Origin of the sequence: Methylobacterium sp. V23 (assembly GCF_002917135.1) — a bacterium.
Lineage (GTDB): Bacteria > Pseudomonadota > Alphaproteobacteria > Rhizobiales > Beijerinckiaceae > Methylobacterium.
This window is the reverse complement of record NZ_PDHT01000002.1, coordinates 172438-229613: the sequence shown is the minus strand read 5'-3', so window position 1 is coordinate 229613 and position 57176 is coordinate 172438. Positions and strand designations below refer to the sequence as shown.

Below are 57176 nucleotides of genomic sequence, written 5' to 3'. Positions count from 1 at the left end.
GCACCGGGCGATCATGCAGATCTTCGTCCTGCCCGGGGGCTTCCGGCTGCTCGTCGGCCGCGATGTCGCCGAGCGCGACCGGCTGCGGGCGGTGATCGGACGGACCTTCGGCTCGTCCGTGGGGCTGGTGATGGTGCTGGGCGTGATCGGCACCTGGTTCATCGCCAGCCGGGTCCTGAAGCGCGTCGACGCCATGACGGAGACCACCCGCCGCATCATGGCCGGCGACCTCGACGGGCGCCTCGCGGTGGCGGGGACCGGCGACGAGCTCGACCGGCTGGCCCACAACCTCAACGCCATGCTGGAGCGGATCGGCGAGCTGATGCGCGGCCTGCGCGACGTCTCCGACAACATCGCCCACGACCTCAAGACGCCCCTGACCCGCCTGCGCAACCGGGCCGAGGAGGCCCTGCGCACGGCCGAGACGCCGGACGCCCTGCGGGCGGCGATGGAGGGGGTGATCGAGGAGAGCGACGGCCTGATCCGGATCTTCAACGCGCTCCTGATGATCGCCCGCCTGGAGGGCGTGAACGCCCGCGAGGATTTCCAGACCTTCGACGTCGCCGCCGTGGTCCAGGCCGTGGCCGAGCTCTACGAGCCCCTGGCCTCGGAGCAGGGCCTGGCGCTGCAGGTTGAGACCGAGGGCGCCCCCCTGATCCTGCGCGGCAGCCGGGAACTGATCGGACAGGCGCTCGCCAACCTGATCGACAACGCGGTGAAGTATGGCGGGCCCAGCGGCGAGATCCGGCTCAGCGCCGCGCGGGTCGGCGACACCGTGCGCCTCGGCGTGGCCGATTCCGGCCCGGGCATCCCCAGCGAGGCCCGCGGCCGGGTGCTCGACCGCTTCGTCCGGCTGGAGGAGGCGCGCTCGCGGCCGGGCTTCGGCCTCGGCCTCAGCCTCGTCAACGCGGTGGTGCGCCTGCACCAGGGCACGCTGGCGCTGGAAGACCATGCCCCCGGGCTCTCCGTCGTGATAACCCTGCCGGCCGGAGATCCGACGGGAGGGTAGGGCATGAACCAGGCCGCCGACGCGCAACGCCGCAGCCTCCGGGCGCGCCTGGCCGCCGCCCCGGTCCTGTCCGATCCCGACGCGGCCGCCGCGCTCCTCGCCGAGGTCGCGCCCGCGTGGCCGGCGGGCTTCCTCGACGCCCCCCTGCGCGCCCTGCTCCTCGGCCTCGCCGACCATTCCGCCTTTCTCTGGCAGCTGGTCGCCCGGGCCCCCGACCGCCTCGCGGCCCTCGTGGAGGCCGAGCCGGAGGCCGCCCTGGCGGCCGTCATCGCCCGCCAGCGGGCGGCCGGGCAGGCGCCGGACCTCGACGCCGTCGCGCGCGCGCTGCGGCAGAACCGGGCGGAGCACGCGCTCCTGGTGGCCTTGGCCGATATCGGCGGGCTCTGGCCCCTGGCCACGGTGACCCAGGCCCTGTCGGACTTCGCCGACGCCTCGGTGCGGGCGGCCGCCGACGCCATGCTGCTCCAGGCTTCGGCCGCCGGGCGCTTCCTGCCCCGCGACGCGGCCGAGCCGCAGGCCGGCTCCGGGCTCATCGTCCTGGCCCTCGGCAAGCACGGGGCGGGCGAGCTCAACTACTCGAGCGACATCGACCTCGTGGTCTTCTTCGACCCCGAGACCGCGCCCCTGAAGGCCGACCTGCCGCCGACGCCGTTCTTCAGCAAGCTGGCGCAGCGGATGGCCAAGCTGCTGCAGGAGCGCACCGCCGACGGCTACGTCCACCGGGTCGATTACCGCCTGCGTCCGGACCCGGGCTCGACCCCGGCGGCGCTCTCCCTGAATGCCGCGTACGTCTATTACGAGAACCTCGGCCAGAACTGGGAGCGGGCGGCCTACATCAAGGCGCGGGCGATCGCCGGCGACATCCCGGCCGGGGAGGCGTTCCTGGCGAACCTGCGCCCCTTCGTCTGGCGGAAATACTTCGACTTCGCCTCCATCGCCGACGTGCACGCGATGAAGCGCCAGATCCACGCGGTGCGCGGCCACGACACGATCGCGGTGGCGGGCCACGACATCAAGCTGGGACGCGGCGGCATCCGCGAGATCGAGTTCTTCGTCCAGACCCAGCAACTCGTGTTCGGCGGGCGTCGGCCGGAGCTGCGCGGACGCAGCACCGTCGCCATGCTCGACGGCCTGACCCGCGACGGCTGGATCGACGCCACCGCCCGCGACGACCTCACGGCGGCCTACGGCTTCCTGCGCACCATCGAGCACCGCCTGCAGATGCTGCGGGACGAGCAGACCCAGCGCCTGCCGAGCGAGGCCGACGAGCTCGCGCGCTTCGCCCGCTTCGCGGGCTTCGACACGCGGGACGCCTTCGAGGCGGCCCTGTTCCACCACGCCCGCCGGGTGCAGGGCCACTACGCCCTGCTGTTCGAGGCCGAGCCCGACCTGTCCTCGGAGGTCGGCGACCTCGTGTTCAGCGGCACCGGCGACGACCCCGCGACCCTGGCGACCCTGACCAAGCTCGGCTTCCGCGAGCCCGAGCGGGCGGTGGAGACCGTGCGCGGCTGGCATTTCGGCCGGCGCCCGGCCGTGCGGACGCCCCGCGCCCGCGAGGTGCTGACCGAGCTGGTGCCGGTGCTGATGCAGGCGCTGGGCGGCACCGCCCACCCGGACGCCGCCCTCGACACCCTCGATCGGGCCTTCGCCCGGATGCCGGCGGCCCTCGAACTCCTCACCATCCTGCGCTCGAACGAGCGCCTGCGCCTGCTCTTCGCCGACCTCCTCGGTACGGCGCCGCGGCTCGCCGAGACCGTCGCCTTCAGCCCGCACGTCCTCGACGCGGTGATCGACCGGGATTTCGCCGATGCCGGCACGGATGCCGAGGCCCTGGCGCAGCAGGTCCGCGCCCGCCTCGGACAGCCGAGCGACCATGAGGACTTCCTCGACCGGGCCCGCGATGCCGCCCGCCAGCTCCGCTTCCTCACCGGGGCCCGGCTCCTCTCGGGCATCCTCTCGCCCGAGGAGGCCGGCCGCGCCTTCGCGGGCATCGCCGACGCGGTGATCGCCGTGACGGTGGAGCGGGTCTCGGCGAGCTTCTTCGCCGAGCACGGGGCGGTACCCAAGGGACGCCTCGCGGTGCTCGGCCTCGGGCGCCTCGGCGCGCGCCAGCTCACGGCGGATTCCGACCTCGACCTCGTGCTGGTCTACGACTTCGACCCCGACGACCGCACCAGCGCCGGCCCGAAACCCCTCGACGCGGCGGTGGCCTACAACCGCCTGGCCCAGCGCATCGTCGCCGCCCTCACGGTGCCGACCCGGCGCGGCCATCTCTACGAGGTCGACCTGCGCCTGCGCCCCGGCGGGGGCCAGGGCCCGGTGGCGGTGCAGTGGCGCAGCTTCCGCAGCTACCACTCCGAGGAGGCGGAGCTCTGGGAGCACATGGCCCTGACCCGCGCCCGGGTGGTCGCCGGCGACGTGGGCCTCGGCGCCGAGCTCGACGGCGAGATCCGCGCCATCGTCGCCCGCCCGCGGGACCCCGCCGAGGTCCGGCGCGCGGTGCGGGAAATGCGAAGCCTCGTGGAGCGGGAAAAGGGGTATCGCGGCCCCCTCGACCTCAAGCTCGCCCCCGGCGGCCTGCTCGACCTCGACTTCCTGGCCCAGGCCCTGGTGCTCGGTCAGGCCCATCGGCGACCGGACCTCGTCGGCCTCGGCGCCTGCGCGGTGTTCGCGAAGGCCGCCGATCACGGCGACCTCGCCCGGCCCGATGCGCAGAGCCTGCTGGACGCCTATCGCCACTTCGACGACATGCTGCACTGGCAGCGCCTGATGGTGGAGGGCGACCCGGCCGAGGCCTCGCCCGTGGCCCTCGCGCGCCTCGCCGTCGCCATGGGCGCCCCGGATTCGGGCCGGCTGATCGCGCAGCTGGACGAGGCGCGAACCGGGATCCGGGCGCTGTTCGAGCGCCTGATGGCGGGGTGAGGACAGGGGGCGGGCCGAGGCCCGCCGCCCGGGACCAGCGTTCGTGCGAGACGAGAGACATCGTGTAAGCGGCGGATCGTTCCGACGCTCTGAGGCGCTCCGTCCCGGCAGGGCGATCGCCGTCCGCTGCACGACCCCGGGCCGACGGGGTGCTGCACAAGGGGCCGCTGCCTCGACTGCGGTCACGAGTGGACGTTTGCCGATGGCACCGCACCGTCATTCCCGGGCGCCGCAGGCGAGCCCGGGACCCGAACCGCCAGCGATGGATCAGTCCTGCACCACCTGTGTGTCTGGATCCCGGACGCCGCTGCGCGGCTCCGGGATGACCTGGTGCGGCGCGCGGGCCTTCGACGCGCCGATCGGCCTCTTCGATCCCCCTGCCGGCAGGGGGCGCCGCCCCGAAAACCTCAGGCCGGCTCCGTCACCGCCTCGGGCGGGCGCGGGGTGGCGCCGGCGGCGTCGCGGAGGGAGGCGACGGTTTCCTGGGCGGCGTCGGCCACGAGGTTGCGGCGGTTCTCCGCGGTGGGGATCGGCATCCGCACCATCACGATGGTGCCGAGGCCTTCCTGGGAGCGGATGCGCAGGGCGCCGCCATGCAGCTCGGCCATCGAGCGCGCGATGGCGAGGCCGAGGCCCGAGCCCTTGTGGCTGCGGGTGAGGTTGGTCTCGACCTGCTGGAACGGCGCGCCGAGGCGGCGCAGGGCCGATTTCGGGATGCCGATGCCGGTATCCTCGACGTAGATGTGCACGTTGGCCCCGGCCGGTCGCGCCTTGATGATGATGCGGCCGTCGCCGGCGGGGGTGAACTTCACCGCGTTCTGGACGAGGTTGGTGAGGATCTGGTGCAGGGCGCGCTCGTCCGCCAGCACCGTCAGGGCCTCGACCACGTCCACCGCGATGGTCAGGGACTTGGCCCGGGCCGCCTCGCCCACGAGCTTCAGGGTGCCCTCGATCGCCCCGGCCACCGCGATCTCCCGCGGGGCGAGCTTCACCGTCTGGGCCTCGATGCGCGACATGTTGAGGATGTCGTCGATGACCGAGAGCAGGTAGTCGCCGCTGGTGCGGATGTCGCGGCAGTAATCGGTGTAGCGGGGCGAGCCGAGGGTGCCGTAGACCTCGCTCTCCATCAGCTCGGCGAAGCCCATGATCGCGTTGAGCGGCGTGCGCAGCTCGTGGCTCATGTTGGCGAGGAATTCGGACTTGGCCTGGTTGGCGCCCTCGGCCTGCGCCTTCTGGTCGAGGTAGCGCTCGGCCAGGTCGGCGAGCTGCTGGGTCTGGAGCTCCAGGGTCCGGCGCGAGCGCTTGAGATCGCGCACGGTCTCGATCAGCTCGCGCTCGGACTGGACCAGCTGCTCCTGGTGGCGCTTGAGGCTGGTGATGTCGGTGCCCACCGAGACGTAGCCGCCATCCTTGGTGCGGCGCTCGCTGATCTGGAGCCAGCGCCCGTCGGTGAGTTCGGCCTCGAAGGTGCGGGCGGTGGCGCCGCTCGGCTCCAGGTCGCGCAGCTCGCGCCGGACCGGCGGCAGCACGCCCCGCCCCATGATCTCGGCGTAGCGCCGGCCCGGGATCGCATCCTCGGGGCTGAGGGCGTGGAGGTGGCGGAATTTCGAGTTGCAGAGGACGAGGCGGTTGCCGGTGTCCCAGAGCACGAAGGCCTCGGAGATGGCCTCGACCGCGTCGCGCAGGCGCATGTCGGCGGTGGCGTTGAGCTCGGCGAGGTTGCGCTGCTCGGTGACGTCGAGGGCGATGCCCACGAGGTGGCGGCCGCCGTCGATGGTGTCCGGCACGATCTCGGCCCGCATCCGCATCCAGACCCAGTTGCCGGTGGCGCCGCGCACCCGGAACTCGTGGTCGACGGTGGACTGGCTGGCCGCGAGGTGGCGGGCCAGGCTGTAGAGGTCGCCGTCGTCGGGATGCACCAGGGCGTTGACGTCGCCGAAGGACAGGAACTCGCGCTCGCGGTGATAGCCCAGCAGCGCGTACATCGAGTCGGACCAGTAGATCCGCCCGCGCGGGATGTCCCAGTCCCAGAGGCCGCAGCGGCCGCGGCCGAGGGCGGTGTCGAGGCGCTGCTTGATCTCCTCGCAGACCCGGTCGACGGCGTAGGCCCGGCGGGTCTGCAGGGCATAGGCGATGCCGGTGCCGATGATGACCAGGGCGGCGGCGCCGAGGAGGATCGCCTGGTTGCGCATCCGCGTGGTCCAGGCGGCCGTGATGTCGGTGAGCGGCTGGAGCACCGCGACCTGGCCCCGCCCGCCGGGCAGGTTGCGCAGGGCCGCGATCACCACGGAGCCGTCCGCCAGGGTCACGGTCATGACGCCGGCGCTCTCGCCCAGGGTGGAGAGCGCCTGCATCTCCCCGAGATGCTGGGTCAGGGTGCGGCGCGGGCCGGGCAGGGGCGGATTGGCCGCCACGATGACGTCGTTGGGGGAGATCAGCAGGATCTGGCGGCCGGCATGGAGCAGGCCCGGCGGCAAGAGCGCGCCGAGGTTGCGGTGGGCCGCCTCGCCCTTGGCCTCGCCGTCGATGTCGACCCCGGCGAAGGCCGCCGCGGCCAGGCGGGTCACCGCCTCCACGTCCGTGGTGGCCGCCCGGATCACCTCCTCGCGCTGGGCCTGCAGCAGCATGGCCGCCACCGCGCCGAGGCAGATCAGGAACGTGGCGAAGAGCGCCGGCAGGGCGAAGCGCAGCCAGGTCTCGGCACGCACGAAACGGACATGAGCGGCGTGTTGGGGCCGGTGGATGCCAAGAATCGTATCCGCGCGCGCGGAGAGGGAAGCGGAATCCGCCTCCAGCATGGACTAACTCCGCCGTTGGGATTTGGGCACCGGGAAGGCGGGTCGCCCGCTTTCCGAATCGTATACGATTCAACATTTCCGGTGGGGTTTTGTCCACGCGTTTTTTCCGGCCACGCTTGACTCCTAACGCGAATCCGAGGTGCGGAATCGACGTCGGGAGAGGCTGAAAAAACGATTCTCTTCAGACACTTGCTAGCCGGCGAGGGTCCGCCCGAGGATGTCTCCGACATCCCGTGACAGGCCCGCAACAGCGCGAATTTTCAGCAATGTGGATTCGGCCTGGGCACGCCGCTCCGGTTCCATCATCCGCCACGATCCGAAGGCCGTCAGGAGCCGCGCGGCCACCTGCGGGTTGGTCTTGTCGAGCGCCAGAACCGCCTCCGCCACAAGGGCATAGCCCGCGCCGTCGGGGCGGTTGAACTGGGTCGGATTGCCCATGCTGAAGCTGCCGATCAGGGACCGGACCCGGTTGGGATTGGTCATCGAGAAGGCCGGGTGATTCTGCAGGCGGCGGATCCGGTCGGGGGTCTCGGCCTCCGGGATCCCGGCCTGGATCGCGAGCCACTTGTCGAGGACCAGCGGCTCGGCGCGGTAGGCCTCGGCGAATCGGTCGAGCGCCGATTCGCGCTCGGGACCCGAAACCTGGGACAGGACCGAGAGGGCGGCGAGCCGGTCGGTCATCGTCGTCGCCGCGTCGGTCTGGTGCGCGGCGAGCAGGGTCGCCGCGGCCGGATCGGCGGCCGCGACGAGGTCGAGGGCCGCGTTGCGGAAGGCGCGCCGGCCGGCCGCCGCGGCATCGGGGCTGAACGGCGTGCCGGGGGCCTCCGCCAGGGCGTCGCGCAGGGCGAGGAGCTGCGGCTTCAGGCGCGTCCCGAGCGCCCGGCGCAGGGCGTGCCGGGCCCGGTGGATCGCGTCCGGGTCGATCTCCGTGGCGATCTCGTTGGCGACGTCGGCCTCGCTCGGCAGGGCGAGCACCAGGGCGGCGAAGGCCGGGTCGGCCAGGGCCTCGCCCTCCAGGAATCCCGCCAGGGCGGTGCCGAACCCGTCCGCCCCGGCCTCCGGCAGGGTGCCCGACCGCGTCCCCTGCACGAGGAGGCGCATGGCCACGCTCTGGGCCGCCTGCCAGCGGTTGAATGGGTCGGTGTCGCGGCGCAGCAGCGTCAGCGTGTCGGCATCGGTCATCTCGATCTCGACCCGCACCGGGGCGGAGAAGCCGCGGAACAGCGAGGGCACGGCGCGCGCGGGGACGTCGCTGAAGCTGAGGCTGTCGCTCGCCTGGTCGAGCACGAAGACGCCGTCCGCGACCCGGTCGCTCGTCGCCCCGGCGAGGGGGCCGTCCGGGCCGATCAGCCCGAGGCGGATGGGGATCACCAGGGGCGGGGCGTCGGCGGCGCCGGGCAGGCTCTGGCGGAAGGCGAGGTGGTAGGTCCGCGCCGCCGCGTCGTAGCGGCCCTGCACCCCGACCCGCGGCGTGCCGGGGCGCTCGTACCAGCGGGCGAAGGCGCCGAGGTCGCGGCCGGAGGTTTTCGCGAAGGCGGCGAGGAAGTCCTCCACGGTGGCGGCGGTGCCGTCGTTGTCGGTGAAGTAGCGGTCCATCCCGGCCCGGAAGGCCTCGGCGCCCAGAAGGGTGCGCAGCATCCGCACGATCTCGGCGCCCTTCTCGTAGACGGTGGCCGTGTAGAAGTTGTTGATCTCGGTGTAGTGCCGCGGCCGCACCGGGTGGGCCAGCGGCCCGGCATCCTCCGGGAACTGGCGCGCCCGCAGGGTGCGGACCTCGCCGATGCGGTGCACCGCGCGGGAGCGCATGTCGGAGGAGAATTCCTGGTCGCGGAAGACCGTCAGGCCTTCCTTGAGGCAGAGCTGGAACCAGTCGCGGCAGGTGATGCGGTTGCCGGTCCAGTTGTGGAAGTACTCGTGCGCGATGATCGCCTCGATGGCGGCGTAGTCCGCGTCGGTGGCGGTCTCGGGCGAGGCCAGGACGTAGCGGTCGTTGAAGATGTTGAGGCCCTTGTTCTCCATCGCGCCCATGTTGAAGTCCGAGACCGCGACGACGTTGAAGACGTCGAGGTCGTAGGCGCAGCCGAAGGCGGTCTCGTCCCAGGCCATCGCGCGCGCCACGGCGTCGAGGGCGTAGTCGGCCCGCTCCGCCTTGCCGGGCTCGACATAGACGGCGAGCTCCACCGTGCGGCCCTCGCTGGTGGTGAAGGGGCGCCGGACAGAGTCGAGGCGCCCCCCCACCAGGGCGAAGAGGTAGGCGGGCTTCGGGTGGGGATCGTGCCAGATCGCGTAGTGGCGGCCGGGGCCGGCCGCGCCGGATTCCACCAGGTTGCCGTTGCCCAGCAGCACCGGCGCCGCGTCGCGATCGGCCTCGATCCGCGTGGTGTAGACCGCCATCACGTCGGGCCGGTCGAGGAAATAGGTGATCCGCCGGAAGCCGTCGGCCTCGCACTGGGTGCAGTAGACCCCGTTCGAGCGGTAGAGCCCCATCAGCTTGGTGTTGGCGCTCGGATCGATCCGGGTCTCGATGCCCAGGCTGAAGGGGCCGGCCGGCGGCCGGTGCAGGGTCAGGCCGGACGGCGTCAGGCTGTAGGCCTCGGGCGCGAGGGCCGCTCCGTCGAGGGTCAGGCTCTCCAGGGTCAGGTCCTCGCCGTCGAGGACGAGGGGGGCGCCCGGAAGCCCGGCCGGGTTGGGCGTCAGGCTGAGCCGGGCCCGGACCCGGGTGGCGGTGGGATGCAGCGCGACGTCGAGATCCACCGTGTCGATCCGGTAGTCGCTGGGGCGGTAATCCTCCAGGCGGATCGTGATCGGGGCTTCAGTGCGCATGCGGACTCCTCGGGCTGCGCCCCCACTGTGCGGGGTGCGCCGCGGCGGCGCAACGCGCGCGGGCTCCGGCTCGTTGACGCGCGCCCCGCGTTGACCCGTGCCCGCGCCGGACCACATAGGCGCTAGTCCCCTGGAGAGCCCCCACCCATGCGATTCCTGCACACCATGGTCCGCGTCGCGGACCTCGACCGCGCCCTCGACTTTTACGTGAACACCTTCGGGCTTCAGGAGGTGCGTCGCGTCGACAACGAGAAGGGTCGCTTCACCCTCGTGTTCCTGGCCGCCCCCGACGATGCCGGCACCGCCAGGGAAACCCAGGCGCCCGTGATCGAGCTGACCCACAACTGGGACCCGGAGACCTACTCGGGCGGCCGCAACTTCGGCCACCTCGCCTACGAGGTCGACGACATCTACGCGTTCTGCGCCAAGCTGCAGGCGGCCGGAATCACGATCAACCGCCCGCCCCGCGACGGCAACATGGCCTTCGTGAAGTCCCCCGACGGCATCTCGATCGAGCTGCTGCAGAAGGGCCCGGCCAAGCCGCCGCAGGAGCCCTGGTCCTCGATGGAGAACACGGGCTCCTGGTAGGCGTCCGGTCCGGGCGAACGACCCCCGCGCGGGGCCGTTCGTCCGGGGCCTCGGGCCGTCGTCTCAGGCGTCGCCGGTCTCCGGCACGGGCGTGATGCCGAGCTGGCTCAGCTTGGCCGCCACGATCTCGATCGGCCGGCGCAGCTTCAGGCTCATGACCGAGACCGGAATACCCTCGCGGGCCATCGCGGTGAGTTGCTGGACGGATTCGAGCGTCCAGGCGGTGTCGTTCGTCGCCATCGCGTCCTCCTGCTCCGTTGCGGCCCCTTGATCCGGTCGGATCCGGGAGCCCGAATGGGCGCTGGCGGCGCCGGACCTGCCGGTGCGCCAGCCCCAAAGACCTGGCGCGGGGCGCCGGCTCCGCAAGCGGCCTGGCCAAAATCCCGGCATGCCGCTCCGGGCGGCAATGGTCATCTCGGCATGCCGCTCCGGGCGGCAATCGTCTTCTCAGCATGCCGCTCCCGGCGGCAATGGGTCTCTCGGGATGCCGCTCCGCGGGTGAATCGTCGGGCGTCACCGCTCCTGCGCCCGCGCGGCGACATCCGGGCCTTGACCCCCGGCCCGTGCCCGGCGCACACCCGCGCCGGATCAGTCGGCCGGGCGGCCGCTCCGGGCCGCAAGGTCCGGGGAGGAAAGTCCGGGCTCCATGGAGAGACGGTGCCGGATAACGTCCGGCGGGGGCGACCCCAGGGACAGTGCCACAGAGAGCAGACCGCCACGGACCGGCGCAAGCCGGACCGCGGTAAGGGTGAAAGGGTGCGGTAAGAGCGCACCGCGGACGCGGCAACGCGGACGGCACGGCAAACCCCACCGGGAGCAAGACCGAATAGGGGCGACAGGGCGGGCCTCGCGGTCCGCCAGGCCCTCTCTCCAGGCCCGTCGCCCGGGTTGGTTGCTTGAGGCGGTCGGCAACGATCGTCCCAGAGGAATGGCCGCCACGTCCGGGGACCGCGAGGTTTCCGGGCCCTACAGAACCCGGCTTATAGGCCGGCTGATCCGCTCGCCGAGTCCCCGTCGCGCCGCCCCGAGACCGGCGGCGATCGCGACGGCCAGCGTTCGCGCAGGCCATCGCAGGTGTCGCGGTCGCAATGCCCCCGCGCCGCCAGAATTCGATGCTTGGAGGCAGGTCGGCCGGCTCGCGCGCCGTGCAGGCGTACCGCAATCGCCCTCACCGAAGCTCCGATCGATCACGGCATTGTCGCGACACGCGCGCTGAGATCGTGCGGCCGGGGCGTGCACAGCTTCCGATAGACTTGGATCGCAATAAGATCAGCTTCCAGACTATGCTAATATAGCGATGAGAAAGATTGTTTCTCGAACTAGGAAAAGCTTAAGGTCGGATCGATAGACGAAGGCTGAGCCTGCCGGAGACACGATCTCGCGGGTCTCTGTTGTGGTTGATCCGAGGTTTCGCGATGCCGTTCCTGCGCGGGATGATGATGCTGGCCGCCGGCGCCCTGCTCTGCGCCGGACACCTCGCGACGGCCTCCGAACGCGACGATCCGCGGACCCCCTACCGGCGTCCGACCTCGATCCCGTTTCCGGAGAACGCCCCGTACTCGCCGCAGATGGCGACGCTGGGCAAGATGCTGTTCTTCGATCCGCGCCTGAGCGGCAAGCAGAACCTCAGCTGCGCGAGTTGCCACAACCCGTCCTTCGGTTTCGAGGTCCCGGTGCCGGGCGCGATCGGGGCGACCAACACGCCCCTGGGCCGCAAGGCTCCGACCGTGCTGAACGCGGCCTGGATCCCGACCCTGTTCTGGGACGGGCGCGCGCCGGACCTCGAGACGCAGGCGATGGGCCCGATCACCGCCGATGCGGAGATGGACGGCAAGTTTCCGGAGATCATCGCCCGCCTCAAGGCCCGGCCGGAATACGAGGCCTGGTTCGCCCGGCTCTTCCCCGGCAAGGGGGTGACGCAGGAGGGAATCCTGACCGCGATCGCCACCTACGAGCGGACGGTGGTCTCGGGCTGGGCCCCGTTCGACCGCTGGGTCGAGGGCGACGAGACCGCGATCGCGCCGGCCGCGCAGCGTGGCTTCGCCCTCTTCACCGGCAAGGCGGGCTGCGCCAGCTGCCACACCGGATGGAACTTCACCGACAACCGCTTCCACGACCTCGGCCTGCCGACCCGGGATCTCGGCCGCGCGGCCTTCGAGCCGGATTCGGTCCTGGCCCGGCACGCCTTCAAGACGCCGGGCCTGCGCAACCTGACCTATCGCGCCCCCTTCGGCCATGCCGGTCAGTTCGCCGACCTCGAGGCGATCGTCGCCTTCTACGAGAGCGGCGGGATCGCCCGACCCTCGAAGTCGCCGCTGATGAAGCCGCTCCAGCTGGCCCCGGAGGAACGGGCGGACCTCATCGCTTTCCTGCGCGCCCTCACGGCCGAGCAGACCCGGACTGCGCTCCCCAACCTGCCGAACTGATCCCAACCGAACTGCCCCGACCGAACTGCCCTGACCGAACTGCCCTGACCGAACTGCCCTGACGCCGAGAGCCACCGCGATGTCGATCCGCTACACGATCCTGCTTCCGCTGCTCGGCCTGATGCTCCTGGCGGGGATTCTCTCCGGTGTCACCGGGTGGGTCGGCCTCGGGGCCGTCGACGACCTGTCCCGCCTGGGCAGCCGCACCACCGAGATGAACGAGGCGAGCCGCATCGCCCGCGACCGCTTCCACCGCGCGGAGGCGCTGATCGCGCGGGTGAGCGCGATGACCGACCTCCTCGACATGGCGCCGATCCAGGCGGAGTTCACCGCCGCCGGGGATCAGCTGATGGCGCTGCTCGACCGGCTCGAAACCCTCGCCGAATCCGAGCGGATGGTGACGCTGGCCCGCAGCGCCGCCGCCGAGGCGCGGCAATGGCGCGGGGACGCGGAGGTCCTCCTGGGAATCCGCCCCGCCCGGGAGATCCCGACCCTCGACCGCATGGCGCAGGAAAGCCGGCGCCTGCGGCAGCGCTTCGACGAGGCGGTGGCGCTGGCCGCCGAGGATACGCGGAGCCGGATCGAGGCGACCCGGGCGGCGACCCTCTGGCAGATCCGGGCCATGCTCGGCCTCGTCGCCGTGGTCGTGGTCCTCGGCTCGGGCACGGCCTGGTGGCTGGCCGGCACGCTGGCCCGGCCCCTGGTGCGCCTGACCGCCGACACCACCCGCCTCGCCGGCGGCGACACCTCCGTGACGCTTTCCGCAACGGGGCGCCGCGACGAGATCGGCGACATCGCCTGCGCCGTGATGCGGATCCGGGACATGTCCCTGGCGGAGGCCGCCCGGCAACTGCAGACGACGGAGGCCGCGCGCCTGCGCGAGGAGCAGGCCCGGCGCAGCCTGTTGTCCGACCTCGCCGACCGGTTCGAGCGATCGGTGGGCGGCATCGTCGCGCATGTTGGCGAGGCCGTGACCGGCCTGCAATCCGCTTCCGAGACGATGCAGGTCGCGATCGCCGGGACCGCAGCCCGCTCCACCAGCGCGGCCGAGGCCGCGCGGCAGACGTCCGGGAACGTCACCGCCGTGGCCGCCTCCGCCGACCAGCTCGGTTCGACGGTCGCCGATATCGGCCGGCAGGTGGTGCAGGCGGCGGAGCTGTCCTCCGCCGCCGTGACGGCGGCCGCCCGCACCGGCGAGACCATGGCGGCCCTCTCCAGCGCCGCGACCCGGGTGGGCAACGTCGTCGGCCTGGTCTCGACCATCGCGGGCCAGACCAACCTCCTCGCCCTCAACGCCACCATCGAGGCGGCGCGGGCCGGCGAGGCCGGACGCGGCTTCGCCGTCGTCGCCACGGAGGTGAAGGAACTGGCGTCGCAGACCGCGCGGGCGACGGAGGGGATCCGCCAGCAGATCGCCGCGATCCAGGGGGCCACGGACGGCGCCGCGCAGGCGATCGCCGAGATCACGGCGCAGATCCACGCCATGAGCGGCGTCACGACGAGCATCGCCGGGGCCGTGGAGGCGCAGGGGACCACCACCCACGCGATCGTGCGGAGCATGGCGGAGGCGTCCGCCGGCACCGATCGGGTCACCGCCGACATCGCGGAGGTCGCCCACTCGGCCGACGACGCGGGCGGCGTCGCCCGCGCCGTCGCCTCCGCGGCGGATGCCCTCGCCGGGCAGTCGCGCATGCTGCGGAGCGAGATCGAGCAGTTCCTCGGCAATGTCCGGGCGGCCTGAGCGGCGGCCCGTCGCGGCGCCGGAGGAGGGGCCCCGACCGGTTCGGAACGACGCCTTTGCGCGCGAAAACTTACGCTCGGTTAACCTTGCTGAGGTCTGATCCGTCCGAGCCGCTCCCCCTCGGCCAGGTTCGTTGACGGCGCTCAGAGGCCCATGGTACCCCGATTCATCCCGTCAACGGCGATTTTCGGATCGACGGACGCAGCCTGTCCCAGGCAGGCCGGTGTCCGCATGCGCGGTCGCGTGACGCGTCGACCCGGAGACGCCCCGTCTCTCCGAGCCGCGCCCGCGCGCTCCAGCCCCGTGGAAGGGACGCATGCGCCGCATCAGTCCGGTCGAGTCCTCGCTCCGTCCCTCCGCGCCCTCGGTCGCGCGACCGCCGCGCGTCGGGATCGCCCGATGACGCGCGCCCCCCGCGAGGCGCGGGTGAGCCGGGTGTCCGACGGGGCGCCCCACGTCCCCGTCCTGCTGGCGGAGGTCCTCGAATCCCTCGAGCTGCCGGGCCGGACCCTGGCCGTCGACGGCACCTTCGGGGCCGGCGGCTACACGCGCGCGATGCTCAAGGCCGATCCGTCCGTTCACGTTCTGGCGATCGACCGCGATCCCGGTGCCATCGCGGGCGGTGCGCCCCTGGTGGCCGAGGCCGGCGGCCGCCTGACCCTGGTCCCGGGCCGCTTCGGCGGCCTCGACGCCTGCGTCCGCGACGCGGGGCACGCGTCCGCCGACGCGGTCGTCCTCGATATCGGCGTCTCCTCGATGCAGATCGACCAGGCCGAGCGCGGCTTCTCCTTCCGCAACGACGGCCCCCTCGACATGCGCATGGAGCGCGCCGGCCCGAGCGCCGCCGACCTCGTCAACGAGTCCGAGGAAGCCGACCTCGCCGACATCATCTTCCACTACGGCGAGGAGCGCCGCTCCCGCGCCGTCGCCCGGGCGATCATCGAGGCGCGCCGCAAGGCCCGCATCGAGACCACCGCGGCCCTCGCCGACATCGTCGCCAGCGTGGTCTGGGCCGATCCGGCCAGCGGCATGCACCCGGCGACCCGGACCTTCCAGGGCCTGCGCATCGCGGTGAACGACGAGCTCAGCGAGCTCGTCCAGGCGCTCCACGCCGCCGAGCGCATCCTGCGGCCGGGCGGCCGCCTCGCGGTGGTGACCTTTCACTCGCTGGAGGACCGCATCGTGAAGCAGTTCTTCTCGGCCCGCAGCGGCCGGGCGGCCCAGGCCTCCCGCCACCTGCCGAGCCTGGACGCGCCGGCGCCCCGCAGCTTCGCGGTGGTGACCAAGGGCCCGGTGCTGCCGACCGACGCCGAGACCGCCGCCAATCCCCGCGCCCGCTCGGCCAAGCTGCGCGCGGTGGAACGCACGGACGCCCCCGTGCCCGCCCCCCTGGCCGCCATCGAGACCCTGGCCGCGCTGCCCGCGCGGACAGGTCGGAGCGGAGGAGCGCGCCGGTGATCCGTTTGCTCAACCTGATCGCGGTGCTCGGCCTGATCGGCTCGGCGATCTACGCCTACTCGATCAAGTACGACACGCTCTACCAGGCCGGGCAGGTCTCGAAGGCCCAGACCCAGCTCAAGAAGGAGCGCCAGGCCATCGCGGTGCTGCGCGCCGAGTGGCAGCTCCTGACCCGGCCGGACCGGCTCCAGGCGGCGGTGGAGCGCTACCTCGCCCTCGAGCCCATCGGCACCGCCCATCTCGGCCGCCTCGCCGACCTGCCGGCGCGGCCCGACCGCGGCGACGAGATCGGCCGGCTGCTGGCCGCCACCGCGACGCCGAAGGAGAAGCCGGTGGCGGGGCGCGGCGGTGACGAGCCGCGCACCACCGGCAGCATCACGCCGCGCACCACCACGACCAGAACCCCGACCACGACTTCGAGGTAGTGCCCGTGTCCGAAGTCCCGCCGCCCGGCCAAGACCCGATCCATTCCCCGGTGACCGCCGCCGAGCCGACCCGCGCGCCCGTCGAGTCCGGCGCCCGCGCGACGCCGGACGCGATCCAGATTGACGCGAGCCAGGTCGACGCGCGCCCGGTCGAGCGGACGCGGCTGGAACCGGCCGCCGAGGCCGTAACGTCGCCGGCCCTGTCGAAGCGCGCCTGGGTCGCCCGCAACGCGCGGGCGATGTTCCACCTCGCCATCGAGCGCTCCTACACCCGGGTCGGCCTCGTGGGCCTCGCCTTCACCCTGGTCTTCACCACCATTTCCGGGCGCCTGATCCTGGGCGCCGCCTTCCCGGAGGCGGATAACGGCGACCGCCGGATCGCGGCCGCCGCCACCACGGCGATCCGGCCGGACATCGTCGACCGCAACGGCGAGATCCTCGCCACCGACATCCGCACGGTCTCGATCTTCGCCGAGCCGCGCAACATCTACGACAAGGACGAGGCGGTCGAACTCCTCACCGCCGTGCTGCCGCAGATCAACGCCACCGAACTGCGCGCCAAGCTCTCCACCAAGAAGGGCTTCGTCTGGGTCAAGCGCGAGATCACCCCGAAGCAGCAGGCGGAGGTCCACCGCCTCGGCATCCCGGGCATCGGCTTCCTGCCCGACCACAAGCGCGTCTACCCGAACGGCGTCGCCGCCGCGCACATCCTCGGCGTGACCAACCTCGACAACATCGGCATCGCCGGCATCGAGAAGTACATCGACAACCAGGGCAACAAGGCGCTCAACGATTTCGGCCTCGTGGCCAAGCAGACCGACCTGTCGCCGATCCAGCTCTCCATCGACCTCCGGGCGCAGTTCGCCGTGCGGGACGAGCTCGCCTGGGGCCTCGACCACTTCAAGGCCAAGGCGGCCGCCGGCATGATCCTCGACGTCCAGACCGGCGAGGTGATCGCGCTCGCCTCCCTGCCGGACTTCGACCCGAACGACCCGGCCGACGCGCTCAACCCCGACCGCATCAACCGCATGAACGTCGGCGTCTACGAGATGGGCTCGACCTTCAAGGCGATGACCCTGGCGATGGCGCTGGATTCCGGCAAGTTCAACGTCAACTCGACCTTCGACACCCGCGGCGGCGTGCTGAGCTGGGGCCGCCAGAAGATCCACGAGTACCACGGCACCAACCGCGTCATCACCATGCCGGAGGTGTTCACCCACTCGTCGAACATCGGCTCCGCCAAGATGGCGCTGGGCATCGGCGTGCCCGGCCACAAGGCCTTCCTGAAGAAGATGGGCCTGACCGACCGGATGCGGACGGAACTGCCCGAGAGCGCCGAGCCCATCGTGCCGGCGCGCTGGACCGAGATCAACACCATCACCATCGCGTTCGGCCACGGCCTCGCGGTGGCACCGATCCAGGCGACCGCGGCGGTGGCCGCCATCGCCAACGGCGGCTTCCTGATGACCCCCACCTTCCTCAAGACCACGCCCGAGGCGGCGATGGCCAAGGCCACCCGGGTGCTGAAGACCGAGACCAGCGAGGCTATGCGCTTCATCATGCGCCTCAACGCCGTCGAGGGCTCGGCCAAGAAGGCCGCGATCCCGTACTACTTCGTCGGCGGCAAGACCGGCACCGCCGAGAAGGTGATCCACGGCCGCTACGTGAAGAACCGCCTGTTCACGACCTTCATGGCCGCCGCCCCCATGAACAACCCGAAATACCTCTTCGTCACCATCATGGACGAACCCCAGGGCCTGCCGGAATCCGGCGGCTACGCCACCGCAGCCTGGAACTCCGGCGTCGTCACCGGCCGGGTGATCGAGCGCGTCGCCCCCGTCCTTGGCCTGCCGCCGCAGTTCGATCCGCCGGTGAAACCCTTCCCCCTGATGGTGAAGCTCGGCGCCTACCACGCCACGCAGGTGGACGGACGATGAGCGGGCCGACCCTCGGCGCGCTCTTTCCGGAGGCGGAGGCCGGCCTCGCCGGCCTGCCGGTCGCCGGGCTCACGGCCGATTCGCGCAAGGTCGCGCCGGGCTTCGTCTTCGTCGCCGTGCCCGGCACCGTCGCGGATGGCCGGCGCTTCGCCGCGACCGCCGCGAGCGCCGGCGCCGTGGCGGTGGTGAGCGAGGGCGCGCGGCCGAAGGGGCTCGAGGCCAGCGTGCCCTACCTCGCCGTGGCGGACGTGCGCCGCAGCCTCGCCCTCGCGGCCCGGGCCTTCTCGGGCCGGCAGCCGGCCGAGGTGGTGGCGGTGACGGGGACGAGCGGGAAGAGCTCGGTCACGGATTTCGTGCGCCAGATCCTGGCCCGCCTCGGGGCCGAGGCGGCCAGCCTCGGCACGGTCGGCATCGTCACCAACCGGGGCGCCACCTACGGCTCCCTGACCACCCCCGACCCGGTGACCCTGCACGCCACCCTGGCGCGGCTCGCCGAGGACGGCATCGACATCCTGGCGATGGAGGCGTCCTCGCACGGGATCGAGCAGCGCCGCCTCGACGGGGTCGCGCTCGCCGCGGTGGGCTACACCAATCTCGGGCGCGACCATCTCGACTACCACGCCACCATGGACGACTACCTGGCGGCCAAGCTGCGGCTGTTCACGACCCTGGCGCAGCCCGGCATCCCGGCGGTCATCAACATCGACGGCGCCTATGCGGACGTCGTCGTGGCGGCCGCCGCCGCCCGCGGCCTCGACGTCCACACCACGGGGTCGAAGGGCGACACCGTGCGGCTGATCTCCGCGCGCACCGAGGGCTTCCACCAGCACCTCGTCCTGCAGGCCCCGGGTCCGACGGGCCGGCTGGACGAGTATGCCGTGCGCCTGCCGCTGGTCGGTGCCTTCCAGGTCGAGAACGCGCTGCTGGCCGCCGGACTCGTGCTGGCGATCCCCGCCGGCCGGGCCGACCCCGCGGGCGTCATCGCCGCCCTCGACCATCTCACCGGGGTCCCGGGCCGGATGGAACGGATCGGCGAGACCCATGGCGGCCTCTGCCTCGTGGACTACGCCCACAAGCCGGAAGCCCTCGCGGGCGTGCTGACGGCCCTGCGCCCCTTCGCGACCGGCCGGCTGCGCGTCGTCTTCGGCTGCGGCGGCGACCGCGACACCGGCAAGCGCCCGATCATGGGCGCCATCGCGGCCGAGAAGGCGGACGCCGTCATCGTCACCGACGACAATCCGCGCAGCGAGGACCCGGCCGCGATCCGCGCCGAGATCCTGGCCGCCGCCCCGGGCGCCGTCGAGATCGGCGACCGGGCCGAGGCAATCCGCACCGCCGTGCGGGCGCTGGAGCCCGGCGACGTGCTGGTGGTGGCCGGCAAGGGCCATGAAACCGGCCAGATCGTGGGGTCACAGGTCCTGCCCTTCTCGGACCACGACGTCCTCCGGGCTGCGATCGCGGAACGCTCAGCATGACCGACAAGACGCCGTCCGGCACGACTCCGCCAGGCACGACCCAGCCGGGCACGACTTCGCCAGGCACGACCCCGCTCTGGACGCCCGAAGCCCTGGAAGCCGCCACCGGCGGGACCCTGCTGGGCCCGTGCAGGCCGATCACCGGGGCCTCGATCGATACCCGCACGCTGGCGCCGGGCGACCTGTTCTTCGCCATCCGGGGCGAGGCCCGGGACGGGCACGACTTCGTCGCGGCCGCCCTGGGGCGCGGTGCCGGCGCCGCCGTGGTCGCGGCCGACCGGGCGCAGGGTTTCGCCGAAGCCGGGCCGGTGCTGGCGGTCTCGGGCGCGGGCGAGGATCCCGTCCTCGACGCCATGCGCACGCTCGGCGCCGCGGCCCGGGCCCGAACCGGGGCGGGCATCGTCGCGGTGACGGGCTCGGTCGGCAAGACCGGGACCAAGGAGGCGCTGCGCCACGTCCTCTCCGCGCAGGGGCCGACGCACGCCTCCATCGCCTCCTACAACAACCATTGGGGGGTGCCCCTGACCCTGGCGCGCATGCCGGCCGACACGCAGTTCGGCGTGTTCGAGATCGGCATGAACCACCCGCGCGAGATCGTGCCGCTGACCGCGATGGTGCAGCCCGACATCGCCCTGGTCACCACGGTCGAGCCCGTTCACGTCGAGCACTTCGCCTCCGTCGCGGCCATCGCCGACGCCAAGGGCGAGATCTTCTCCGGCCTCAAGGCCGGCGGCACCGCGATCATCAATCGCGACAACCCGCATTATGCCCGCCTCCTCGCCCATGCCCAGGCCTCGCGGGCCGGCCGGGTCGTCAGCTTCGGCGAGCACCCGGAGGCGGATGTCCGCGCCCAGCGCATCGTGCTCCGCCCCGACCTCTCGGTGGTCGACGCCGTGGTGATGGGCATCCCGGTCACCTACCAGCTCGGCACGCCGGGCCGGCACACGGCCATGAATTCGCTCGGCGTGATGGCGGTGGTGCATGCGCTCGGCGCCGACCTCGCCCGCGCGGCCCTGTCGCTGGCGGCCCTGCGGCCCCCGGTCGGCCGCGGCGAGCGCACCGCCCTGGCGATCGGGGAGGGCGAGGCCTTCCTGGTGGACGAGAGCTACAACGCCAACCCGGCCTCGATCCGCGCCGCCCTGGCGACCCTGGCCGGCATCGAGACCGGCCCGCGCGGGCGCCGCATCGCGGTGCTGGGCGACATGCTGGAGCTCGGGCCGGAGGGCGAGGCCCACCACCGCGCCCTCGCCGGGCCGGTGGAGGCCGCCAAGGTCGACCTCGTCTTCACGGCCGGCCCCCTGATGCGCAACCTGTTCGAGGCCCTGCCGGTGAGCCGGCGCGGCGCCTCCGCGGCGACCTCCGCCGACCTGCTCGAGCCCGTGCTCTCGGCCCTGCGCCCCGGGGACGCCGTGATGGTGAAGGGCTCGAACAGCATCCGCATGGGCCGGATTGTCGAAGCGCTCAAAGCCCGTTACGCGAACGCCCAAGCCGAACCGCCGCGCGCCGTCGCGCGCTGAGGCGACCTTCATCACGGCCGGGGAGGGGTGCTGCGCGCCCCTGAGCCTCCGGCTGATTTCGCATTGAACCACGGCCGGGTGCTGGATGCTGTATCTCCTGTCGGACCTGAGCGGCACCGTCTCCGCCCTCAACGTCTTCCGCTACATCACCTTCCGCACCGGCGGCGCGCTGTTCACGGCGGGCCTGTTCGTGTTCTGGTTCGGGCCGCTGATCATCTCCTCGCTGCGCCTGCGCCAGGGCAAGGGCCAGCCGATCCGCGAGGACGGCCCCCAGTCGCACCTGCTGACGAAGCGCGGCACCCCGACCATGGGCGGCCTGATGATCCTGGCCGGCTGCGTGGTCGCGATCCTGCTCTGGGCCAACCCGCGCAACCACTACGTCTGGGTCACCCTGGCGGTGACGCTGGGCTTCGGCGCGATCGGCTTCTACGACGACTACCTCAAGGTGACGAAGCAGTCGCACAAGGGCTTCTCGGGCAAGTTCCGCCTGCTGCTGGAAGCCTGCATCGCCATCGCGGCCTGCGTGCTCATCTCGGTCTACTCGGCTCCGACCCTGCAGAACCAGCTCGCCTTCCCGATCTTCAAGGACGCGCTGCTCAACCTCGGCTGGTTTTACGTGCTGTTCGCCGCCTTCGTGATCGTCGGTGCCGGCAACTCGGTGAATATGACCGACGGCCTCGACGGCCTCGCCATCGTGCCGGTGATGATCGCCTGCGGCACCTTCGGCGTCATTGCCTACCTCGTCGGCAACGTCTTCACGGCCGGCTACCTGCAGGTGAACTACGTCCGCGACACCGGCGAGCTCGCGGTGGTCTGCGGCGCGGTGATCGGGGCGGGGCTCGGCTTCCTCTGGTTCAACGCGCCCCCCGCCCAGGTCTTCATGGGCGATACCGGGTCCCTGGCGCTGGGCGGCCTGCTCGGCACCATCGCGGTGGCGACCAAGCACGAGATCGTGCTGGCGATCGTCGGCGGTCTGTTCGTGCTCGAGATGATGTCGGTGATCATCCAGGTCGCGTCGTTCAAGCTGACGGGCAAGCGGGTCTTCCGCATGGCACCGATCCACCACCACTTCGAGCAGAAGGGCTGGAAGGAGCCGCAGGTCGTGATCCGGTTCTGGATCATCGCCGTGATCCTGGCGCTGGCCGGCCTCGCCACCCTGAAGCTGCGCTGAGCCCGTCGCCATGCTGAGCCCGTCGTCATGACGCCCGTCACCACCTTCGCCGGCCAGAAGGTCGCCCTGTTCGGCCTCGGCGGCTCCGGCCTCGCCACGGTCCGCGCCCTGATCGCCGGCGGTGCCGACGTCCTGGCCTGGGACGACAGCCCGGAGAGCACGGCCCGCGCCCGCGACCAGGGCATCACGGTGTCCGACCTGCGGGAGGCCGACTGGAGCGGCTTCTCGGCCCTCATCCTCGCCCCCGGCGTGCCCCTGACGCACCCGGCGCCGCACTGGACGGTGGAGAAGGCCGGCGCGGCCGGCCTCCCGGTGATCGGCGACATCGAGCTGTTCTGCCAGGAGCGCCGGGCGCGCGCACCGGGCGCGCCGTTCGTCGCCATCACGGGCACCAACGGCAAGTCGACCACCACGGCGCTGATCGCCCACATCCTCGCCTCCGCCGGGCGCGACGTGCAGATGGGCGGCAACATCGGCACGGCGATCCTGTCCCTGGAGCCGCCGGCGCCGGACCGGATCCACGTGATCGAACTCTCGTCGTTCCAGATCGACCTGACGCCGAGCCTCGACCCGAGCCTCGGCATCCTCCTCAACATCACGCCGGACCATCTCGACCGCCACGGGACGCTGGCCGACTACGCCGCCATCAAGGAGCGGCTGGTGGCGGGCGCGGACCGCGCCATCGTGGGCGTCGACGACGACCTCAGCCGTGCCATCGCCGACCGCCGGGCGGGCCCCTGCGTGCGGATCCACGTGGGACTGCCCGAGGCGGGCTTCGACGGCCTGTCGGCCCGCGACGGGACGGTGTTCGACGCCGACGGCGCAGCCATCGCCGACCTCGCCGGGATCGGGTCGCTGCGCGGGGCGCACAACTGGCAGAACGCGGCGGTGGCCGCCGCCTGCGTCCGGGCCCTCGGGATCGACGACGCGGACCTCGTCGCCGGCCTGCGCAGCTTCCCCGGCCTGCCCCACCGCATGGAGGAGGTCGGCCGGCGCGGGCGCGTGCTCTTCGTCAACGATTCGAAGGCGACCAACGCCGATTCCACCGAGAAGGCGCTCACCGCCTTCCACGACATCCACTGGATCCTCGGCGGCAAGGCCAAGGAGGGCGGCATCGCTCCCCTGGCGCCCCTCTTCGGCCGCGTGGCCCATGCCTACCTCATCGGCGCGGCGAGCGACGCCTTCGCCGCCACCCTGGAGGGCCGGGTGCCCTACACGGCCTGCGGCACCCTAGCGGTCGCCACCGCCAGGGCGGCGGAGGCCGCCGCGGCGTCGCCGGCGGCCGAGCCCGTGGTGCTGCTCTCGCCGGCCTGCGCCTCCTACGATCAGTTCCGCAGTTTCGAGGATCGTGGGGATCAATTCCGGAATCTGGTGCGCGTGCTGCCCTGAGGCGGGCCGCGCGCGGATTCGCCATCCAAATTCTCAATCATTCTCGCGTCCCATCGGCGGCGTGTAGCGCGGTCCCGCCCTGTCGGCGGCGCGGTGATGGGTTGAGTGCATGGCGTTCACGATGGCACCCGGCGCGTCGCGCTGGCAGGCGGGAGCCTGGGCCCACATCCCCGTCCTGCACGTGCTCCGGCGCCTGGCGACGCTGCTCCTCGTCGCCTTCATCTTCTTCGCCTGCTTCGCCTTCTCGGACACCTCGCCCTACGACGTGGTGGCGATCCCCGCCATCGTGCTCTGGCTCTGCCTCGGCCTGCGCCTGCACCGGGGCATGGTGCCGCTGCTCGGGCTGCTGATCCTCTACGTCGGCGCGATCACGGTGGCGCTGCTGCCCTATATCGACCAGGCCCTGCCGGTGACCTGGACGATCCAGCTCGCCTACCTCGCCATCACCGGCGTGTTCTTCGCGATGCTGTTCGCCGACGACACGCAGGCGCGGATGGAGCTGGTGCTCAAGACCTTCGTGGCGAGCTGCCTCCTGTCGAGCGCCTTCGGCATCGTCGGCTATTTCGGCTTCATCCCCACCGAGGACCTGTTCTACAAGTACGGTCGCGCCTCGGGCACCTTCCAGGACCCCAACGTCTTCGGCTCGTTCCTGACCCTCGGCGCCCTCTACCTGATGCACGGCCTGCTCCTCGGCACGAGCCGGCGGCCGGTCCTCGCCTGCGCGATCCTGATGGTGATCGTGGCCGGCATCTTCCTGTCGTTCTCGCGCGGCTCCTGGGCCGGCTCGCTCATCGCCGTCGCGGTGATGGTCGGCAGCGTCTACACCACCACCCCCTCGGCGCGCCTGCGCCGCCGCATCGTCACCCTGACGGTGCTGGCCCTGGTGGCCACCGCGGTCGCCATCGTCGGCCTGCTGTCGATCGACGACATCGCCGAGATGTTCTCCAAGCGCGCCGCGGTCACGCAGGACTACGACACCGGCGAGACCGGACGCTTCGGCAACCAGCTGCGCGGCCTCAACATGCTGGTGGACGAGCCCTTCGGCATGGGTCCCCTGCGCTGGCGCCTGATCTTCGCCCTGGAGCCGCACAACACCTATATCGGCAGCTTCGCCAATGGCGGCTGGCTCGCCGGCGTCACCTTCATCGGCCTGGTCCTGATGACGAGCGTGGTCGGCTTCCGCCTGATGCGCCGCGACACGCCCTATCGCCGCCACGCCCAGATCGTCTGGCCCGCCCTGCTGATGTTCTTCCTGCAAGCCTTCCAGATCGACATCGAGAAGTGGCGCCACGTCTACATGATGCTGGGCATGATCTGGGGCCTCGAGGCCGCTCGCCTGCGCTGGCTGACGGGTGGTCGGATGTCGGACAGGCCGACCCCTCGCTAGGCCCGGGCCTCCGGTCCGGCTTCTTCTTCCCCCGCTCGCGGGGAGAGGAGGGACGCACGCGCCCGCAGGAGCCTAGTCCGGCTTGTCCTGCGCGTCGTCCGCCGCGTTCGTGTCGTCCGGCTCCTCCGGCTCCGGATCGGCCGTCCAGCGCGTCGCGAAGGCGGCGAGGTGGCGGGCATCCGCGAAGGCCAGGACGGTGACGGCCCGGTCCGCCGGCATGCCGCCGGGATAGGGCGACAGCAGCACCTTCTCCTCGGACAGTTTCGCCCCCGGCGCATGCGCGGCGAGCCAGGCCTCGGCCTCGTCCGACAGGCGCGACGGGTCGGCCGCGTCGCGCGCCCGGGAATCGCCGCGCAGGACGAGGACGTAGGAGCCGAGCGCCGGATTGCGCTGCTGCACCGCTTTGACGATGTCGAGAAACATGCGGATCGGTTCCCAGTCGTGCTCAGTGCAGCTTCACGCGCGACTCGGTGCGCCGGGTCAGGGCCCGGGCGACCGCGTCGAGGGTGGTCTTGACCGTGCCGTGCAGGGCCTGCTCGTGCATCTTGTACAGCGAGCGATACATCATCCGGGCGAACAGTCCGGCGATGAACATGTTCTTGCCCTTGATGAACCCCATCAGGCTGCCGACCGTCGAGTATTCGCCCAGCGAGACCAGCGAGCCGAAGTCGCGGTACTTGAAGGGCTTGAGTGGCCTGCCGGCCATCTTCTCGGGGATGATCTTGATGAGGTGCGTCGCCTGCTGGTGGGCCGCCTGGGCGCGGGGCGGGATCGGCGTGTCGGAGCCCTTCTCCACCAGGTAGGCGCAGTCGCCCATCGCGAAGATGTCGGGATCGCGGGTGGTCTGCAGGGTCGGCGTCACCACGAGCTGGTTGTTGCGCGTGGTCTCCAGGCCGCCGATCTCGTGCAGGAAGGGCGGCGCCTTGACGCCGGCGGCCCAGACCACGAGCTCGGACGGGATGAAGCCGCCATCGGCGAGCTGGACCCCGTCGGGCCGGACCTCGGTGACCCGGGCCCCGGTCCGGACCTCGACGCCGATTTTGTCCAGCAGCACCATGACGTCGCGGGACATGCGCTCGGGCACCGCCGGCAGGATGCGGCTCGCCGCCTCCACCAGGGTGATCTTCAGGTCCTTGGCCGGGTCGATGCGGTCGAGCCCGGTGGCGGCCACGTCGCGGGTGGTGCGGTGGAGCTCGGCGGCGAGCTCGGTGCCCGTCGCCCCGGCGCCGATGACCACGACGTGGAGCTGGCCGGCCCGCACCGGCCCCGGCTGGGTGTGGGCCCGCAGCATGCCGTTGATCAGGCGCTGGTGGAAGCGCACCGCCTGGCCCTGGGTGTCGAGGGCGATGGCGTTCTGCTGCACGCCGGGCGTGCCGAAGTCGTTGGTGGTCGAGCCCACCGCCATCACCAGCGTGTCGTAGGGGATCTCGCGGATCGGCGTGACCTCGCGCCCCTCGGTGTCGTGGCTGGCCGCGAGGTGGATCACCCGCTTGGAGCGGTCGAGACCGGTCATCTCGCCGATGCGGTAGCGGAAATGGTGCCGGTGGGCGTGGTGCAGGTAATCCACCGCGTGGTGGCCGACATCGAGGCTGCCCGCGGCGACCTCGTGCAGCAGCGGCTTCCAGATGTGGGTCCGCGCCCGGTCGACCAGGGTGACGTGCGCCTTGCTCGTGCGGCCGAGCTTGTCGCCCAGTTTCGTGGCGAGCTGCAGCCCCGCCGCGCCGCCGCCGACGACCACGATGCGGTGCAGATTGTCCTCGGTTTCGCCCGGTACCATGTCGCTCAGGTCCTCGTGTCTCACGATAGTGCGGATGCGTGCCCCCACGGCGAGCGCCGCATCGTCATCCCGGTGGTCAGCTTAGAAGGATTGTAAATCGACCGCCATTCCCATCACATCGGCGCGCCCGGCTGACGCAGGGGATGGGCCCGGGCGAAGGCGTCCTGGGCGAGGCAGTCCTCGGCGATCCGGCGCACCGTGGGGAAGGGCGCCGTGTCGACGCCGAAGATGCCGGTGCCGACCCACAGGCTGACGAGGCAGAGATCGGCGTGGCTTACCGCGTCGCCCTGGGCGTAGCGGCCGGTGCCGGGCTCCCGGGTCAGGCGCGTCTCCAGGGTCTTCAGCCCGGTCGCCATCCAGTGGCGCACGAAGTCGAGCATCCGCTCGCGCGGCAGGTCGTAGGTCTCCATCAGGAAGTTGCGCACCCGCGGCACGTAGAGCGGATGGGTGTCGCAGGCGACGACCTGGGCCAGGGAGCGGGCGCGGGCCCGCGCCCGCGGCTCGCCGGGCAGCAGCGGCGCGGCCGGATGGATGTCCTCGAGATAGTCGAGGATGGCCAGGGACTGGATCAGCGGCGGGCCGTCGCCGTCGAAGAACGCCGGCACCGCCCCCTGCGGATTGATCGCGAGGAAGTCGGGCTTGAACTGCTCGCCGGCATCGAGGTCGAGGAAGATCTCCTCGTAGGCGATGCCCTTGAGGTTGAGGGCCACCCGCACCCGGAACGCTGCGGCCGAGCGCCAATTGCCGTACATCTTCATGCGCGCAACGTTTCCTCTTCGCGGAGTCTTATCCGTCTCTTAGCGCCCAGGACCACACCCGACATCGCGCCCGCCCGCAAGCCCGTTCTGCCGGCGAAGGCCCGTCGAATGCACGATTTGGCAGCGCCGTGATCATCGCGCATAGGAGGAGACGAGGTGTTCATCCTCGGCCGATGAGTGACGCGATGCAGATCGAAACGCCCTACCTGATGTTCCTCGGCGACGTGCCCGACCGCCTGGCCGCCAAGACCGCCTACGGCATCAAGGACTGGCGCCCCGAGTGGTGCGTCGGCCAGCTGCGCCTGCCCGGCTGCGCCGCCGACCTCGGGATCCCGGACCTCACCCTGGCGGAGGCCGTGGCGCAGGGCTGCCGCACCCTGGTAATCGGCGTCGCCAACGCGGGCGGCATCCTCCCCGAGCACTGGGTCGCCGAGGTGGTGGCGGCCCTGGAGGCCGGGCTCGACATCGCCAGCGGCCTGCATGCCCGCCTGGGAGCGGTGCCGGCGATCGCCGAGGCCGCCGAGCGTCACGGCCGGCAATTGCACGACGTGCGGCACACCGCCGAGACCTTCGCCACCGGCAAGGGCACCCGGCGGCCCGGCCGCCGCCTGCTCAGCGTCGGCACCGACTGCTCGGTGGGCAAGAAGTACACCGTGCTCGCCCTGGAGCGCGGCATGCGGGAGCGCGGCCTCGACGCGGATTTCCGCGCCACCGGCCAGACCGGCGTGTTCATCTCGGGGCGCGGCGTCGCCATCGACGCGGTGGTGGCCGACTTCATCTCCGGCGCCGTCGAGTGGATCGCCCCCGCGGCCGCGCCCGAGCACTGGGACCTGCTCGAGGGCCAGGGCTCGCTGTTCCACCCGTCCTTCGCCGGCGTCAGCCTCGGGCTGCTGCACGGGGCGCAGGCCGATGCCTTCGTGGTCTGCCACGAGCCGACCCGCACGACCATGCGCGGCGTCCAGCATCCGCTGCCCAGCATCCGGCAGGTCATCGACCTCACCGTCCAGCTCGGGCGCCTGACCAACCCGGACATCCGCCCGGTGGGCATCGCCGTCAACACGCAGGACCTGGAGGAGGGGGCGGCCCGCACGCTGCTCGCCGCTCTCGCCCGCGAGCACGACCTCCCGGCGACCGACCCGGTCCGCTTCGGCGTCGAGGCCATCGTCGATCGGATCGTGTCCGAGTTTCCGCCGGCCCATACGGGGGCGAGCGCGTGACCCGGCACCTCGACGTCGCGGTCGAGACGTTCCCGATCGCCGGGGCCTTCACCATCGCGCGGGGCAGCCGCACCGAGGCGGTGGTGGTGGTCGCCACGGTCACGGACGGGGAGGGCCGGATCGGGCGCGGCGAGTGCGTGCCCTATGCCCGCTACGGCGAAACCGTGGAGAGCGTCGTCGCGCTGATCCGCGACCATGCCGAGGCCATCGCCATGGGGGCGACCCGGGCCGACCTGCAGGTCGGCATGAAGCCGGGTGCCGCCCGCAACGCCCTCGATTGCGCCCTGTTCGACCTCGAGGCGAAGCAACTCGGGCGCCCGGCCTTCGAGATCGCCGGCCTGTCGGCCCCGCAGGTCGCCACCACCGCCTACACCCTGAGCCTCGGCGACCCGGAGAGCATGGAGGCGGCGGCCCGCCAGGCCGCCCACCGGCCCCTGCTCAAGGTCAAGCTCGGCGGGACGGGCGACCCGGAGCGGATCGCCGCGGTACGGCGGGGCGCTCCCGATTCACGCCTGATCGTGGACGCCAACGAGGCCTGGCGCGCGGAGACGATCGAGGCCAACCTGGCGGCCTGCGTCGCCGCCGGCGTCGGCCTGATCGAGCAGCCGCTGCCCGCTGGCGAGGACGCGCTCCTCGCCGAGATCGCCCGGCCGATCCCGATCTGCGCCGACGAGAGCCTGCACGATCGCGCCGGCCTCGATGCCCTCAGCCGGCGCTACGACGCCATCAACATCAAGCTCGACAAGGCCGGCGGCCTGACCGAGGCGGTGATGCTGGCCCACGAGGCCCGGGCGCGGGGCTTCTCGCTGATGATCGGCTGCATGGTCGGCACCTCGCTGGCCATGGCGCCCGCCATGCTGCTCGCCCACCACGCCGACTACGTCGACCTCGACGGTCCGCTCCTCCTGGCCCGCGACCGGGAGCCGGGCCTGCGCTTCGAGGGCAGCCTGATCCATCCGCCGGAGCCGGCGCTCTGGGGGTGAGGGCGGCGTGACGCGCGGATCCGTCCCTGCATGCAGCGGGGACGGATCACCGAGCGGTCCTCGGAACGCCGGTCTGCCTCCGGGAAGCGGAGCGGGCGGAACGGCTGCGGCCGAAGGGCCCCTGCAGACGGCCCCCTGCGAACGGGCCCCTGCAGACGGGCCGTCGGGCCCCCATCACCCCTTCACGATGGCGCGCAGGAAGTAGACCAGCGCCGTGAAGGTCACGAGGCTCGCGGCGTAGAAGGCGACGAACCAGAGCAGCCGGCGGCCCTTGGCCCCGGATGAGCCCCCGCTCAATGCCCGTAGCCCCCGGATTCGAGGTCTTCCGCCACCTTCCCGCGGAAGACCCAGTAGGCGTAGGCGGTATAGGCCAGGGTCAGCGGCATCACCACGGAATAGCCGACGAGGGCGAATTGCAGGGCGCTCACCGCGTTGGCCGCCTGCCAGATCGTGTAGTGCGGCGGCACGATGTAGGGGAACAGGCTGATGGCGAGGCCGAGGAAGCCGAGCAGGAACAGCGCGACGGTGAGCAGGAAGGGCGCCACGTGGCGTCCGTTGCGGATGCCCTGGAAAATGCCCCAGGCGACGAGGGCCGTCACCACGGGAACGGGGGCCACGTAGAGGATGTTCGGCCAGGCGATCCAGCGCCACTGGATGTCGAGGCCGAGGAACGGCACCCAGGCGCTCACCACCGCCATCGACACGATGGTGGCGGCCAGGAATTGCAGGCTCTTGCGCCGGGCCCAGATCTCGAGCTCGCCCGAGGTCTTCATCACGCACCAGGTCGCCCCGAGGAGGCCGTAGCCGCAGACGAGGCCGATGCCGGTGAGCACGCTGAAGGGGGTGAGCCAGTCCATGGTGCCGCCGGCGAAGCCGCGGCCCTCGACCTTGAAGCCCTGGACGAAGGCGCCGAGCACCATGCCCTGCGCGAATGTAGCCAGCAGCGAACCGTAGTGGAAGGCATTGTCCCAGACGAACTGCGAGCGGTCGGCCTTGAACCGGAATTCAAAGGCCACCCCGCGGAAGATCAGCGCGATCAACATCAGGATGATCGGGATGTACAGCGCCGGCAGCAGGATGGCGTAGGCGACGCTGAACACCGCGAACAGGCCGCCGCCGCCGAGCACCAGCCAGGTCTCGTTGCCGTCCCAGATCGGCGCGACCGAGAGCATCATCCGGTCCCGCCAATTGCCCTTCCGCGCGGCCGTGAACAGGATGCCGACCCCGAGGTCGAAGCCGTCGATGACCACGTACATCGCCACCGCGAGCGCCAGCAGGCCCGCCCAGACCACGGGCAGCCAGAAGGCGGCGCCCTCGTATTCCATCCCGAAGCCGAACATCCGCTGGATCCCTCGCCGCGTCGCGAACCAACTACCCCCTTACGGGGACGCGCGTTCCCCGCGTTGCGCCACCGTAGCGCGATCGCCATGCGTTTGCGCGCCCCGCCACGGGACTTTTCTGTCACTGTCCAACAGGGTGTCGCGGGAGGCGGGCCGACCGCTGGGCAAGGCCGCGAGGGCCTGCCCGGCCCGCCGCCCGATCTCCGCGGCCCCCTCGCGCAGGGCGGCGTCGCGCACGGGCGCGGGCAGGGCCTCCCAGGCCTCCGCCGCCGCATCCGCCACCGCCGGCGGCGTGGGCGCGGGCTCGCCCTGGCGCTGAAGCGCCAGCCAGGACAGGACGCCGATGACCAGACCGGCACGGATGAGAAAGGACATGGGTCTGTGGCCCGGACGCGCCCCGGCCGGGGCGCGAGCACCGTCGGGCGCGAGCGGTAAAGAGGGCCTGACGCACCGCCGGCAAAGCGCCGGAATGGTGAACACAAGCTTATCCCGGTGTCATTCTAGGCTTTTTCGTGTCGTGCCCCGAAAAGGTCTATCGGACAGACCGGTGACAGTTACGTCCCGGAAAGCATGCGGAGACAATCGGACTGTCTAGCGCAAGACTCGCTTAAGTCGGCTCTGCGAAGTTGGCCTCAGTCGAGTTCTCGTCGAGCCAAGGGGCGTCGGGGGTGGCCGTCGGGCCGTGTCCGCGCTGTGCGTGTCGGTATTGCGTATCTACGGTGCCCTGGCTTCCCTCATCGATGTCCGCCTCGCGGGGCTCGTCCATGAGTCGGTGAAAGAGGATGGCGGCGTGCGCTTCCGGCACGAGCGCTTCCTGGTCTCGCGCCTCGCCACCGGCCTGATGATGATGCTGGGCCTGCCGCCCTACCTGGTGCTGCGCGGGGTGCCCACCGGCGTCGAGGCCCTGGCCATCGCCAGCCTGATGCTGCCCGTCTTCGCCGCCGTGCTCCTGTCCCGCACCGGCATCCTCTGGCTCGCCCACGCCATCTCCTCGGCCGGCCTCACCGGCGTGGTGGTCTGCCTCGCCATGATGACGGGCGGCGCCGAGTCCGCCGCCGCGATCTGGCTGGTGGCGATCCCCCTGGAGGCCGTGGTCTCGGGCTCCCGGCGCGCCACCCTGGCGGCCGCCATCGTCGCGGCCCTGGGGGCCCTCGCGGTCGCCCTGCTGCCGCCGCTGGCCGAGGGCACCCCGCTGCCCGAGTGGTCGCGCGCCCTGGCGATGCCGGTCTTCGCCATCACGGCGATCGGGCACATCGCGGCCCAGGCCCTCGAGCATTTCCGCCACGAGGGCCGCTGGCTCGCCCGCCTGCGCGACAACGAGCGCCGCGACCGCATGCTGCTCTCGGCCATCGACGACCTCGTGACCTGGCACGACCCGAACGGCCGCGTCCTCGAGGCCAGCGCCTCGGCCACCCGCTTCCTCGGCGCCGATCCGGCCTCCCTGCAGGGCCACGGCCTGCTGGAGCGCGTCCATGTGGGCGACCGCCCCCTGCTGCTGCAGGCCCTGAGCGACGTCGCCGCGCATGGCCGCCCGGCCCGGGTCCAGTTCCGCCTGCACCTCGACGTCGCCTCGGCCCGCGGCGAGACCGCGCCGCGGGTGATCTTCGCCGAGATGCGCATCCATCGGATCGACGGTCAGGCGGCGGAGACGGTCACGGCCGGCCGCCTGCAATCCAGCGTCGTCGCGGTCACCCGCGACGTGACCGAGCACCGCCGCCACGCCGAGGAGCTGGAACAGGCCCGCGCCGAGGCCGAGCGCGCGGACGAGGTGAAGAGCCGCTTCCTCGCCAATGTCAGCCACGAGCTGCGCACGCCGCTCAACGCCATCATCGGCTTCTCCGAGGTGCTCTCGGGGGAGGGCGGGATGGTGACCGATCCCGAGCGCACGCGGGAATATGCCGGCATCATCCGGAATTCCGGCCAGCACCTCCTCGAAGTCGTCAACACGCTCCTCGACATGTCGCGGATCCAGAGCGGCCATTTCGACTACACCCCGGAGCCGTTCGACCTCTCGGCCCTCATCCAGACCTGCTGCAACCTGATGCAGCTGAAGTTCGACCAAGCCGGCGTCACCCTGGTGCGCGATGCCAGCGTCACGCCGGTGGAGATCACCGCCGACATGCGCGCCTGCCGCCAGATGGTCATCAACCTCCTGTCGAACGCGGTGAAGTTCACCCCGCGCGGCGGGCGGGTCGAGGTCGGCCTGCGCGGCTCGGGCCGGCACCTCGACCTCATCGTCGCCGATACCGGCATCGGCATCAGCGAGGCCGACCTGCCCCGCGTCGGCAGCCCGTTCTACCAGTGCGCCGGCGGCTACGAGCGCACCCACGAGGGCACCGGCCTCGGCCTCTCCGTGGTGCAGGGTCTCGTCGGCCTGCATGGCGGCGCCATCACCATCGAGAGCACCCGGGGCGAGGGCACCACGATCATCGTCACCCTCCCGCGCGCCTGCCGGGTCGGCACCGGCGCCATCCCGTCGGCCCCGATCCGCACCCGCCTGCGCCTCCCGGTCTCGGGCGGCAGCCTCGTCGCCGCCGTGAACGACGGACCCGTGCCGATGCGCCGGCCCATGGGCCTGTTCGAATCGAGCCCCGAGCCGGTCCGCGAGAGCTACGTTCCCCTGCGGCGCGCCGGATGAGTGCGCCGCGATCCTGCCGGCACCGGATGGTCCGGACCCCGCGTCGCGCGGGGCCCGGACGCCGGTGCGAACAGTCCTGAGGAGATCGAATGCGCGAGCCGCAAGCACGCCGCGACCAGCGAGAGATCATCGTTCCGTCCCGCGGCCGCGAGGCCCGGCCCGTCGCCCGGCGTCGGCCGGCCCCCGGCGGCGTGGCGGGGTTCGGGAGCCTGGCGGGGTTCGGGGCCCTGGCGGGAGGGGCGGGCCGCGCCATCCTGCGCCATCCCGGCGAGGTCCTGGGAGTCGCCGTCGTTCTCGGCGCCGTGTCGATGATCTGCCTGAACGCGCTCGGCTACCAGATGGGCCGCCATCCCGCGCCGATCTTCCCCAAGCTGCCCGCCAAGCCAGCGCTCGCCCGGGCCGCCGAGGCCCCGAAGCCGGCTGCCGCCGCGGTCGCGAAGCTGGAGGCCGCCAAGCCTGAGGCGTCGGGAAAGCCCGAGGCGTCCGGAAAGCCCGAGGCATCGAAGCCGGACCCGGCCCGGGTCGAGGCGGCACGCGCGCCGCGGGACGGCATCGGCGAGATCATCCGGTCCGGCGAGCCGGCCGGTGCGGAGACCACCGCCTCGGTGACGACCCTCGGGGGCCTCTCCGTCGCCCAGGCGCAGCGCGCCCTGGTCAAGCTCGGCTACGGGCCGCTGAAGGCCGACGGCCTGATGGGCGCGAGCACCCGGGCGGCGCTCGAGAAGTTCGAGCGGGACCGCAAGCTGCCGGTCAAGGGCGAGCCCTCGACGCGGACCTTCCGCGAGCTCGCCACCCGCGCGGGCGCCTCACGGGGCTGATCCGGCGGGGCGGCGTGCTATAAACCGGCGCATGGCACGCCTGCGCTCGGATTTCTGGGTCTCCGCCCATCTTCGCCGCCTCGGGATCGAGGGCATCGCCGCGGTCCAGCGCCGCCGCGGCTCCCCCGAGGCGGGGGCGATCTTCGTGAAGGTCGATCGCCTCGACGGCAGCGCCGATCTCTACGGCCCGGCCCCGCAATCCCTCGTGGACACCGAATCCGACGGCGACCGCCGCTTCGTGGCCCTGCTCAGCGAGGCCACGCCCGCCGACGTGGAGGTGCGCCTCGGCAAGGAGCTGCGCTTCGACGACGACCTCTGGATCGTCGAGATCGACGACCGCGCCGGGCGCCACCGCCTCGACCTCGCCGAGTAAGCGGATTCGCGCAGGCGTTTCGCGCGCGGCCGGTTCGAAGGCGAATCAGTTCGCCTGGCGCTGCCGGCTCGGCAGGGGCGTGCGCAGGGGCGGGCGCTCGCTGGCCGAGGCCTGCGCCCGGGGGCGCTGCGCGTCCGGGGCGTGGTAGGGCTGGTGCGCCGTGCCAGCCGCCCGCTCGGGCGGGGTCCAGTCGAGGATCGCCGCCAGCAGGTCGCGGGCGGCGACGCGCGGCAGGGTGCGGAACAGCTTCACCAGGTTGAACACCCGGTCGACCGACTGGGCCACGGTCTCGTTCAGGGTGAGGTAGATGTAGACCGCCTCCTCCTCGTGCAGCCCGGCGCCGCGCAGGGCGACCGTCAGCAGCTCGTAGCGCAGCGACGGGTCGGGGGTGGTGGCGAGGAAGCCCTTGGGCAGGGCGAGCAGCTCGGTGAGGGCGGCCACGAACCCGGCCACGTCGCCCCGGGCGGAGAAGCCGGTGAGCACGGCACCGGCCTCGCGCGGCGCCGGCGGGGCCGGCCTCAGGGCCGCCGTCGCCATCATCGCGTGACCGATCGCCTCGCGGCGGGCCTCGTCCGCCAGCAGGAACAGCGGCGCCACGTCGGCATGGGCGAGGTCGTGACGGGCGAGGAGCGCCCGGGCGAGGTCCGGAATCTTGCGGGCGCGGGCGACGATGCGGGCCAGCATCTCGCCCTGGAGGGCCACGGCCGGATTGGCGGCCAGCGCCCGGTCGATGGCCGGATCCTCGCGGCCGATCAGGTCCAGGACGGTGGCGCGGCTGAGGTCGTGCCGGGTGGCGATGGCGGGGCCGAGTTCGGCGTCCCCGGCGAGGGCGGCCTGGATCATGGCCTGCGTGAGGATCGGCGCGTGGGCGATGACGGCGTCCCGGGCGCCGCCGCCGCGCTCCACCAGGGCGGCCAGGAGGGCGGGCGGCGTGTCGGGGAAGGGCGCGAGCTTGCGGGCGACGATCTCGGCGGTCTCGGCATCGACGATCGGGATCAATCCCCCGGCCAGGGAGGCGAAGGCCGCGAGCGTCTTCCGGTCCCGGACCACCGCCGAGAGAAAGAGATCCGTCTGCACCCGAAGGATGACGGGTTTCAGATCGAGGTTGTCGAGACGCGACAATTCGATCAGGCCGGAGAGGTCCGGCGCATCGTCGAAAGATGGGGACATGGCACTTCGGTTACGCAGAACTCGCTGATCGGGAGGATTAGCGGAATTGCGTGAACCGACCTTTAAGGACGGTGGCTCGGAACCGTCCCTGCATGCGCCATGCTGGCCCCGAGCCCGGTGACGCAACCGGGCTCGGGGCGACGTTCGCCGATCAGCCGGCGCGGCGGGGCTGGGTGCCCTCGCCGGCCTTCGGCGGCGGAAACACCACGGGGGTCGGCGACTTGGCCACGAGGGGCCCCGCGGCCGCGGCCGCAGACGTGCTGCCGGCAGCGGACGGCGCGGCGGCGGCCGCCATTCCGGCGGCCACCGGTGCCGTTTCCTTGGCGGTGGACGGGAACAGCACCGTCGTGGGCTTCGGCTCGGCTGCGCCATCCGCCTTCGATGGCGCCGGCGGCATCGGCATCGCGGTGGTGGCCGGCGCAGGGGCGGTCATGGGACCGGCGAGAGCGCCCTCCGGGGCCGTCTCGTCCGTGTCGTCCGGCGCCTCGGGACCGGCGATGAGCTCGGTCGGGGTCTTCCAGACGAAGGCGTCGAGGCGGCCACTCACCGGCGAGACGGGCGCCCAGGTCTCGGACGCGATGCCGTCGGCGATCCAGAGCGGATCGCGCGGGGCATGCGCGGCGCGGGAGAGCCACTCGCGGGCCCGGCCCGAACCGGAGCCGTGCTCGGCCTCCTCAATGCGGGCCATGGTCAGGCAGGCGCGGACCGTGGGCCGGTCGGCCAGGAGCGGCGCCAGGGCCTCGCGGGCCTGGCCGAACTCACGGGCCTCGTAGGCCGCCTGCGCCATGGCGAGGCGTGCTTCCGGGTGCCAGGACGAGATCTTCGCCAGGGTCTCGGCGCGGGCCATGCGGTCGCGGACGGAATCGCCGGTGCGCAGGTTCAGGTAGGTCTTGGCGAGGTCCGGGTGCGGCCCGGCGCGCCAGGCGGCCTCGATGATCTTGGCGCCCTTCCGCAGGTCGCCCCGGCGCACCATCAGGCGCGCGGCCAGCACCGCGGCCGGGACGAGGTCGGGGGCGAGCTTGACCGCCTTGAGGACGCGCTCGGTGGCGGCCTCCGGCTCGCCGGCCTCGCGCTCCTGTGCGGCGGCGGTGAGCAGGACGGCGCGCTGGCGCCGGGCGGTCGCCTTGTCGATCAGGCCGAGGGAGGCACGGCGCTCGACGGTCTCGTTGGCGCCGCTCCAGTCGCCGTCAGCGCATTGCGCCTCGAGCACGGCCTCGTTGGCCCAGGTGACGCTGGGCGCGAGGCGGGCGGCCTCGGCGGCGTAGGCACGGGCGGAGGCATCGTCCTCGCGGCGGCGGGCCTCGACGAACAGGCCGCGCAGGCCGAGCACGCGGGTCTCCGGGTCGTTGACCATGCGCTGGAAGGCCTGCTCCGCAGCCTCGCGATCACCGGAGATCTGGGCGGCCTGGGCCTTGAGGAGCAGGGTCAGGGGCTCGGCGCCGAGCAGCCGCTCGGCATCGTTGGCGTGGCGGCGGGCGGCGAGGGGATCGCCCGACCCCACCGCGACCATGCCGCGGGACAGGGCCGAGAAGCCCTTGGCCCGGCGCCGGTCGCGCGAGCCGCGCACCAGCGTCTCCGGCAGGGTGATGAAGCCCCGCACGATGGCCCAGATGAAGCCGATCAGGATGGCGGCGATCAGGACGCCGATCAGCCCGATAGCCAGGCTGGTGGCCACCTCGTAGCCGTTCCACACGATGGTGACGGTGCCGGGATGGTCGGCGACCCAGGTCGCGCCATAGGCGGCAACCGCGAGAAGGGCCAGGAAGGCGAGGGCGCGCCACATGAGATCAGAAACTCCTGGGAGTGGCGTCGGCCGGTCCGGCGACACCGAGAGTCGGGGGCGGGAGCGTTCGGCGCTCCCGCGCGAAATCCGGGTGGCCGCGCAGTCCGCCCGAGGGCAGGGCGCGCGGCCGCACGCTCAACGGGAGGCGCCGGTGGCGGGCAGGCCCTTGAAGGCATCGGCGAGCAGGCCCTGGGCGGCGTCGCCGGCGGCGGCACGCGAGGCCAGCTTAGTGCCGAAATCGCCGGCTTCGGCCCGTGCCGCCTCGGGCAGCGCCGCGAAGGCTTCGGCCGCCTCCTTGATCGCGCCGCGGTCGAGGGCGTCCTGCACCTTCGGGGCGGTGTCGGGGGCCTGCGCGGCGCCGGTGCCGCCGGCGGCCGGGCTGTCGACGCGCCGGACCTGGACGATCGACTCGGCCATGCTCATCAGCTTGGTGCCGATGTCACCGGTCTCGGCCACGGCCTTGCTCTGGGCGGCCCGGCGCTTCGCCGCGATCTTCTCGGCGATGGGACGGAACTCGGCCGCGAGCGAACGGGCCGTCGGCGCACCCTTGTCGGCGAAGGCCGCCACCGCCGTGAGGCGGGCCGGGTCGCCCGGCTCCAGCCCGCGCAGGGCCGAGAGCGCGTCCGCATAGGGGGCTCCGGTGTTCAGGGCGGTCACGATCCGATCGGCCGACACGACGCGCAGGGCGGCCTGCAGGGTCGCGGTCTCGGCCCGCTCGGAGACGGCCTTGTCGAGGCCGGCGATCTTGTCGGCCTGGGCCTGGAGCTGACGCTCCACCGCCTTGGCCGTCTCGGCCGCCTGGATCTTGTTCGCGTCGGCGACCTTCTCGCTCGCCTGGGTCGCGGCCTGGACCGCCTCGGTGGCGGCCTGGACGCGGGCGTCCAGCGACTGCTGGAGGGCGGCCACCTTCTGGCTCAGCGCCTGGGCCGCCTCGGCATTGGCCTTGGTCTTGGCCTCGACGTCGCCCTGGAGGGCGGCGAGCTTCGGAGCAAGGTCGGGCTGCGCGGCGGGCTTGGGTGCGGACTCGACCTTGCCCTCGACGGTCTTCAGGCGCTGCTGCAACTCGGCGAGCTGCGGTCCTGCGGATGGGGTGACCGCCATCCGGGCGTCGGAGCCCTGGTCGCGGCCCGGCTCTTCCTGCAGCGCCGAGACGCGCTGGTCCAGGGCGTCGAGGCGGGCGACGAGATCGGCCGGCACGGCGGCCGGGGCTGCCGCCGCGGTCGGCGCTCCCTCGACCGGAGCCGGCGCACCGCCCTGGGCCGCGTTCGCCTTCTCGAGGGCCTGGCGTGCCGCCGACACGGCCTCAGGAACGGCCTTGAGCGCCGCCTCGTTCGCTGCGACCCGCTTGTCCAGGCCTGCCACCGCATCCTTCGGGGCGAGGGCGGCGATCCGCTGGTCGAGGGCGGTGATGCGCGCATCCTCGCCCGGCGCCATCAGGCCGCTGCGCGCCACGCCGAACAGGAGGCCGGCCCCCACCACGCCGCCGAGCAGGCCGGCGGTGACCAGGGAGCCGAAGCCGGCCCCGGTGGACGCGGCCGGTGCGGTCGCGGCGGCCGGGGTGATGCGCGGCGTCGTCGGACCACCGGCCTTTGGAGGCTCCGCGGAGGTCTTCGAATCTGAGAGCTTGCTGTCCGCGGTCTTGCCGTCCGCCGGCTTGCCCGGCATCCCTGCGGCAGCACCGGCAGCACCGGCAGCACCGGCAGCACCGGCAGCACCGGCAGCACCGGCCGGCTTTGCCGGCGGCACCGGATCCGGCATGCGCTTGGCCTTCAGGTCGATGATCGGACCGTCGGTCACCGACTGGCCCGGACGCGCGCCGGGCTGCGTTCCGGCGAACCCGCCGGGTCGGGGCGGCTCGGATTTTCCGGTCTCGGCCTTGAACGGTTCGGTCTTTGAGGTGTCGGGCTTCGACGGATCGCTTTTCGAAGCGTCGGGCTTCGAGGGATCGAGCTTGAGGCCGTCCGGCTTCGGCGCGTCGGCCTTGATCGCATCGGTCTTCGCGGAGCCGACGGCCAGCGGATCGGGCCGGGTCAGGTCCGGCTTGGAGGCATCGGGCTTCACGGCGTCGGACTTGGCAGCGTCGGACTTGGCGCCGTCGGACTTGGCGCCGTCCGCCTTCGCGGCGTCGGGGGTGAGGATCGCGGCCTTGGCGGCTTCCGTCTTCACGGCATCCGTCTTCGTCCCTTCCGTGACCGGCTCACCCTTCGGGGGTGTCCCCGGAATGCTGCCGGGCTGACCCGGCTTGGTCGAGGCCTCGACCTTCGGCGGAACGGAGCCGCCCGGCGTGCCGGGCTTGCCGGGCTCGGCCGGCCGGTTGCCGGTGGGAGAGCCCGGACGGTTGGCGTCGCTGTTGGGTGGTTTCACGGTTCAAGGCTCCCTTCCCGTCTCCCGCCGCCCGGCCCGTTCGGCGCATCCGGCGCCCGGTGGGTCGAGGCTGGCGGCGCAGCTTCTTGCGCTCGTCCTAGCACCAGGGCCGCCGCCGGAGCGAGGCCCTTATCGAAATCCTGTTGGCCCGGGGGCCGGCAATCCCGCGAGGAGCGCGTCCTCTGCGGGGCGGTCGGGCACGAAATGGACCGCGACCCCGGCGGTGACCAGGGGCACGGCGACATCGGCCGACAAGCAGTAATGCGTCAGGTCTCCGAAGGCTCCGCCGAGCCCGGCCGCGTTGGCGAGATCGTGTGCCGTCTGCGCACTGCGTCGGGAATAGTGCAGCGCCCCGTCCAGGCGGCCGGCCGCGAGGGCATCCGCCGCCGTATCGGGCAGCCTCGCCACCACCTGGGCCGCATAGAGTTCCCGCACCGTGAGGCGGTATCCGGCCGCGACCAGGGAAGCGGCGGGTTCGGCCTTGCGCTCGGCCCCCGCCGCGTGGACGAGGTGCGCCCCCTCGGGCAGGGACTCCCGGACCAGCCGGGCGACGGCATGGGCGTCGCCCTCCGCCGCGCGGACGTCCGCGAAGCCCAGAGCACGGGCCACGGCGGCGGTCCGCGCGCCCACCGCGAAGGTGGCGATCGTGCGCAGGCGCGCGCGATCCTCCGGTGCCAGCGCGGAGGCCGCGTTGGCGCTCGTGAGGATGAGGCCGGCGAAGGCCTCCGCGGGCAGGCCGATCCCCGTCGGTTCGACGGCCAGGACCGGGGCGACGAGGGGCCGGTGTCCCAGGGCGGCGAGGCGCGCGCCCGTTCGCGCCGCCCCCGGTTCCGGCCGCGCCACCCAGATCCGCATTCCGCCTCGCGCTCCCAGAACCCCGCCCCCATCCATGCCGGTCTCGCCGCCCCTGGCAACCCGTCATTGCCGCCGGGGGAGGCGGACGATAGGGTGCCGCGCAATCCACGGGATACCCCGCACGCCTCCGACGAGGCCCCTTTCGAGATGATCCGCCGTCCATGAACGTCCTCGGCATCGAAACCACCTGCGACGAGACCGCCGCCTCCGTGGTCGCCCCCGGCGAGAACGGGCGCGGGCGCATCCTCTCCAACGAGGTGCTGAGCCAGATCGCCGAGCACGCGGCCTATGGCGGCGTCGTCCCCGAGATCGCGGCCCGCGCCCATGTGGAGGTGCTCGACCGGCTGATCGACCGGGCGCTGGGCAGCGCCGGCCTGCGATTGGCCCAGGTCGACGGCATCGCGGTGGCGGCCGGCCCCGGCCTGATCGGCGGGGTCCTCATCGGCCTCGTCACGGCCAAGACCCTGGCGCTGGTGGCGCGCAAGCCGCTGATCGCCGTGAACCACCTGGAGGCGCACGCGCTGACGGCGCGGCTCACCGACGGCATCGGCTTTCCCTACCTGCTGCTGCTCGCCTCCGGCGGACACACCCAGCTCGTGGCGGTGAAGGGCGTGGGTGATTACGTCCGCCTCGGCACCACCATCGACGACGCCATCGGCGAGGCCTTCGACAAGGTCGCCAAGCTCCTCGGCCTCGGCTACCCGGGCGGCCCCGAGGTCGAGCGCCTGGCCGAGACCGGCGATCCGGAGCGCTTCGCCCTGCCGCGGCCGATGCTCGGCCGGCGCGAGGCGAATTTCTCCCTGTCCGGCCTGAAGACCGCCCTGCGGATCGAGGCCGAGAAGCTGGCGCCGCTCTCCTCCGTCGACGTCGCCGACCTCTGCGCCAGTTTCCAGGCGGCGGTGGTCGACGTGGTGGTCGATCGCCTGCGGGTGGCGATGCGCGACTTCGCGAGCGTCGCGGGCCATCCCACCGCCCTGGTGGCGGCCGGCGGGGTCGCGGCCAATGGCGCGATCCGCCGGGCGCTGACCACCCAGGCCGGCGAGGCGGGCCTCGCCTTCGTGGCGCCGCCCCTGTCCCTGTGCGGCGACAACGGCGCCATGATCGCCTGGGCCGGGATCGAGCGCCTGCGCCTCGGCCTCGTCGACGACCTCACCGCGCCGGCCCGGGCCCGCTGGCCCTTCGCGGAGCCGAAGGCGGTTGCCTGAGGCCGCGCGGCTGCGCTGGCGCGACCTCGTCGAGCGGCGCCTGCCTGAGGCCGCCCGCCCGGACTGGCCGGTGCACCGCGACCATTGCTTCGCGCGCATCCTCCTCGACAACACCTGCGGCGGGCCCTGGCGCGAGAGCGTGCCGGCGCCCGCCTGGGCGAACCTGACCCTCGACCAGCTCGGCGCCGCCACCGACCTCGGCGAGGCGGTCCTCGTGGGACGGGCCGACCTGTTCGCGCTGAACCGGCGCTCGCTGGCCCTGCGCGGCAAGCTGCGGCAGGCCGAGGCGGTGCCGCCGCCGGAGGGCCTTCGTGACGGGGATCTCCTGTTGCGGCCCTGGCAGGCGGGCGACGAGGCCCGTTTCGCCGCCCTCAACGCCGACCCGGAGGTCATGCGTCACTTCCCCGCCACCAAGGACGTGGCCGCGAGCCGGACCGAAGCGCGGACCTGCGCCCGGCGCTTCGTGGCGGACGGCTTCGGCCCCTGGGCCGTCGCGCTGGAGGGACACGGGTTCGTCGGGATGATCGGCGGCGCGCGTCTGCTGCGCCCCATGCCGTTCCCGGGGGGCGAGCGTCCGGGCGAGACCGTCGAGATCGGCTGGCGCCTGGCACGCGCGGCCTGGGGCCGCGGGATCGCCACGCGGGGCGCCCGCCTCGCCTTGGCCGACCTGTTCGGCCGCTGCGGCCTCACCGCGGTCGTCGCCTTCACGGCCGAGGCGAACGCGCCGTCGCGCCGGGTGATGGAGCGCCTCGGCATGCGCCCGGAGGGCGGCTTCGCGCATCCGGCCCTGCCGCCGGGACATCCGCTGCGTCCGCATCTCCTATATCGTCTGCGGGCGGACCACTTCACATCGCGAGGGACCAGCGCATGAGGCGGATCGGAGTCGTCGGGGGCGGTGCCTGGGGCACGGCCCTCGCCAACGCGGCCGCCGCGGCCGGGCACGACGTGACTCTGTGGCTGCGCGACCCGGAGGCCGCGGCGCGCCTGCAGGACGCCCGCGAGAACGCGCGCTACCTGCCCGGCGTGCCCCTGCACCGCCGCATCGCCGTCACCGCCGGCTCCGCCGACCTCGCCGAGGCCGGGACGCTGCTGATGGTGACGCCGGCCCAGACCCTGCGCGGGGTGCTGGCCGAGCTGGCACCCGCCTTCGCCCGGGACGCCGCCATCGTGCTCTGCGCCAAGGGTATCGAGCGCGGCACCGACGCCTTCATGAGCGAGGTCGCGGCCGGGCAGCTGGGCGCCGCCGCCCCCGTGGCGGTCCTGTCCGGCCCGAGCTTCGCCGCGGACGTCGCCCGCAACCTGCCCACCGCCGTGACGCTCGCGGCGGCGGATGCCGCCCTGGCCGCGCGTTTGGCCGGCACCCTCTCGGGCCCGACCCTCCGGGTCTACCACACCGACGACGTGCGCGGCGTCGAGATCGGTGGGGCGGGCAAGAACGTCCTGGCCATCGCGTCGGGCATCGTCGCCGGGCGCGGCCTCGGTGATAGCGCCCGGGCCGCCCTGATCGCCCGGGCCTTCGCCGAATTGATGCGTTTCGCCCGCGCCTATGGCGGCCGGCCGGAGACGCTGATGGGCCTGTCGGGCCTGGGCGACCTGGTGCTCACCGCCTCCTCGCCGCAATCGCGCAACTTCGCCTTCGGCGAGCGCCTCGGCGCCGGGGCCTCGCCCGAGGCGGCCGCCGGCGGCAAGCTCGCGGAGGGTGCCTTCACGGCCGCCGCCCTGGTCGACCTCGCCCGCGCCCGCGGCATCGAGATGCCGGTGGCCGAGGCGGTCGCCGCCATCGTCTCGGGCGGCGCCAGCGTCGACGGCGTCATCGCCGCATTGCTGGCGCGGCCCCTGCGGGGAGAAGCCGAGTGAGCCAGCACCCCGTCCGCGCCTTCCTGGCCGGCACCGGCGACGATGGGGCCGGGCGCCGCCTGACCGACATCCTCGCCTTCGACGACGCCCATATCGAGGGCGTGCACGACTTCGTCCAATGGTGCTTCCCCCTGCACGAGGCGAGCCTCGCCGTGCCGGGCGCGCCGGTGCTGAGCCGCGCCGAGGCCGAGGCGATCCGCAACGATCCGGCGGCCCTCTCGGGCGTGCGGGCCGCCCTCGGGCGGATGACCCGCTTCTATGCCGAGACCGACGGCTGGCTGCGCGCGCACGACCACAACCATCTGCGCATCACCCGCATCCTCTCGGCCCTGTCCGATCTCCTCGGGCCCGAGGCGGCGGCTGAGTTCCACGCCTTCGTCACCGCCCGAAACGCGGGGGCCGGTGCCCCGATCAACGCCGCGAGCCTGGACTACTGGGCGTCCGCGCTGCGCAGGGCCTGACGGCCACGCTCGGCGAATGGGATGTGCGGGGCCTGAAGGCCACGCTTGATTATTGGAATTTGCAGGGCCTGAAGGCCACGCTTGGTTATCGCAATTTGCGGGGCCTGACGGCCACGCTCGGCGACTGTGATGGGCGGGGCCTAACGGCCACGCTTGGCCGGTGCTATGGAGCCGACGTCTCTGGAGAAGCGCATGGCCTACTGGCTCTACAAGTCCGAGCCCTCAACCTGGTCCTGGGAGCAGCAGGTCGCCGCCGGCGGCGCCGGAACCCACTGGAACGGCGTGCGCAACCACGTCGCCAAGAAGCACCTCATGACCATGGAGGTGGGCGAGCGCGGGTTCTTCTACCACTCGAACGAGGGCAAGGCCGTGGTCGGCATCGTCGAGGTGATCCGGCCCTATTACCCGGATGATTCCGACGCGACTGGCCGCTTCGGCATGGTCGACCTGCGCGCCGTGGAAGCGCTGCCCCGCCCCGTCACCCTGGAGGCGATCAAGGCCGAGCCGCGCCTCGCCGCCATGGTGCTCGCCAACAATTCGCGCCTGTCGGTTCAGCCGGTGACGGAGACCGAGTGGGCGGTGGTGCGCGCGATGGGCGGCCTTGGCTGAGCGTTTCGCCCGGGCGCCGGGTGGGCTTGCCGGGAGGGTTCCCTCCCTTGCCGGGCGGGACCCGTCTCAGCCCTGGCGCTGTGCCTGGGTCACCGCAACGTGGATCAACTCCGCCAGGGTGCGCAGGCCGAGCTTCTGGCGCATCATCGAGCAGGCATTGGTGATGGTCTTGTAGCTGACCGACAGGTCGCTCGCGATGGCGCCGTAGGACTTGCCCTGCGCCAGGCGCTGCAGGATCTGCAGTTCGCGCGGCGTCAGCTGGGTCTCCGGCGTGCGCTTCGGGTCGGTACGCAGCATCGCCACTTCGGTGGCCAGGCGCGGATCGAGGTAGGGGCGGCCGGACCGGACCCGCTCGAAGGCCTCGAACAGCTCGCCCGAGGCGTGGTCCTTGAGCACGTAGCCCAGGGCGCCAGCCTCCAGGGCCCGCGAGACGATGACCGGATCGTTGTGCATGCTGAACACGAGGACGCGCACCCCCGGCTGGGCGGCCCGCATCCGGCGGATCAACTCCAGGCCGGCGAGCCCGCTGCCCTGGAAGGTCAGGTCGCAGATCACCGTGGCGGGGCGGGCGCGCAGGAAGTGACGGTAGGCCGCGACCACGCTGGTGGCCTCGAGGATCCGCTCGATGCCCGCATCCTCGAGCACCCGCCGGCATCCCTGAAGCACGATCGGGTGATCGTCGATGACGAGGGTGGGGGCCTCGGGGGGAGTGGCGATCGCGTTCATGCGCTGAGAATCGGACTCGTTTCGGCGTCCCGCTCATCATCGAGCGGAATCATGATCCGGACAACCGCGCCGGGCGGGGCATTGTCAAGCCGGAACGTGCCGCCCAGGGCCTCCACGCGCTCGCGCATCCCCGATAGTCCGAGCCCGAGGCCGTGCTCGGGGGCGATGCCGCTGCCGTCGTCGCGGATGGTGAGGTGCAGGGCCCGGCCGCCCGCCATTCCCGGGACCGCCTCGTCGCGGGCCCGGACGGTGACGTTCAAGGCGCGCCCATGGCGGACCGCGTTGGTCATGCTCTCCTGGATGCAGCGGAAGACGGTGAGGTCCGTGACGTCGCCGTAGCCCCGCGCCAGCCCGTCGAAGCTGCCGGCGAAGCGCGTGCCGGCATGGCGTCGGCGGAAGTCGCGCAGCAGCAGGTCGAGGCAATCCGGCAGCGGCACCTGCCCGAGGGCGTGCGGGCGCAGGCGGTTGAGGAGGTCGCGGTTCTGGGTCTGGACCTGGCCGACGATGCTGGCGATGTCCTGGGCACGCTGCTTCAAGCGGTCCCGGTCGGGGGGCGTTTCGGCCTCGGCCATGCGGACCACCGAGGCGGCGGTGGCTTCCAGGGCGAAGAGGCAGGGGCCGAACTCGTCGTGCAACTCCAGGGCCGTGCGCCGGCGCTCGTCGTCCTGGGCTGAGAGGAGCTGGCGGTTCAGGCGCCCGTTGGCAGCGCGGGTCTCGGACAGGGCCTGCGCCACGCGGTTGAAGCGGGCGGCGATGGCGGCGAGCTCCCGGGAGGCGGGCGGTTCGAGGCGCGCGGTGTAGTCCTGCTGTTCGAGTTGGATCAGGCCCTCGGAGAGCTGCGTCAGGGGGGCCAGGACCCGGCCGAACGCCACCGTCAGGGCGCCGAGCAGGCCGAGGCTGAGACAGAGGCTCGCGAGCGACAGCGACAGGGCGTAGCCCCAGACCTCGTCGATCTCGTCGCGGGGCTGCGTGGTGATGCGGGCCGTGCCGATGCGCCGTCCCTGGGCCACGATGGGCAGGTCGTGCTCCCGGATCGCCGGGGCGATCAGCGCCGCGAACCAGGCCGGCGCGGCGTGCTGCTCGCGCCGGACCCGGCCGAGGCCCCCCGTCACGACCCTGCCTTCGGCGTCGAGGACGGTGACGCGGACGTGGCGCAGGTCGTGGATGCGCAGGGTCAGGGTCTGCAGGATGCCGGCGGGCGGGCCGGCCTGGGCGAGGTCGATGGTGTCGGAGACCAGAAGCTCGACATTCGTCATCGCCGCCTGCATCTCGACCTCGACGGCGGAGCGGGCGTTCAGCACGATCAGGGCGCAGGAGACCAGGGCGGCCAGGATGTCGATGGCGAGGACGAGGACGATCATCCGGGTGCGGGTCGACCACGAGGCCCAGTGCGGCCAGCGGCCGATCCGCTCCCGCGGGGCCGGGTCGCCGGCCGTCCGGGCGATGAGGCCCCACCGGGAGCGGGAAGCGGAGGCGGCGTCGTGAGGCATGGCGACTTGGGTGGGGCCCGTCGGGGAAACGATGCGCGGTGGTCGCCCCGTGTGTAGCGAACCCGAGGCCGGATGGCAGCGTCCCGCGGCGGTTTCGCGCTTGGTGGCCGAAGCCCTGGCCGATCCGGAGACCACCTGGACGATGGGGGGCTTCGGTGCGCTCGCGCGTTTCGGGCGCCGCCGCGACCCGTCCGTCGCCGCTCCGGCGGACGGCCGCCCCGGCCACGTCACGGCGTTCGGCGGGATCGCGCTCGAGCCGGCAGCGTCGATTCCCGTGGCCTACGAGACCGCCTTCAACGGCGGCTGGAGCCACGCCGTCGCCCTGTGCCTGCCCGGGGCACGCTGCCCTCGGGCGGGGGCCGGGCCGATCCGCGCGGCCGGATGCGACCACGGGGCGCTACGCGCGCAGAATCTTGGGGATAAGTGGTTCGACCTCGGCCTCGACCTGCCGCAGGGCCGCCTGCTCCTGCGCTCTGCAGACCCGGACACGCTCGCGCACCTCGCCGTGCTGGCCGGTCGGACCGTCGCCGACACGATCAAGGCGGTCCGGGGCCTGATGACCGCCGCCGACGTGGTGGTCACCACGCCCCTCGGCCGGATCGAGGTCTTCGGCGGTGCGCCGGCGTCTTCGGATGGGCCGCGGGCCTTCCTCGACCCGAAGATCCTGGGCCTCGGCCGCACCCACGCGGCCACCGCCCCGATCCCGTCCGGGCTGGTGCCCGTCGCGCAATTCACGCCGCCGCATCCCTGCCGGGACGGCGCGGGCCGACCCCGCCCCTTCGATCCTGGGGCGCATGCGACCTTCCAGGCGGTCCTGAGCCGCTGGGGCGACCCGGAGCTGGTCCGCCTGAAGGCGCGCTTGCTCGCGGGGGACACCGTCGCGCCGCTGGCGGCGAATCGTGCGACGCGCGCCGTTTCGCGCCTCGTTCAGGTTCAGATCGCTGCAGCAGCGAACCAGGACAGTGCCAAGTCGTCTACAGACACCCCTCGTTAAACCTGTTGGCTCTATTCAGATTCGTGCCGCGCCTGATCCGAGCCTGTTCAAGGATTGGGTTAAGGACATCTTCATGCCCCATTGCGGCGCCTCTTTCGTTACACGCAGGTGTCGCCGCTCCGGCGTCGCCGCGCCGGTCGTGCACGACCAGCGCCGCGTGATCGACCGGCAACGGTCAATCCGAACCTCTTGAAGCGTGCGAGATGTCTGAGACCCTGATGTCCGTAACGATCGACCCCTCCGAGACCCGGCGCCCCGCCCCGCCGGCGCCGCGCCCGTCCCGGGCGAACCTCCGGCTGGTGCTGCTCTCCGGGGCCGGCCTCCTGGGCCTCGCCGGCTTCACCGCCTTCGCCTTCGCGACCCTCGGCAGCCTCGCGGGTCCGCAATTCGCCCGGCCGACCCTCGCCACCGTGTCCGCGACGCCCGCAAGCCTCGGACGCAACGCCTCCGAGTGGCCGGACCTGCGCGATGGCGTCCCGGTCCTCGCGCCGGCGCAGCCGAAGCCCGTCGCGGCCGTGCCGGATCAGCCTGCCGCGCCTCCGAAGGTGGCGCTCCTGCCGGCAGCGGTCGCCCCACCCACGGCGCCGGTCGCTGAGGTCAAGCCGTCGCAAGCGAAGCCCGCGGATGCGAAGCCCGTGGATGCGACGTCCTTGCAGGCGAAGTCCTTGGAGCCGAAGTCCTGGGAATCGAAGCCTGCCGGCGCGACGCTTGCCGAAGCACGGCCGCCCGAGCAGCGGGCATCCGAGGCGCTGCCGGTTGAGAAGCCGACGGCGGCCCCGGTCGCGACGAAGCCGGCCCGCCTGCCGCCGATCGAGAACGCCGCGGTTCTGCCGCCGGCGCGTCCCGCCTCGCTGGTCCCGGCAACCCGTACGGCTGCCCTGATCGCGCCGCTGCCCAGCGAGACGACCCGGTCGCGGGCGACGAACGGCACCTTCACGGCCCTGGCGCCGGAGGGGCCGAAGCACAATCCCGTCGCCAAGACGCCGGAAACCAGGGCGTCCGTCGACAAGCCTGTCGTTGCCAAACCTGTCGCGACCAAGCCGGTGGTGGCCAAGGCCGCGAGTGCCAAGCCGGCGAAGCCGGAGACGGCGCCGGCGCCTCAGGTCGCGCAGGCGGAGCCAGAGCCGGAGCAGACCGAGTTCCTGGGCGTGAAGGTGCCGTCGCTGGCGCCGGCCGGGCGCAAGATCGCCGAGAGCGTCGAGGCCCTCGGGAATGCGGTGAGGAACCTGCCCGACCACTTCTAGCGCGGGCGCCCGGCTTCGGGCGTTCTTCAGCGCATAAGCATGCCCGGCTTTGGGCCCTCTTCATCGCTTGAGCATGCCCGGCTTCGGGCGTTGTCCGTTGCGTTGGCGCGCCCGGGCCGCGGGCGCGCCCCGTCGGGTCAGCGTGCCCGGCTGGCGCGGGGCTTCTTGGCGATCTCGCGCTCGTGACGCGCGCCGCGCGGGCTCTTCAAGCCCTTCGGTCCCTTCTCCTCGCGGGCCGGCTCGTCGTCGAGGAGCGGCTCCACCTGGATCTCGGGCGAGCCGTTCTTGGCGAAGGTCTGGGCGAAGCGCGAGGCGGCGCCGCCCCGGACCTCGAACTTGGTCTCGCGATCGAAGATGCGGATCGCGCCGATCTCCTGGCGGCCGATATTGCCGCGCCGGGTCAGCATCGGCAGCAGGCGGCGCGGATCGGCGTTGTCGCGCCGGCCGAGGTTGAGCCGGAACCACACGGCCGGGCCCTGAGCGTCGATGCGGTCCGCGTCGGCGGGATCGTAGACCGGGCGGGACTTGCGCTCCGGGCCGGCACCCGGATCGGTGACGTCCTCGGGGGCGGGCAGGCGCGAGCGGTAGATCCGCGCCAGGGCCGCGGCGAGTTCCTGCGGCGTGCGCTGCGCCATCAGGGTCTCGGCCATGGCCACATCTTCCTCGGCCGGCTCCTCGGTGAAGATCGGGTCCTGCCACATGCGCTCGCCGTCGAGGCGGCGGATCTCGTCGGCGGTGGGCGGGCCGGCCCACTCGAACGAGACCTTGGCGATCATCAGCATCTGCTCGGCCCGGCGCCGCTTCGAGGCCGGAATCAGCAGGAGGCTGGTGCCCTTGCGCCCGGCGCGGCCGGTGCGGCCGGAGCGGTGCTGCAGCACCTCGGCATCGTGCGGCAGGTCGGCATGGATGACGAGGCTGACGGTGGGCAGGTCGATGCCGCGGGCGGCGACGTCGGTGGCGACGCAGACCTTGGCCCGACCGTCCCGGAGCGCCTGGAGGGCGGCGTTGCGCTCGCCCTGGCCGAGTTCGCCCGAGAGCGCCACGGCCGAGAAGCCGCGCTCGGTGAGCACCGCCTGGAGGTGGCGCACCGCGTTGCGGGTGTTGCAGAAGATGATCGCCGTCGGCGCATCCATGAAGCGCAGGGTGTTGACCACCACGTGCTCCAGCTCGCGCGGCACAACGCGGATGGCCTTGTAGGTGATGTCGGCGTGGCCGCGCTCCTGGCCCTTCACGGCGATGCGCAGGGCGTCGTTCTGGTAGCGCTCGGCCAGCGTCGCGATCGCCTTCGGCAGGGTCGCGGAGAACAGCAGGGTGCGCCGCTCCTTCGGGGTCACCGACAGGATGAATTCCAGGTCGTCGCGGAAGCCGAGGTCGAGCATCTCGTCGGCCTCGTCGAGGACGACGGCACGCAGGTCCTGGGTGGCGAGGTTGCGGCGCTCGAGGTGGTCGCGCAGGCGGCCCGGGGTGCCGACGACGATGTGGGCGCCGTCGTTGAGCTGGCGGCTCTCGCGGCGCGGGTCCATGCCGCCGACGCAGGAGATGACGCGGGCGCCGGTCTCCGCATAGAGCCAGGACAATTCGCGCTCGACCTGCAGCGCGAGCTCGCGCGTCGGGGCGATGACGAGGGCGAGCGGCGCGCCGGCGGGGCCGAATCGCTCGGCGTCGCCCAGGAGGGTCTCGGCGAAGGCGAGGCCGTACGCGACGGTCTTGCCCGAGCCGGTCTGGGCCGAGACGAGCAGGTCGCGGCCTTGCGCGGCCGCCTCGATGACGGCGCTCTGGACGGGCGTCGGGTCTTCGTAGTCGCGCGCGGTCAGCGCTCGGGCGAGCGGGGCCGGCAGGGTGGGGAAGGGCACGGTGACGGAAGCCTTAGGGGGCAAGCAGGCGAAGAACCCGCCGGGGAGCCGTCGCGATGGGCGCGATCCTCTCCAAACCGACGTGATTCCGGCCTCGAACGGTTACGGATGGCGTCTCTTGTAGCCGGAACTGCGGCCCAGCGCCATGACCGCGGATGCATGCCCCTCCACCCCTGGGCGCCCGGGCCCGCGGTGGACGCGTGCCATGTTGTGTTCCCGGTCCGTCTCGTGCTCATCTCCGGCCCGTCATGGATATCCTCGTCGTCGGTGCCGGAATCGTTGGTCTCGCCGTGGCCCGGGCCCTCGCGCGCCGGGGCCACGCGGTCATCGTCGCGGAGGCCGAGGGGGCGATCGGCACGGGCATCTCGGCCCGCAATTCCGAGGTCATCCATGGGGGGATGTACTATCCGGCGGGCTCCCTGCGGGCGCGGCACTGCGTGGCCGGCGCGGCCATGCTCGCGGCCTTCTGCGACAGCCACGGCATTGCCTACCGTCGCTGCGGCAAGCTCATCGTGGCCACCGCGGAGGCCGAGTGCGACGCCATCGCGGCGCTCAAGGCTCGCGGCGACGCCAACGGGGTCCCGGGCCTGGCGCTCCTCGACGGGGCCGAGGCCCGGGCCCTGGAGCCGAACCTTGCCTGCGTCGCGGCGCTGCACGCGCCCGGCACCGGGATCGTCGACAGCCACGGGCTGATGCTGGCCCTCCAGGGCGACCTGGAGGATGCCGGGGGCGCCATCGCCTTCGACAGCCGGATCACGGAGATCGCCCGGAGGCCGGAGGGCTGGAGCGTCACCGTGAACGGCGAGGCCCTGCCGTTCGAGGCCGTGGTCAATGCCGCCGGCCTCGAGGCCCAGGCCGTCGCGGGGGCGGTCGAGGCCTATCCCGCCGCGCGCATCCCGCGCCAGGTCCTTGCGAAGGGCAGCTATTTCGGCTGCACCGGCCGGCCTGCCTTCTCGCGGCTGATCTATCCGGCCCCCGTCGAGGGCGGCCTGGGAATCCACCTGACGCTGGACCTCGCCGGCCGCATGCGCTTCGGGCCCGACGTCGAGTGGGTGGAGACCCTCGACTACCGGGTCGATCCCGCCCGCGCCGATCATTTCGCCCGGGCGATCCGCCGCTACTGGCCGGGCCTGCCGGACGGGGTGCTCACCCCGGACTATGCCGGCATCCGACCGAAGCTGACGGGGCCGGGCGAGCCCGCCGCCGATTTCCGGATCGACGGCCCGGCCGAGCACGGGCTCCCCGGCCTGGTCCACCTCTTCGGGATCGAGAGCCCGGGCCTGACTTCGAGCCTGTCCCTGGCCGAAGACGTCGCGGATCGGCTGGTCGGCGCCTGAGCGCACTCTCCCATCGTCGGAACACGCAGGGGCGAGGGGTGCGTCTCACGGCGTGATGGACATCGCCCACCCCAGCATCCGCAAACAATTTTTCCTCACGCCTAAGAGGCGCGAAGAATTTTATCGCCCGCGGAAACGCAAGGGAAATAGTGTTTATGACTTTTTAAGTGAAAGTTCCTAAGTACCGCAGGATCGATTTTCTCCTGGGTTACCGTGATGCGCCTCCTCCGAAATGCCAAGATCATCGTCAAAGTGGCCTCGCCGCTTGTTATCCTTGCGCTCGTCGCGGCTGGTCTTGCGTTTTACTCATACGCCACTCTGAAAAATCTGTCGCAGCAAACGGTGAACATCGTCGATGTTCAGGCCGCGCGCCTCGAAAGTATTCTGAGTATCCGCATCAACGTGAACGAGGCTTCGGTCCAGGCGCGCAACATCATCCTCGAGACCCGCGAGCAGGAAATGGCCGGGTACAAGTCGCGTTACGACACGGCCACGAAAGCGGCCCTGGATGGGGTCGAACGATTGATGGCGCTGGCTGATACCCCGGAGCGCAAGGCGGTGCCGGTGAAGCTGCGCGACGCGCTCGGTGACCTGATCGCCATCATGAACCGGTCCAACACCCTCGGCCTGAAGAACCAGGGAGATGAGGCCGCCAAGATCCTCCTGATCGAGGGGTCCGTGGCGCGGACCAAGGTCCGGGAGATCATCCAGCCCCGCCTCGAGATCCTGACCGCCGAGCTTCGCCAGGCCCGTGACGAGGCCGAGCGGTCCGTCGGCGCCGCCAGCACCATGCTCATCACCGCCACGGCGGCAGGCCTGCTCGGCGTGATGGCCCTGGCCGCCGCGATCGTCGCTTTCGGAATCACCCGGCCCATGAGCCGTCTCGTGCAGGTGCTTCAGGGCATGGCGAAGGGCGATATCGAGGCCGAGATCGCGGAGGCGTCCCGCGGTGACGAGATCGGCGCCATCGGTCGCGCCGTCGAGGGCATCAAGGCCATGGTGGCGATCAAGGCGGCCGAGCAGGCCGAGATGAAGCGCATCGCCGACGCGGCTGCCGCCCTCGAGCGCAAGCGGACGATGGTGGAGCTGGCGGATTCCTTCGAGCGCGCGGTCGGCGGCATCGTCGGCATGGTCTCGTCCTCCGCCACCGAGCTGCAGGCGACCGCCCAGTCGATGACCACCACCGCCAGCGACACGGCCAGCCAGTCCAGCACCGTGGCGGGCGCTGCCGAAGAGGCCGCCGCCAACGTGCAGACCGTCGCGGCCGCCGCCGAGGAACTCGGCTCCTCCGTGCAGGAGATCGGGCGTCAGGTCTCGGGCTCCTCGGATCTCGCCCAGACCGCCGTGGGCGAGGCCGACCAGACCATGCAGCTGGTCCAGGCCCTGAGCCAGGCCTCCGCACGGATCGGCGACATGGTCGGGCTGATCTCGAACATCGCCAGCCAGACCAACCTGCTGGCCCTGAACGCGACCATCGAGGCGGCCCGGGCCGGCGAGGCCGGGCGCGGCTTCGCCGTGGTCGCCACCGAGGTCAAGGAACTGGCGGCCCAGACGGCGCGGGCCACCGATGAGATCGGCACGCAGATCGGCCAGATCCAGGGTGTCACCGGGCAGGCGGTCGCGGCCATCGGCTCCATCAGCACGCGCATCCGCGAGATCAACGGCGTCGCCGCCTCGATCGCGGCCGCGGTGGAGGAGCAGGGCGCGGCGACGCAGGAAATCGTGCGCAACGTCGCCCAGGCCTCCAGCGGCACGAGCCAGGTGACCAGCAACATCGCCAGCGTCGCGCAGGCCTCCGAGGAGACCGGCGCGGCGGCCAGCCAGGTCCTGGGCGCCGCCTCCGAGCTCTCGCGTCAGTCCGAGCAGCTCGGGACGGAAGTCGCCCGCTTCCTGGCGACCGTTCGGGCGGCCTGATCGCCGGAACGGCCCGTGACGGCCACGGGCTCAATGCCGGTCGCGACCTTCGGGACGCGGCCGGATTCCGACCTCCCCGGATTCCGACCTCGCCGGAATCCGAACGGGCGCCTAGCGGGCGGGGACGAAGCGCAGCGTGCCGGCGAGCCGGCTCGATCCGCCGGCGTCGTTGGGATGGTTGACGCCGTCGACCACCGGGATCTCGGCGAAATCGAAGGGGCTGAGGCCGTCGAGGCAGGCGACGTTGACGCCGTACTGGTTGGGATTAGAACGGCGCTGGTGGTGCGTGTAGATCCCGCAGCGCGCGCAGAAGAAGTGCTGCGCCACGCCAGTGTTGAAGCGATAGCTGGTCAGCAGGTCCGCGCCCCGCAGGATCTCGACGCAGTTGGTTTCCGCCGAGACCACCACCGCCCCCCGCATCCGGCAATACGAGCAGGTGCAACGCCGGACCGTCTCGAGCCCGTCGCTCAGGGTCGCCCGGAACCGGACGCCGCCGCAGTGACACTGTCCCTCGTGCCGGGGGCGCTCCGCCGACGGATCATCTGCCGATATTATGTCTTGTGACTTGATGTCTGCTGACATGGCGTTCCCTCCCGTCTGCCGAAACCTGCGCGGTCCGTGATCCGTGGCGGAGCCGGCCCGGCCGAAACCCGCGATTGCCGCTCAGCCGCCGAAGCGCTCGGTCCGGACGCGGGCGGGGTCCACCCCGGCGTCGAGGAGGAGCTCCGCCACTGCCCCGACGAAGGGATTGCCGCCGCAGAGATAGGCATGGCGCGGCGGACCGAGCCGGTCCAGCGCCTCCGCGATCACCGCCGCATCGACCCGACGGCCGCCGGCCCGGGTCAGGTTGAGCATCAGCTGGAACTGTGCCTCGTCGCGGGCGCGCACCGCCAACTCCTCGGCGGCGATGATCTCGCTGGCATCGCGCACGGAGTAGAGTAGGAGAGCGGGCACGCCCGGCGCCGTCGCCGCACGGTGGCGCAGCATCGACAGGAGCGGCACCACCCCCGAGCCGCCGCCCGCCAGGAAGAGGGGGCCGCCATCCTCCGGGCGCCAGACGAAGGATCCGCCGATCGGGCCGCGCAGCTCGATCGTGTCGCCGACCTCCGCCACCGCGTCGAAGAAGCCCGAGACCTCGCCGTCCGGAAGGCCCTCGATTAGCAGTTCGATGGTGCCGTCGCCGTCCGGCGCCGAGGCGATCGAGTAGCTGCGCTGGGCCTGGTACCCGTCCGGCGCGGTGAGGCGCACGTCGACGTGCTGCCCGGCCAGCATCGGCCGGTCGAAGGCGACCCGGAAGCGGTAGCTCTTCACCCGCCGCGTCACCGGCCGGATGGCCGTCAGGGTCGCGGTCTGCCAGGGGAGGGGTCCTGGCGCGGGATCAGTCACCGGTGAAGCGCTGCTCGCGCCAGGGATCGCCGTACATGTGGTAGCCGCGCAGCTCCCAGAAGCCGCCCTCGTCCCGCTGGGTGAAGCGCAGGCCCTTCACCCACTTGGCGCTCTTCCAGAAATACAGGTGCGGCACCAGGAGCCGGGCCGGGCCGCCATGATCCACCGGGATCGGCGCGCCGTCGTAGTGCGTCGCCACCATGGCCTTGCCGCCGGTGAGGTCTGCCACCGGCACGTTGGTGGTGTAGTCGTCGTAGCCTTCGGCGAGGAGGAAGGCCGTCGGCGCGTCGAGGCCGGCATCGGCCAGGAGGTCGTCGAAGCTCACGCCCTCCCAGGCGGTGTCGAACTTCGACCACTTCGTCACGCAGTGGATGTCGCCGCCCCAGCGGGTGCGGGGCAGGGCGTTGAAGGCGTCCCAGCTCCAGCTCTTCAGGGGCCGCGACCCCTCACGCAGGGTGAACGACCAGGTCGCGAGGTCGATTCGCGGGTTCGGGCCGATCTGGAGCACCGGGAAGTCCTCGGTGAGGTATTGGCCCGGGGGCAGACGCTCGCGGGTCGCCTCGGGCGGCTTGCGCCCCGTGAAACCTCGTGTGCTCATGCTCCCCTCGCGCTCGTCCGACCGTTCAGGGCGACCGCACCTCGACGATCATCCCGCATGGCAGGCTATCATTCCCTCAGCGATCGCGCAGCACCAGCCACAGGGCATGGATGGTGCCCGGCAGGACGCCCAGCAGCGTCAGCAGGATGTTGAGGAGGAACTGCAGGCCGATGCCGGTGGTCATGAGGACCGCGATCGGCGGCAGGAAGATCGCGAGGATGATGCGGACGAGGTTCGACACGGTCGCTCCGGGGAGACTGCGCCCGCGGGACTGCGGTCGCAATGGCCCAACCGCAACGGGATCGTCGCGGCCAAGTTCCCCGGCGCGTCCAAGTTCCCCGGCGGGGCCAAGTTCCCCGG

The 57176-nt window shown here is 72.3% G+C and carries 47 protein-coding genes and 1 other RNA gene (1 of these 48 running past the window's edge); 28 read left to right on the top strand and 20 right to left on the bottom strand.

Annotation, left to right across the window (positions count from 1 at the left end; genetic code table 11):
* Window positions 1-1009, top strand: partial view of an ATP-binding protein gene (locus CRT23_RS04070; protein ID WP_103708706.1) — the 3' portion only. It extends 404 nt beyond the left edge of the window; the window shows 1009 of its 1413 coding nt (coding positions 405-1413); the start codon falls outside the window, past its left edge; the stop codon is at window positions 1007-1009.
* A 3-nt stretch (window positions 1010-1012) separates the two neighbouring features.
* Entirely contained in the window at window positions 1013-3931 is a 2919-nt protein-coding gene (locus CRT23_RS04065) for a bifunctional [glutamine synthetase] adenylyltransferase/[glutamine synthetase]-adenylyl-L-tyrosine phosphorylase (protein ID WP_103708705.1), read from the top strand.
* Between the two features lie 407 nt (window positions 3932-4338).
* On the opposite strand, the gene CRT23_RS04060 is transcribed toward CRT23_RS04065, so the two are convergent.
* Complete coding sequence (locus CRT23_RS04060) at window positions 4339-6729, bottom strand: ATP-binding protein (RefSeq protein ID WP_103708704.1); 2391 nt, start codon at window positions 6727-6729, stop codon at window positions 4339-4341.
* Window positions 6730-6921: 192 nt separating this feature from the next.
* Complete coding sequence (pepN, locus tag CRT23_RS04055; RefSeq protein WP_103708703.1) at window positions 6922-9552, bottom strand: aminopeptidase N; 2631 nt, start codon at window positions 9550-9552, stop codon at window positions 6922-6924.
* A 147-nt stretch (window positions 9553-9699) separates the two neighbouring features.
* Between pepN and gloA the strand changes: the two genes are divergently transcribed.
* Window positions 9700-10140: a lactoylglutathione lyase gene (gene gloA, locus CRT23_RS04050; protein WP_103708702.1), complete on the top strand. Its 441-nt coding sequence runs from the start codon at window positions 9700-9702 to the stop codon at window positions 10138-10140.
* A gap of 63 nt (window positions 10141-10203) precedes the next feature.
* On the opposite strand, the gene CRT23_RS28345 is transcribed toward gloA, so the two are convergent.
* On the bottom strand, window positions 10204-10380 hold the full coding sequence (locus CRT23_RS28345; protein ID WP_181017248.1) for a hypothetical protein: 177 nt from the start codon (window positions 10378-10380) through the stop codon (window positions 10204-10206).
* Window positions 10381-10728: 348 nt separating this feature from the next.
* Here CRT23_RS28345 and rnpB point away from each other — a divergent pair.
* The 11 genes from rnpB to CRT23_RS03995 all read left to right on the top strand — a co-directional run bounded on the left by rnpB (window position 10729) and on the right by CRT23_RS03995 (window position 25066).
* Window positions 10729-11139, top strand: an RNA gene (rnpB, locus tag CRT23_RS04045) — RNase P RNA component class A.
* A 416-nt stretch (window positions 11140-11555) separates the two neighbouring features.
* Complete coding sequence (locus tag CRT23_RS04040; protein ID WP_103708701.1) at window positions 11556-12566, top strand: cytochrome c peroxidase; 1011 nt, start codon at window positions 11556-11558, stop codon at window positions 12564-12566.
* 79 nt (window positions 12567-12645) lie between these two features.
* The gene (locus tag CRT23_RS04035) at window positions 12646-14307 is read left to right on the top strand and encodes a methyl-accepting chemotaxis protein (RefSeq protein ID WP_103708700.1); all 1662 of its coding nucleotides are present in this window, start codon (window positions 12646-12648) and stop codon (window positions 14305-14307) included.
* A gap of 399 nt (window positions 14308-14706) precedes the next feature.
* Window positions 14707-15765, top strand: coding sequence for a 16S rRNA (cytosine(1402)-N(4))-methyltransferase RsmH (gene rsmH, locus CRT23_RS04030; RefSeq protein WP_103708699.1), 1059 nt, complete (start codon window positions 14707-14709; stop codon window positions 15763-15765).
* Window positions 15762-16190, top strand: a complete 429-nt coding sequence (locus CRT23_RS04025; protein WP_055955178.1) for a hypothetical protein — start codon at window positions 15762-15764, stop codon at window positions 16188-16190. Before rsmH ends, CRT23_RS04025 begins: the two co-directional genes overlap by 4 nt.
* 200 nt (window positions 16191-16390) lie before the next feature.
* Entirely contained in the window at window positions 16391-18127 is a 1737-nt protein-coding gene (locus CRT23_RS04020) for a penicillin-binding protein 2 (RefSeq protein ID WP_245435962.1), read from the top strand.
* Complete coding sequence (locus tag CRT23_RS04015) at window positions 18124-19602, top strand: UDP-N-acetylmuramoyl-L-alanyl-D-glutamate--2,6-diaminopimelate ligase (protein ID WP_103708698.1); 1479 nt, start codon at window positions 18124-18126, stop codon at window positions 19600-19602. Before CRT23_RS04020 ends, CRT23_RS04015 begins: the two co-directional genes overlap by 4 nt.
* Entirely contained in the window at window positions 19599-21119 is a 1521-nt protein-coding gene (locus tag CRT23_RS04010; protein WP_103708697.1) for a UDP-N-acetylmuramoylalanyl-D-glutamyl-2,6-diaminopimelate--D-alanyl-D-alanine ligase, read from the top strand. Before CRT23_RS04015 ends, CRT23_RS04010 begins: the two co-directional genes overlap by 4 nt.
* An 85-nt stretch (window positions 21120-21204) precedes the next feature.
* Window positions 21205-22290 (top strand): phospho-N-acetylmuramoyl-pentapeptide-transferase, encoded by a 1086-nt coding sequence (gene mraY / locus CRT23_RS04005; protein ID WP_055955172.1) that lies wholly within the window; start codon window positions 21205-21207, stop codon window positions 22288-22290.
* A gap of 27 nt (window positions 22291-22317) precedes the next feature.
* Window positions 22318-23679, top strand: a complete 1362-nt coding sequence (gene murD, locus CRT23_RS04000; RefSeq protein WP_103708696.1) for a UDP-N-acetylmuramoyl-L-alanine--D-glutamate ligase — start codon at window positions 22318-22320, stop codon at window positions 23677-23679.
* Between the two features lie 109 nt (window positions 23680-23788).
* Window positions 23789-25066: an O-antigen ligase family protein gene (locus tag CRT23_RS03995; RefSeq protein ID WP_103708695.1), complete on the top strand. Its 1278-nt coding sequence runs from the start codon at window positions 23789-23791 to the stop codon at window positions 25064-25066.
* Between the two features lie 72 nt (window positions 25067-25138).
* On the opposite strand, the gene CRT23_RS03990 is transcribed toward CRT23_RS03995, so the two are convergent.
* The 3 genes from CRT23_RS03990 to maiA all read right to left on the bottom strand — a co-directional run bounded on the left by CRT23_RS03990 (window position 25139) and on the right by maiA (window position 27601).
* Window positions 25139-25489: a hypothetical protein gene (locus tag CRT23_RS03990; RefSeq protein WP_055955163.1), complete on the bottom strand. Its 351-nt coding sequence runs from the start codon at window positions 25487-25489 to the stop codon at window positions 25139-25141.
* Window positions 25490-25511: 22 nt separating this feature from the next.
* Complete coding sequence (locus CRT23_RS03985; RefSeq protein ID WP_055955160.1) at window positions 25512-26843, bottom strand: NAD(P)/FAD-dependent oxidoreductase; 1332 nt, start codon at window positions 26841-26843, stop codon at window positions 25512-25514.
* Window positions 26844-26956: 113 nt separating this feature from the next.
* Complete coding sequence (gene maiA, locus CRT23_RS03980) at window positions 26957-27601, bottom strand: maleylacetoacetate isomerase (RefSeq protein WP_103708694.1); 645 nt, start codon at window positions 27599-27601, stop codon at window positions 26957-26959.
* Between the two features lie 185 nt (window positions 27602-27786).
* Here maiA and dgcN point away from each other — a divergent pair, with 185 nt between their 5' ends.
* Together dgcN and dgcA are read left to right on the top strand one after the other, a co-directional pair.
* The gene (gene dgcN, locus CRT23_RS03975) at window positions 27787-28818 is read left to right on the top strand and encodes an N-acetyltransferase DgcN (RefSeq protein WP_103708693.1); all 1032 of its coding nucleotides are present in this window, start codon (window positions 27787-27789) and stop codon (window positions 28816-28818) included.
* Window positions 28815-29801 (top strand): N-acetyl-D-Glu racemase DgcA, encoded by a 987-nt coding sequence (dgcA, locus tag CRT23_RS03970; protein ID WP_103708692.1) that lies wholly within the window; start codon window positions 28815-28817, stop codon window positions 29799-29801. The genes dgcN and dgcA overlap by 4 nt, the downstream gene beginning before the upstream one ends.
* A 174-nt stretch (window positions 29802-29975) precedes the next feature.
* Here the strand turns inward: dgcA and CRT23_RS29560 are convergent, their stop codons facing one another.
* Genes CRT23_RS29560 through CRT23_RS03960 form a run of 3 tightly spaced genes read right to left on the bottom strand, consistent with a single transcriptional unit; the run spans window position 29976 to window position 31516 of the window.
* The gene (locus tag CRT23_RS29560; protein ID WP_280137553.1) at window positions 29976-30098 is read right to left on the bottom strand and encodes a hypothetical protein; all 123 of its coding nucleotides are present in this window, start codon (window positions 30096-30098) and stop codon (window positions 29976-29978) included.
* Entirely contained in the window at window positions 30095-31141 is a 1047-nt protein-coding gene (gene cydB / locus CRT23_RS03965) for a cytochrome d ubiquinol oxidase subunit II (RefSeq protein ID WP_055955150.1), read from the bottom strand. The genes CRT23_RS29560 and cydB overlap by 4 nt, the downstream gene beginning before the upstream one ends.
* 39 nt (window positions 31142-31180) lie before the next feature.
* Window positions 31181-31516, bottom strand: coding sequence for a hypothetical protein (locus tag CRT23_RS03960; RefSeq protein WP_103708691.1), 336 nt, complete (start codon window positions 31514-31516; stop codon window positions 31181-31183).
* A gap of 322 nt (window positions 31517-31838) precedes the next feature.
* On the opposite strand from CRT23_RS03960, the gene CRT23_RS03955 reads away from it, so the two are divergent.
* The 3 genes from CRT23_RS03955 (at window position 31839) to CRT23_RS03945 (ending at window position 34970) form a co-directional block, all read left to right on the top strand.
* Entirely contained in the window at window positions 31839-33779 is a 1941-nt protein-coding gene (locus CRT23_RS03955; RefSeq protein ID WP_103708774.1) for a PAS domain-containing sensor histidine kinase, read from the top strand.
* An 89-nt stretch (window positions 33780-33868) separates the two neighbouring features.
* Entirely contained in the window at window positions 33869-34597 is a 729-nt protein-coding gene (locus tag CRT23_RS03950; protein ID WP_103708690.1) for a peptidoglycan-binding domain-containing protein, read from the top strand.
* A 31-nt stretch (window positions 34598-34628) separates the two neighbouring features.
* Complete coding sequence (locus tag CRT23_RS03945) at window positions 34629-34970, top strand: DUF1491 family protein (RefSeq protein WP_103708689.1); 342 nt, start codon at window positions 34629-34631, stop codon at window positions 34968-34970.
* A gap of 45 nt (window positions 34971-35015) precedes the next feature.
* Here the strand turns inward: CRT23_RS03945 and CRT23_RS03940 are convergent, their stop codons facing one another.
* The 4 genes from CRT23_RS03940 to CRT23_RS03925 all read right to left on the bottom strand — a co-directional run bounded on the left by CRT23_RS03940 (window position 35016) and on the right by CRT23_RS03925 (window position 41142).
* Window positions 35016-36140: a DUF2336 domain-containing protein gene (locus tag CRT23_RS03940; protein WP_103708688.1), complete on the bottom strand. Its 1125-nt coding sequence runs from the start codon at window positions 36138-36140 to the stop codon at window positions 35016-35018.
* 151 nt (window positions 36141-36291) lie between these two features.
* A complete protein-coding gene (locus CRT23_RS03935; protein WP_103708687.1) occupies window positions 36292-37923 on the bottom strand; it encodes a heme biosynthesis HemY N-terminal domain-containing protein in 1632 nt (543 codons plus the stop codon).
* Between the two features lie 135 nt (window positions 37924-38058).
* Window positions 38059-40287: a translation initiation factor 2 gene (locus CRT23_RS27685; protein ID WP_181017247.1), complete on the bottom strand. Its 2229-nt coding sequence runs from the start codon at window positions 40285-40287 to the stop codon at window positions 38059-38061.
* A 129-nt stretch (window positions 40288-40416) separates the two neighbouring features.
* Window positions 40417-41142, bottom strand: a complete 726-nt coding sequence (locus CRT23_RS03925; protein WP_103708686.1) for a uroporphyrinogen-III synthase — start codon at window positions 41140-41142, stop codon at window positions 40417-40419.
* Between the two features lie 161 nt (window positions 41143-41303).
* On the opposite strand from CRT23_RS03925, the gene tsaD reads away from it, so the two are divergent.
* The 5 genes from tsaD to CRT23_RS03900 all read left to right on the top strand — a co-directional run bounded on the left by tsaD (window position 41304) and on the right by CRT23_RS03900 (window position 45274).
* A complete protein-coding gene (gene tsaD / locus CRT23_RS03920; RefSeq protein WP_055955126.1) occupies window positions 41304-42347 on the top strand; it encodes a tRNA (adenosine(37)-N6)-threonylcarbamoyltransferase complex transferase subunit TsaD in 1044 nt (347 codons plus the stop codon).
* Window positions 42340-43218, top strand: a complete 879-nt coding sequence (locus CRT23_RS03915) for a GNAT family N-acetyltransferase (protein ID WP_103708685.1) — start codon at window positions 42340-42342, stop codon at window positions 43216-43218. The genes tsaD and CRT23_RS03915 overlap by 8 nt, the downstream gene beginning before the upstream one ends.
* Window positions 43215-44204: an NAD(P)H-dependent glycerol-3-phosphate dehydrogenase gene (locus CRT23_RS03910; protein ID WP_103708684.1), complete on the top strand. Its 990-nt coding sequence runs from the start codon at window positions 43215-43217 to the stop codon at window positions 44202-44204. Before CRT23_RS03915 ends, CRT23_RS03910 begins: the two co-directional genes overlap by 4 nt.
* Window positions 44201-44665, top strand: coding sequence for an opioid growth factor receptor-related protein (locus CRT23_RS03905; protein WP_103708683.1), 465 nt, complete (start codon window positions 44201-44203; stop codon window positions 44663-44665). The genes CRT23_RS03910 and CRT23_RS03905 overlap by 4 nt, the downstream gene beginning before the upstream one ends.
* 192 nt (window positions 44666-44857) lie before the next feature.
* Window positions 44858-45274 carry an EVE domain-containing protein gene (locus CRT23_RS03900; RefSeq protein WP_103708682.1) on the top strand — a complete coding sequence of 139 codons (417 nt, stop codon included), beginning with the start codon at window positions 44858-44860 and terminating at the stop codon, window positions 45272-45274.
* A gap of 66 nt (window positions 45275-45340) precedes the next feature.
* Here the strand turns inward: CRT23_RS03900 and CRT23_RS03895 are convergent, their stop codons facing one another.
* Both CRT23_RS03895 and CRT23_RS03890 read right to left on the bottom strand, forming a co-directional pair.
* Window positions 45341-46000, bottom strand: coding sequence for a response regulator transcription factor (locus CRT23_RS03895; protein ID WP_103708681.1), 660 nt, complete (start codon window positions 45998-46000; stop codon window positions 45341-45343).
* On the bottom strand, window positions 45997-47490 hold the full coding sequence (locus tag CRT23_RS03890; RefSeq protein ID WP_103708680.1) for an ATP-binding protein: 1494 nt from the start codon (window positions 47488-47490) through the stop codon (window positions 45997-45999). The genes CRT23_RS03895 and CRT23_RS03890 overlap by 4 nt, the downstream gene beginning before the upstream one ends.
* A gap of 49 nt (window positions 47491-47539) precedes the next feature.
* Between CRT23_RS03890 and CRT23_RS03885 the strand changes: the two genes are divergently transcribed.
* Window positions 47540-48484, top strand: a complete 945-nt coding sequence (locus tag CRT23_RS03885; RefSeq protein WP_181017246.1) for a hypothetical protein — start codon at window positions 47540-47542, stop codon at window positions 48482-48484.
* Window positions 48485-48702: 218 nt separating this feature from the next.
* On the top strand, window positions 48703-49728 hold the full coding sequence (locus tag CRT23_RS03880; RefSeq protein ID WP_181017245.1) for a hypothetical protein: 1026 nt from the start codon (window positions 48703-48705) through the stop codon (window positions 49726-49728).
* Window positions 49729-49865: 137 nt separating this feature from the next.
* Here the strand turns inward: CRT23_RS03880 and CRT23_RS03875 are convergent, their stop codons facing one another.
* Window positions 49866-51581, bottom strand: coding sequence for a DEAD/DEAH box helicase (locus CRT23_RS03875; RefSeq protein WP_055955471.1), 1716 nt, complete (start codon window positions 51579-51581; stop codon window positions 49866-49868).
* Between the two features lie 248 nt (window positions 51582-51829).
* Here CRT23_RS03875 and CRT23_RS03870 point away from each other — a divergent pair, with 248 nt between their 5' ends.
* Both CRT23_RS03870 and CRT23_RS03865 read left to right on the top strand, forming a co-directional pair.
* Window positions 51830-52918: an NAD(P)/FAD-dependent oxidoreductase gene (locus CRT23_RS03870; protein ID WP_103708677.1), complete on the top strand. Its 1089-nt coding sequence runs from the start codon at window positions 51830-51832 to the stop codon at window positions 52916-52918.
* Between the two features lie 216 nt (window positions 52919-53134).
* Window positions 53135-54832, top strand: a complete 1698-nt coding sequence (locus CRT23_RS03865; RefSeq protein ID WP_103708676.1) for a methyl-accepting chemotaxis protein — start codon at window positions 53135-53137, stop codon at window positions 54830-54832.
* Window positions 54833-54943: 111 nt separating this feature from the next.
* Here the strand turns inward: CRT23_RS03865 and CRT23_RS03860 are convergent, their stop codons facing one another.
* The 4 genes from CRT23_RS03860 to CRT23_RS03845 form a co-directional block, all read right to left on the bottom strand.
* A complete protein-coding gene (locus CRT23_RS03860) occupies window positions 54944-55414 on the bottom strand; it encodes a GFA family protein (protein WP_103708675.1) in 471 nt (156 codons plus the stop codon).
* A gap of 81 nt (window positions 55415-55495) precedes the next feature.
* The gene (locus CRT23_RS03855; RefSeq protein ID WP_103708674.1) at window positions 55496-56218 is read right to left on the bottom strand and encodes a ferredoxin reductase; all 723 of its coding nucleotides are present in this window, start codon (window positions 56216-56218) and stop codon (window positions 55496-55498) included.
* Window positions 56211-56816, bottom strand: coding sequence for a sulfite oxidase-like oxidoreductase (locus tag CRT23_RS03850; protein WP_103708673.1), 606 nt, complete (start codon window positions 56814-56816; stop codon window positions 56211-56213). The genes CRT23_RS03855 and CRT23_RS03850 overlap by 8 nt, the downstream gene beginning before the upstream one ends.
* A 76-nt stretch (window positions 56817-56892) precedes the next feature.
* Window positions 56893-57057 (bottom strand): YqaE/Pmp3 family membrane protein, encoded by a 165-nt coding sequence (locus tag CRT23_RS03845; protein ID WP_082513141.1) that lies wholly within the window; start codon window positions 57055-57057, stop codon window positions 56893-56895.
* Window positions 57058-57176 lie beyond the last annotated feature (119 nt).

Coding starts and splice junctions, on each gene's coding strand:
- rsmH (WP_103708699.1), top strand. CDS start 14,707: ATGACGCGCGCCCCCCGCGAGGCGCGGGTGAGCCGGGTGTCCGACGGG.
- maiA (WP_103708694.1), bottom strand. CDS start 27,601: ATGAAGATGTACGGCAATTGGCGCTCGGCCGCAGCGTTCCGGGTGCGG.
- dgcN (WP_103708693.1), top strand. CDS start 27,787: ATGCAGATCGAAACGCCCTACCTGATGTTCCTCGGCGACGTGCCCGAC.
- CRT23_RS03895 (WP_103708681.1), bottom strand. CDS start 46,000: ATGAACGCGATCGCCACTCCCCCCGAGGCCCCCACCCTCGTCATCGAC.
- CRT23_RS03940 (WP_103708688.1), bottom strand. CDS start 36,140: ATGTCCCCATCTTTCGACGATGCGCCGGACCTCTCCGGCCTGATCGAA.
- mraY (WP_055955172.1), top strand. CDS start 21,205: ATGCTGTATCTCCTGTCGGACCTGAGCGGCACCGTCTCCGCCCTCAAC.
- CRT23_RS03950 (WP_103708690.1), top strand. CDS start 33,869: ATGCGCGAGCCGCAAGCACGCCGCGACCAGCGAGAGATCATCGTTCCG.
- CRT23_RS03865 (WP_103708676.1), top strand. CDS start 53,135: ATGCGCCTCCTCCGAAATGCCAAGATCATCGTCAAAGTGGCCTCGCCG.
- CRT23_RS03935 (WP_103708687.1), bottom strand. CDS start 37,923: ATGTGGCGCGCCCTCGCCTTCCTGGCCCTTCTCGCGGTTGCCGCCTAT.
- CRT23_RS04010 (WP_103708697.1), top strand. CDS start 19,599: ATGACCGACAAGACGCCGTCCGGCACGACTCCGCCAGGCACGACCCAG.
- CRT23_RS03990 (WP_055955163.1), bottom strand. CDS start 25,489: ATGTTTCTCGACATCGTCAAAGCGGTGCAGCAGCGCAATCCGGCGCTC.
- CRT23_RS03900 (WP_103708682.1), top strand. CDS start 44,858: ATGGCCTACTGGCTCTACAAGTCCGAGCCCTCAACCTGGTCCTGGGAG.
- CRT23_RS03995 (WP_103708695.1), top strand. CDS start 23,789: ATGGCGTTCACGATGGCACCCGGCGCGTCGCGCTGGCAGGCGGGAGCC.
- CRT23_RS04035 (WP_103708700.1), top strand. CDS start 12,646: ATGTCGATCCGCTACACGATCCTGCTTCCGCTGCTCGGCCTGATGCTC.
- cydB (WP_055955150.1), bottom strand. CDS start 31,141: ATGTTCGGCTTCGGGATGGAATACGAGGGCGCCGCCTTCTGGCTGCCC.
- murD (WP_103708696.1), top strand. CDS start 22,318: ATGACGCCCGTCACCACCTTCGCCGGCCAGAAGGTCGCCCTGTTCGGC.
- CRT23_RS03880 (WP_181017245.1), top strand. CDS start 48,703: ATGTCCGTAACGATCGACCCCTCCGAGACCCGGCGCCCCGCCCCGCCG.
- pepN (WP_103708703.1), bottom strand. CDS start 9,552: ATGCGCACTGAAGCCCCGATCACGATCCGCCTGGAGGATTACCGCCCC.
- CRT23_RS04065 (WP_103708705.1), top strand. CDS start 1,013: ATGAACCAGGCCGCCGACGCGCAACGCCGCAGCCTCCGGGCGCGCCTG.
- CRT23_RS03870 (WP_103708677.1), top strand. CDS start 51,830: ATGGATATCCTCGTCGTCGGTGCCGGAATCGTTGGTCTCGCCGTGGCC.
- CRT23_RS03890 (WP_103708680.1), bottom strand. CDS start 47,490: ATGCCTCACGACGCCGCCTCCGCTTCCCGCTCCCGGTGGGGCCTCATC.
- CRT23_RS04015 (WP_103708698.1), top strand. CDS start 18,124: ATGAGCGGGCCGACCCTCGGCGCGCTCTTTCCGGAGGCGGAGGCCGGC.
- CRT23_RS03960 (WP_103708691.1), bottom strand. CDS start 31,516: ATGTCCTTTCTCATCCGTGCCGGTCTGGTCATCGGCGTCCTGTCCTGG.
- CRT23_RS04040 (WP_103708701.1), top strand. CDS start 11,556: ATGCCGTTCCTGCGCGGGATGATGATGCTGGCCGCCGGCGCCCTGCTC.
- CRT23_RS04060 (WP_103708704.1), bottom strand. CDS start 6,729: ATGCTGGAGGCGGATTCCGCTTCCCTCTCCGCGCGCGCGGATACGATT.
- gloA (WP_103708702.1), top strand. CDS start 9,700: ATGCGATTCCTGCACACCATGGTCCGCGTCGCGGACCTCGACCGCGCC.
- CRT23_RS03985 (WP_055955160.1), bottom strand. CDS start 26,843: ATGGTACCGGGCGAAACCGAGGACAATCTGCACCGCATCGTGGTCGTC.
- CRT23_RS03910 (WP_103708684.1), top strand. CDS start 43,215: ATGAGGCGGATCGGAGTCGTCGGGGGCGGTGCCTGGGGCACGGCCCTC.
- CRT23_RS03925 (WP_103708686.1), bottom strand. CDS start 41,142: ATGCGGATCTGGGTGGCGCGGCCGGAACCGGGGGCGGCGCGAACGGGC.
- CRT23_RS03850 (WP_103708673.1), bottom strand. CDS start 56,816: ATGAGCACACGAGGTTTCACGGGGCGCAAGCCGCCCGAGGCGACCCGC.
- CRT23_RS03945 (WP_103708689.1), top strand. CDS start 34,629: ATGGCACGCCTGCGCTCGGATTTCTGGGTCTCCGCCCATCTTCGCCGC.
- tsaD (WP_055955126.1), top strand. CDS start 41,304: ATGAACGTCCTCGGCATCGAAACCACCTGCGACGAGACCGCCGCCTCC.
- CRT23_RS03860 (WP_103708675.1), bottom strand. CDS start 55,414: ATGTCAGCAGACATCAAGTCACAAGACATAATATCGGCAGATGATCCG.
- CRT23_RS28345 (WP_181017248.1), bottom strand. CDS start 10,380: ATGGCGACGAACGACACCGCCTGGACGCTCGAATCCGTCCAGCAACTC.